General features: G+C 71.3%; 56 protein-coding genes (1 of these 56 cut by a window edge). 25 read left to right on the plus strand and 31 right to left on the minus strand.

Annotated features, from left to right (window positions below):
• Positions 1-106: 106 nt before the first annotated feature.
• Complete coding sequence (locus ACZ7DL_RS01805) at positions 107-508, minus strand: hypothetical protein (RefSeq protein WP_470770602.1); 402 nt, start codon at positions 506-508, stop codon at positions 107-109.
• Between the two features lie 160 nt (positions 509-668).
• On the opposite strand from ACZ7DL_RS01805, the gene ACZ7DL_RS01810 reads away from it, so the two are divergent.
• Positions 669-1,271, plus strand: a complete 603-nt coding sequence (locus tag ACZ7DL_RS01810) for a uridine kinase family protein (RefSeq protein WP_470771183.1) — start codon at positions 669-671, stop codon at positions 1,269-1,271.
• Positions 1,272-1,472: 201 nt separating this feature from the next.
• Here the strand turns inward: ACZ7DL_RS01810 and ACZ7DL_RS01815 are convergent, their stop codons facing one another.
• Positions 1,473-2,213, minus strand: coding sequence for a SigE family RNA polymerase sigma factor (locus ACZ7DL_RS01815; RefSeq protein WP_470770604.1), 741 nt, complete (start codon positions 2,211-2,213; stop codon positions 1,473-1,475).
• Positions 2,214-2,456: 243 nt separating this feature from the next.
• Here ACZ7DL_RS01815 and afsQ1 point away from each other — a divergent pair, with 243 nt between their 5' ends.
• From afsQ1 to ACZ7DL_RS01840, 5 genes are all read left to right on the plus strand, one after another.
• On the plus strand, positions 2,457-3,134 hold the full coding sequence (gene afsQ1, locus ACZ7DL_RS01820) for a two-component system response regulator AfsQ1 (RefSeq protein ID WP_031024517.1): 678 nt from the start codon (positions 2,457-2,459) through the stop codon (positions 3,132-3,134).
• The gene (locus ACZ7DL_RS01825; protein WP_470770606.1) at positions 3,131-4,720 is read left to right on the plus strand and encodes an ATP-binding protein; all 1,590 of its coding nucleotides are present in this window, start codon (positions 3,131-3,133) and stop codon (positions 4,718-4,720) included. Before afsQ1 ends, ACZ7DL_RS01825 begins: the two co-directional genes overlap by 4 nt.
• Positions 4,717-5,316 (plus strand): hypothetical protein, encoded by a 600-nt coding sequence (locus ACZ7DL_RS01830; protein WP_470770607.1) that lies wholly within the window; start codon positions 4,717-4,719, stop codon positions 5,314-5,316. Before ACZ7DL_RS01825 ends, ACZ7DL_RS01830 begins: the two co-directional genes overlap by 4 nt.
• A gap of 126 nt (positions 5,317-5,442) precedes the next feature.
• Positions 5,443-6,009, plus strand: coding sequence for a VanZ family protein (locus tag ACZ7DL_RS01835; protein ID WP_470770609.1), 567 nt, complete (start codon positions 5,443-5,445; stop codon positions 6,007-6,009).
• 109 nt (positions 6,010-6,118) lie between these two features.
• Complete coding sequence (locus ACZ7DL_RS01840) at positions 6,119-6,319, plus strand: PspC domain-containing protein (protein WP_470770611.1); 201 nt, start codon at positions 6,119-6,121, stop codon at positions 6,317-6,319.
• Between the two features lie 74 nt (positions 6,320-6,393).
• On the opposite strand, the gene ACZ7DL_RS01845 is transcribed toward ACZ7DL_RS01840, so the two are convergent.
• Both ACZ7DL_RS01845 and ACZ7DL_RS01850 read right to left on the minus strand, forming a co-directional pair.
• The gene (locus ACZ7DL_RS01845) at positions 6,394-6,738 is read right to left on the minus strand and encodes an ATP-binding protein (RefSeq protein WP_470770612.1); all 345 of its coding nucleotides are present in this window, start codon (positions 6,736-6,738) and stop codon (positions 6,394-6,396) included.
• A 151-nt stretch (positions 6,739-6,889) separates the two neighbouring features.
• A complete protein-coding gene (locus ACZ7DL_RS01850) occupies positions 6,890-8,077 on the minus strand; it encodes an adenosine deaminase (protein WP_470770614.1) in 1,188 nt (395 codons plus the stop codon).
• Positions 8,078-8,211: 134 nt separating this feature from the next.
• Between ACZ7DL_RS01850 and ACZ7DL_RS01855 the strand changes: the two genes are divergently transcribed.
• Entirely contained in the window at positions 8,212-8,973 is a 762-nt protein-coding gene (locus ACZ7DL_RS01855; protein ID WP_470770616.1) for a prolyl oligopeptidase family serine peptidase, read from the plus strand.
• A gap of 69 nt (positions 8,974-9,042) precedes the next feature.
• Here the strand turns inward: ACZ7DL_RS01855 and ACZ7DL_RS01860 are convergent, their stop codons facing one another.
• Positions 9,043-10,002 (minus strand): LysR family transcriptional regulator, encoded by a 960-nt coding sequence (locus ACZ7DL_RS01860; RefSeq protein ID WP_470770617.1) that lies wholly within the window; start codon positions 10,000-10,002, stop codon positions 9,043-9,045.
• 63 nt (positions 10,003-10,065) lie between these two features.
• On the opposite strand from ACZ7DL_RS01860, the gene ACZ7DL_RS01865 reads away from it, so the two are divergent.
• Positions 10,066-11,352, plus strand: a complete 1,287-nt coding sequence (locus tag ACZ7DL_RS01865) for an MFS transporter (RefSeq protein ID WP_470770618.1) — start codon at positions 10,066-10,068, stop codon at positions 11,350-11,352.
• A 317-nt stretch (positions 11,353-11,669) separates the two neighbouring features.
• Positions 11,670-12,683 (plus strand): sigma-70 family RNA polymerase sigma factor, encoded by a 1,014-nt coding sequence (locus ACZ7DL_RS01870; RefSeq protein ID WP_470770619.1) that lies wholly within the window; start codon positions 11,670-11,672, stop codon positions 12,681-12,683.
• Here ACZ7DL_RS01870 and ACZ7DL_RS01875 read toward each other — a convergent pair.
• The gene (locus tag ACZ7DL_RS01875; protein WP_470770622.1) at positions 12,567-12,953 is read right to left on the minus strand and encodes an STAS domain-containing protein; all 387 of its coding nucleotides are present in this window, start codon (positions 12,951-12,953) and stop codon (positions 12,567-12,569) included. The genes ACZ7DL_RS01870 and ACZ7DL_RS01875 overlap by 117 nt on opposite strands.
• 153 nt (positions 12,954-13,106) lie before the next feature.
• On the opposite strand from ACZ7DL_RS01875, the gene ACZ7DL_RS01880 reads away from it, so the two are divergent.
• Entirely contained in the window at positions 13,107-14,027 is a 921-nt protein-coding gene (locus ACZ7DL_RS01880; protein ID WP_470770624.1) for an AEC family transporter, read from the plus strand.
• 216 nt (positions 14,028-14,243) lie between these two features.
• Here the strand turns inward: ACZ7DL_RS01880 and ACZ7DL_RS01885 are convergent, their stop codons facing one another.
• From ACZ7DL_RS01885 to ACZ7DL_RS01950, 14 genes are all read right to left on the minus strand, one after another.
• A complete protein-coding gene (locus ACZ7DL_RS01885) occupies positions 14,244-15,527 on the minus strand; it encodes a thymidine phosphorylase (protein WP_470770626.1) in 1,284 nt (427 codons plus the stop codon).
• A gap of 78 nt (positions 15,528-15,605) precedes the next feature.
• Positions 15,606-16,010 (minus strand): cytidine deaminase, encoded by a 405-nt coding sequence (locus ACZ7DL_RS01890; protein WP_470770629.1) that lies wholly within the window; start codon positions 16,008-16,010, stop codon positions 15,606-15,608.
• The gene (locus ACZ7DL_RS01895; protein ID WP_470770631.1) at positions 16,007-17,293 is read right to left on the minus strand and encodes an ABC transporter permease; all 1,287 of its coding nucleotides are present in this window, start codon (positions 17,291-17,293) and stop codon (positions 16,007-16,009) included. Before ACZ7DL_RS01895 ends, ACZ7DL_RS01890 begins: the two co-directional genes overlap by 4 nt.
• Positions 17,293-18,420 carry an ABC transporter permease gene (locus tag ACZ7DL_RS01900; protein WP_470770633.1) on the minus strand — a complete coding sequence of 376 codons (1,128 nt, stop codon included), beginning with the start codon at positions 18,418-18,420 and terminating at the stop codon, positions 17,293-17,295. Before ACZ7DL_RS01900 ends, ACZ7DL_RS01895 begins: the two co-directional genes overlap by 1 nt.
• Complete coding sequence (locus ACZ7DL_RS01905; RefSeq protein ID WP_470771185.1) at positions 18,417-19,943, minus strand: ABC transporter ATP-binding protein; 1,527 nt, start codon at positions 19,941-19,943, stop codon at positions 18,417-18,419. The genes ACZ7DL_RS01900 and ACZ7DL_RS01905 overlap by 4 nt, the downstream gene beginning before the upstream one ends.
• Positions 19,944-20,142: 199 nt before the next feature.
• The gene (locus ACZ7DL_RS01910; RefSeq protein ID WP_470770634.1) at positions 20,143-21,195 is read right to left on the minus strand and encodes a BMP family lipoprotein; all 1,053 of its coding nucleotides are present in this window, start codon (positions 21,193-21,195) and stop codon (positions 20,143-20,145) included.
• 279 nt (positions 21,196-21,474) lie between these two features.
• Positions 21,475-22,710 (minus strand): M20 family metallopeptidase, encoded by a 1,236-nt coding sequence (locus ACZ7DL_RS01915; protein ID WP_470770635.1) that lies wholly within the window; start codon positions 22,708-22,710, stop codon positions 21,475-21,477.
• 342 nt (positions 22,711-23,052) lie between these two features.
• A complete protein-coding gene (locus ACZ7DL_RS01920) occupies positions 23,053-23,661 on the minus strand; it encodes a hypothetical protein (protein WP_470770636.1) in 609 nt (202 codons plus the stop codon).
• A gap of 15 nt (positions 23,662-23,676) precedes the next feature.
• Complete coding sequence (locus tag ACZ7DL_RS01925; RefSeq protein WP_470770637.1) at positions 23,677-25,497, minus strand: alpha/beta hydrolase; 1,821 nt, start codon at positions 25,495-25,497, stop codon at positions 23,677-23,679.
• A 10-nt stretch (positions 25,498-25,507) separates the two neighbouring features.
• A complete protein-coding gene (locus tag ACZ7DL_RS01930; RefSeq protein WP_470770639.1) occupies positions 25,508-25,957 on the minus strand; it encodes a hypothetical protein in 450 nt (149 codons plus the stop codon).
• Positions 25,958-26,087: 130 nt separating this feature from the next.
• On the minus strand, positions 26,088-27,236 hold the full coding sequence (locus ACZ7DL_RS01935; protein ID WP_470770641.1) for a hypothetical protein: 1,149 nt from the start codon (positions 27,234-27,236) through the stop codon (positions 26,088-26,090).
• A 50-nt stretch (positions 27,237-27,286) separates the two neighbouring features.
• Complete coding sequence (locus ACZ7DL_RS01940; RefSeq protein ID WP_470770643.1) at positions 27,287-28,225, minus strand: N-acetylneuraminate synthase family protein; 939 nt, start codon at positions 28,223-28,225, stop codon at positions 27,287-27,289.
• 12 nt (positions 28,226-28,237) lie between these two features.
• The gene (locus ACZ7DL_RS01945; protein WP_470770645.1) at positions 28,238-29,467 is read right to left on the minus strand and encodes a cytidylyltransferase domain-containing protein; all 1,230 of its coding nucleotides are present in this window, start codon (positions 29,465-29,467) and stop codon (positions 28,238-28,240) included.
• A gap of 23 nt (positions 29,468-29,490) precedes the next feature.
• Positions 29,491-30,801: a DUF6716 putative glycosyltransferase gene (locus ACZ7DL_RS01950; RefSeq protein ID WP_470770647.1), complete on the minus strand. Its 1,311-nt coding sequence runs from the start codon at positions 30,799-30,801 to the stop codon at positions 29,491-29,493.
• 198 nt (positions 30,802-30,999) lie between these two features.
• On the opposite strand from ACZ7DL_RS01950, the gene ACZ7DL_RS01955 reads away from it, so the two are divergent.
• The 3 genes from ACZ7DL_RS01955 to ACZ7DL_RS01965 all read left to right on the plus strand — a co-directional run bounded on the left by ACZ7DL_RS01955 (position 31,000) and on the right by ACZ7DL_RS01965 (position 34,976).
• The gene (locus ACZ7DL_RS01955; RefSeq protein ID WP_470771187.1) at positions 31,000-31,977 is read left to right on the plus strand and encodes a glycosyltransferase family 2 protein; all 978 of its coding nucleotides are present in this window, start codon (positions 31,000-31,002) and stop codon (positions 31,975-31,977) included.
• Positions 31,974-33,308: a polysialyltransferase family glycosyltransferase gene (locus ACZ7DL_RS01960; RefSeq protein WP_470770648.1), complete on the plus strand. Its 1,335-nt coding sequence runs from the start codon at positions 31,974-31,976 to the stop codon at positions 33,306-33,308. The genes ACZ7DL_RS01955 and ACZ7DL_RS01960 overlap by 4 nt, the downstream gene beginning before the upstream one ends.
• Positions 33,309-33,761: 453 nt before the next feature.
• Positions 33,762-34,976 carry an acyltransferase family protein gene (locus ACZ7DL_RS01965; protein ID WP_470770650.1) on the plus strand — a complete coding sequence of 405 codons (1,215 nt, stop codon included), beginning with the start codon at positions 33,762-33,764 and terminating at the stop codon, positions 34,974-34,976.
• Here ACZ7DL_RS01965 and ACZ7DL_RS01970 read toward each other — a convergent pair.
• The gene (locus ACZ7DL_RS01970) at positions 34,939-35,589 is read right to left on the minus strand and encodes a TetR/AcrR family transcriptional regulator C-terminal domain-containing protein (protein WP_470770651.1); all 651 of its coding nucleotides are present in this window, start codon (positions 35,587-35,589) and stop codon (positions 34,939-34,941) included. The genes ACZ7DL_RS01965 and ACZ7DL_RS01970 overlap by 38 nt on opposite strands.
• Positions 35,590-35,667: 78 nt before the next feature.
• On the opposite strand from ACZ7DL_RS01970, the gene ACZ7DL_RS01975 reads away from it, so the two are divergent.
• The gene (locus tag ACZ7DL_RS01975; RefSeq protein ID WP_470770653.1) at positions 35,668-37,035 is read left to right on the plus strand and encodes an FAD-dependent monooxygenase; all 1,368 of its coding nucleotides are present in this window, start codon (positions 35,668-35,670) and stop codon (positions 37,033-37,035) included.
• A gap of 4 nt (positions 37,036-37,039) precedes the next feature.
• Here the strand turns inward: ACZ7DL_RS01975 and leuE are convergent, their stop codons facing one another.
• Together leuE and ACZ7DL_RS01985 are read right to left on the minus strand one after the other, a co-directional pair.
• Positions 37,040-37,690, minus strand: a complete 651-nt coding sequence (gene leuE, locus ACZ7DL_RS01980) for a leucine efflux protein LeuE (RefSeq protein ID WP_470770654.1) — start codon at positions 37,688-37,690, stop codon at positions 37,040-37,042.
• A gap of 69 nt (positions 37,691-37,759) precedes the next feature.
• Positions 37,760-39,340 (minus strand): acyl-CoA mutase large subunit family protein, encoded by a 1,581-nt coding sequence (locus ACZ7DL_RS01985; protein WP_470770655.1) that lies wholly within the window; start codon positions 39,338-39,340, stop codon positions 37,760-37,762.
• Between the two features lie 79 nt (positions 39,341-39,419).
• On the opposite strand from ACZ7DL_RS01985, the gene ACZ7DL_RS01990 reads away from it, so the two are divergent.
• Positions 39,420-40,238, plus strand: a complete 819-nt coding sequence (locus ACZ7DL_RS01990) for a L,D-transpeptidase family protein (RefSeq protein WP_470770658.1) — start codon at positions 39,420-39,422, stop codon at positions 40,236-40,238.
• 232 nt (positions 40,239-40,470) lie between these two features.
• Here ACZ7DL_RS01990 and ACZ7DL_RS01995 read toward each other — a convergent pair whose 3' ends face one another.
• The 8 genes from ACZ7DL_RS01995 to ACZ7DL_RS02030 all read right to left on the minus strand — a co-directional run bounded on the left by ACZ7DL_RS01995 (position 40,471) and on the right by ACZ7DL_RS02030 (position 48,209).
• A complete protein-coding gene (locus tag ACZ7DL_RS01995; RefSeq protein ID WP_470770660.1) occupies positions 40,471-41,634 on the minus strand; it encodes a hypothetical protein in 1,164 nt (387 codons plus the stop codon).
• The gene (locus ACZ7DL_RS02000) at positions 41,634-42,296 is read right to left on the minus strand and encodes an RNA polymerase sigma factor (protein ID WP_470770661.1); all 663 of its coding nucleotides are present in this window, start codon (positions 42,294-42,296) and stop codon (positions 41,634-41,636) included. The genes ACZ7DL_RS01995 and ACZ7DL_RS02000 overlap by 1 nt, the downstream gene beginning before the upstream one ends.
• A 283-nt stretch (positions 42,297-42,579) precedes the next feature.
• Positions 42,580-43,473, minus strand: a complete 894-nt coding sequence (locus ACZ7DL_RS02005) for a hypothetical protein (protein ID WP_470770662.1) — start codon at positions 43,471-43,473, stop codon at positions 42,580-42,582.
• Positions 43,474-43,658: 185 nt separating this feature from the next.
• Positions 43,659-44,300, minus strand: a complete 642-nt coding sequence (locus ACZ7DL_RS02010) for an RNA polymerase sigma factor (RefSeq protein ID WP_470770664.1) — start codon at positions 44,298-44,300, stop codon at positions 43,659-43,661.
• 182 nt (positions 44,301-44,482) lie between these two features.
• Positions 44,483-44,869 carry a hypothetical protein gene (locus tag ACZ7DL_RS02015; protein ID WP_470770666.1) on the minus strand — a complete coding sequence of 129 codons (387 nt, stop codon included), beginning with the start codon at positions 44,867-44,869 and terminating at the stop codon, positions 44,483-44,485.
• A 172-nt stretch (positions 44,870-45,041) separates the two neighbouring features.
• Entirely contained in the window at positions 45,042-45,611 is a 570-nt protein-coding gene (locus ACZ7DL_RS02020; RefSeq protein WP_470770667.1) for a hypothetical protein, read from the minus strand.
• 91 nt (positions 45,612-45,702) lie between these two features.
• Positions 45,703-46,407 (minus strand): DUF4328 domain-containing protein, encoded by a 705-nt coding sequence (locus ACZ7DL_RS02025; RefSeq protein WP_470770668.1) that lies wholly within the window; start codon positions 46,405-46,407, stop codon positions 45,703-45,705.
• Between the two features lie 128 nt (positions 46,408-46,535).
• Positions 46,536-48,209 carry a beta-N-acetylhexosaminidase gene (locus tag ACZ7DL_RS02030; RefSeq protein ID WP_470770669.1) on the minus strand — a complete coding sequence of 558 codons (1,674 nt, stop codon included), beginning with the start codon at positions 48,207-48,209 and terminating at the stop codon, positions 46,536-46,538.
• A gap of 154 nt (positions 48,210-48,363) precedes the next feature.
• Here ACZ7DL_RS02030 and ACZ7DL_RS02035 point away from each other — a divergent pair, with 154 nt between their 5' ends.
• The 10 genes from ACZ7DL_RS02035 to ACZ7DL_RS02080 all read left to right on the plus strand — a co-directional run.
• Entirely contained in the window at positions 48,364-48,939 is a 576-nt protein-coding gene (locus tag ACZ7DL_RS02035) for a 2-oxo-4-hydroxy-4-carboxy-5-ureidoimidazoline decarboxylase (RefSeq protein ID WP_470770670.1), read from the plus strand.
• 192 nt (positions 48,940-49,131) lie between these two features.
• On the plus strand, positions 49,132-49,512 hold the full coding sequence (gene sdhC / locus ACZ7DL_RS02040) for a succinate dehydrogenase, cytochrome b556 subunit (RefSeq protein WP_470770671.1): 381 nt from the start codon (positions 49,132-49,134) through the stop codon (positions 49,510-49,512).
• Positions 49,513-49,517: 5 nt separating this feature from the next.
• A complete protein-coding gene (locus ACZ7DL_RS02045) occupies positions 49,518-50,000 on the plus strand; it encodes a succinate dehydrogenase hydrophobic membrane anchor subunit (protein ID WP_470770672.1) in 483 nt (160 codons plus the stop codon).
• Between the two features lie 19 nt (positions 50,001-50,019).
• The gene (sdhA, locus tag ACZ7DL_RS02050) at positions 50,020-51,774 is read left to right on the plus strand and encodes a succinate dehydrogenase flavoprotein subunit (RefSeq protein ID WP_470770674.1); all 1,755 of its coding nucleotides are present in this window, start codon (positions 50,020-50,022) and stop codon (positions 51,772-51,774) included.
• Positions 51,774-52,553 (plus strand): succinate dehydrogenase iron-sulfur subunit, encoded by a 780-nt coding sequence (locus ACZ7DL_RS02055; RefSeq protein WP_470770675.1) that lies wholly within the window; start codon positions 51,774-51,776, stop codon positions 52,551-52,553. The genes sdhA and ACZ7DL_RS02055 overlap by 1 nt, the downstream gene beginning before the upstream one ends.
• A 122-nt stretch (positions 52,554-52,675) precedes the next feature.
• The gene (locus ACZ7DL_RS02060; RefSeq protein ID WP_470770676.1) at positions 52,676-54,043 is read left to right on the plus strand and encodes an FG-GAP and VCBS repeat-containing protein; all 1,368 of its coding nucleotides are present in this window, start codon (positions 52,676-52,678) and stop codon (positions 54,041-54,043) included.
• A 91-nt stretch (positions 54,044-54,134) separates the two neighbouring features.
• Entirely contained in the window at positions 54,135-54,545 is a 411-nt protein-coding gene (locus ACZ7DL_RS02065) for a VOC family protein (protein WP_470770678.1), read from the plus strand.
• Positions 54,546-54,629: 84 nt separating this feature from the next.
• Positions 54,630-55,037 (plus strand): hypothetical protein, encoded by a 408-nt coding sequence (locus tag ACZ7DL_RS02070; RefSeq protein ID WP_470770680.1) that lies wholly within the window; start codon positions 54,630-54,632, stop codon positions 55,035-55,037.
• A 5-nt stretch (positions 55,038-55,042) separates the two neighbouring features.
• Positions 55,043-55,552, plus strand: a complete 510-nt coding sequence (locus tag ACZ7DL_RS02075; protein WP_470770681.1) for a thiol-disulfide oxidoreductase DCC family protein — start codon at positions 55,043-55,045, stop codon at positions 55,550-55,552.
• An 11-nt stretch (positions 55,553-55,563) separates the two neighbouring features.
• Positions 55,564-55,615, plus strand: the beginning of a protein-coding gene (locus ACZ7DL_RS02080; protein WP_470770683.1) for a TetR/AcrR family transcriptional regulator. Its footprint extends 689 nt past the window's final position; only the first 52 of its 741 coding nucleotides appear in the window; its start codon is at positions 55,564-55,566; the stop codon falls past the right edge of the window.

The following is a 55,615-nucleotide window of genomic DNA, read 5'->3' on the forward strand; positions in this document are numbered from 1 at the left end:
TGGGTTGTGGTTTTTTTAGGGGTTTCGGGGGGAGACTGGCCCCGTGGGCAGCGGGGGTCCGGCGGGGCCAGATGCCACAATCCCCCACGCCCCTTCGGGGCGCTTCTCAGCGGCCCAGGGAACCCAGGAGCCGGCCCGCCACCGGGACGCTGCCGAGTGACGGGGCCTGGGCCAGAGGGCGGGTCAGGGCTTGGGAGCCGACCGGCTCGAAGTCGGCCGGCTGGGTGCCCACGCCGTTGTCCAGCGGGTCGACGCCCGTGCCCGCGAGCGGGTTGGGCTTGAGGCCGGCGACCGGCCCGGTGACGTAGCCGACGATGCCCGTCACGGCCCGCAGGCCGGCCTGCGGGTCGATGTTGCCGAGATCGGCGGGACGGTAGTCGACGCCGAGACCGGGGATCGAGTCGGCGGACGCCGTGGCCGCGCCCGCGCCCAGGGCCGCTCCGGCGGCCGCGAGAGCGATCAGGGCGCGCTGCGCGGTGGGGTGCTGGGGGGAGGTGTGTCGGGTCATCGCTGGTGCCACCTTCTGGTGCGCAGGGTAATGAGGTCGACACGTAGGGTAGTTGAGGCGAGACTCACGCTCAAAAGCCGACCCGCGGGGTCGGCAGCGCGCTCCCCATGCCTCAAACTGGTGTTCCGTGAGCCTTCATCCCCCGTCTTCCGCCCGTGTCGTGCTGCTGTGCGGCCCCTCGGGCTCGGGCAAGTCCCTCGTCGCCGCCCGTTCCGGGCTTCCCGTCCTGCGTCTGGACGACTTCTACAAGGAGGCTGACGACCCGACTCTGCCCCTCGTCGACGGGAGTTCGGACATCGACTGGGACCACCCGGAGTCCTGGGACGCCGATGTCGCCGTCGAGGCCATCGCCCGGCTGTGCGCCACGGGGTCGACGCCGGTGCCGGTGTACGACATCTCACTGAGCGCCCGTACCGGCGAGGAGACGCTGAGCATCGGCCGCACCCCGCTGTTCATCGCGGAGGGCATCTTCGCCGCGGAGATCGTCGAGCGCTGCCGGGAACGGGGCGTGCTCGCGGACGCGCTGTGCCTGACCCGCGGTCCGGTCACCACCTTCCGGCGGCGCTTCCTGCGCGATCTGAAGGAGGGCCGTAAGTCGGTCCCGTTCCTGCTGCGCCGCGGCTGGCGGCTGATGCGCACCGAGCGGTCGATCGTCACCCGCCAGGTGTCCCTCGGCGCACACCCCTGCGACCGGGACGAGGCGCTGGACCGGCTGGCGGCAGCCGCGGCGGGCCGGCAGGTACGGCAGCACACGACGGCCTGAGCGCCGTACCGGAACGCGAAACGGGACTGGCCGGGCCCCCGGCCCATCCAGTCCCGTTCCTCTGCGCTCCCCCGTTTTCCCCCGTGGGTCCACCCCCCAGTGGTCCCCGTCGTGCGCCGAAGGCCCACCCCCCAGTGGGCCCCCGCTTCTCCCCCGTTTCCCCCGTTTTTCCCAGGGTCACCCCCCAGTGACCCCTTACCCTCAGGCGACCAGCTCGCCGAAGGCGTCCTCCTCGTCACGGCCGAAGCTGAGGACCTCGTCCTCGCGCAGCCGGCGGAGCGACCGCCAGATGCTGGACTTCACCGTGCCGACACTGATGCCGAGGATGTCGGCGATCTCCGGGTCCGTGCGGCCCTCGTAGTAGCGCAGGACCAGCATGGTGCGCTGGAGTTCGGGCAGCCGGGCCAGCGCCTGCCACAGGACCGCGCGCAGCTCGGTGCCGCGCATCGCGTCCGTCTCACCGGGCGTCTCCGGCAGTTCCTCGGTCGGGTACTCGTTGAGCTTGCGGCGCCGCCAGGCGCTGATGTGCAGGTTGGTCATGGTGCGGCGGAGGTAACCCCCGACCGCGGCCTTGTCGCTGATCCGGTCCCACGCCTTGTACGTCGAGAACAGCGCGCTCTGCAACAGGTCCTCGGCCTCGAAGCGGTCACCGGTCAGGTGGTAGGCGGTGGCGTACAGGGAGGCGCGGCGCTCCTGGACGTAGGCGGTGAACACCGCTTCGGCATCTGCAGCCTCGGTCGGCGAGCGGCGCTCCCCCGAGCCCTCCCTGTACGCGGTCTCCCCCGTGTGCGCGTCAACCACCGTCATGTAGGCGGTGTGCTGACGCCCGGTGCCGCGAGCGCACCCCCGCCCGCTCACGGCACCGGACTTCTCGGATCCCCGGTGCACGTCGTGCAGACGCGTGACCACTGCGCTGGTGCTGATGCTGTGCAGCGTGTTCATCTCGCGCTCCCCGTCGTGGACTTCCGGTGATTCGGGCCTTGCCCGGGCCGGCTCCCATCCGGCCGCCTGCCCCGTGCCCAAAAGACTGCCGGGGTGACTTCATCGCCGTGTCCGCCGACTGTCACAGACCTGTCACAGGGGCCCCGGCCAGGGTCGTCACAGAGTGTGCACAGGTCATGGCGCTAGAGACGGGCTGGTGCCGGCAGGTCGTACGACAGGCCGTCCATGGGCCAGAATGAGCGCGTGCCTTCCCTGTTGCTGATCGAGGACGACGACGCCATCCGTACGGCCCTGGAGCTCTCCCTGACGCGCCAGGGACACCGGGTGGCCACCGCTGCCAGCGGCGAGGACGGTCTGAAGCTGCTGCGCGAGCAGCGGCCGGACCTCATCGTGCTGGACGTGATGCTGCCCGGCATCGACGGGTTCGAGGTGTGCCGGCGCATCCGGCGCACGGACCAGCTGCCGATCATCCTGCTGACCGCGCGCAGCGACGACATCGACGTCGTGGTCGGACTGGAGTCGGGTGCCGACGACTATGTCGTCAAGCCGGTGCAGGGACGGGTGCTGGACGCCCGGATCCGGGCCGTGCTGCGGCGCGGGGAGCGCGAGTCCAGTGACTCGGCGACCTTCGGCAGCCTCGTCATCGACCGGTCGGCGATGACCGTCACGAAGAACGGCGAGGACCTCCAGCTGACCCCGACCGAGCTGCGGCTGCTGCTGGAGCTGAGCCGGCGGCCCGGTCAGGCGCTGTCCCGGCAGCAACTGCTGCGGCTGGTGTGGGAGCACGACTATCTGGGTGACTCCCGGCTGGTCGACGCGTGTGTGCAGCGGCTGCGCGCCAAGGTCGAGGACGTGCCGTCGTCCCCGACTTTGATCCGTACCGTCCGTGGTGTCGGCTACCGCCTGGACGCGCCTCAGTGACCGATACGCAAGGGGGGCTGCGCGGCTGGGCCGCGGGGCGCAAGGGGAGTCTGTCGCGGCTGCGGTTCACCAGCCTCAGGCTGCGACTGGTGCTGGTCTTCGGTCTGGTCGCGCTCACCGCCGCGGTGTCGGCGTCGGGCATCGCCTACTGGCTCAACCGGGAGGCCGTGCTCACCCGCGCCCAGGACGCGGTGCTGCGCGACTTCCGGCAGGAGATGCAGAACCGCGCGGGCGCGCTGCCCGTGCATCCGACGCAGGACCAGCTCCAGCGCGCGGCCGGCCAGATGGGCGCCAGCAGCCAGCGCTTCAGCGTGCTGCTGGTCGCCGAGGACGCCGACGGCAAGACGGTGTACGGCAACTCGGGCGGCATCAACGGCTTCTCGCTGGAGGACGTGCCCGGGTCGCTGCGCACGGCCGTGAACAAGAAGCAGAAGGTGAGCGACTCCAACAAGGAGTCGTACCACCTGTACTGGCAGCGGGTCACGGACCAGGGCACGCCCTATCTGGTGGCCGGTACGCGTGTGATCGGTGGCGGTCCGACGGGCTACATGGCGAAGTCCCTGGAGCCCGAGGCGAAGGACCTCAACTCGCTGGCCTGGTCGCTGGGCATCGCCACCGGGCTCGCGCTGATCGGCGCCGCGCTGCTCGCGCAGGCCGCCGCCACGACCGTGCTGAAGCCGGTGCACCGCCTCGGCGTGGCCGCGCGGCGGCTCGGCGAGGGCAGACTGGACACCCGGCTGCGGGTCTCCGGCACCGACGAACTCGCCGATCTCTCCCGGACGTTCAACAAGGCGGCCGAGGCGCTGGAGCAGCGGGTCGCGGAGATGGCCGCACGGGACGACGCCTCACGCCGCTTCGTGGCCGACATGAGCCATGAACTGCGTACGCCGCTCACCGCCATCACCGCCGTCACGGAGGTGCTGGAGGAGGAGCTGGAGGCGGAGACCGGGAGCATGGACCCGATGATCGAGCCCGCCGTCCGGCTGGTGGTCAGCGAGACCCGGCGGCTGAACAACCTGGTCGAGAACCTGATGGAGGTCACCCGCTTCGACGCGGGCACCGCCCGGCTGGTCCTGGACGACGTCGAGCTCGCCGACCAGATCACCGCGTGCATCGACGCCCGCGCCTGGCTGGACGCGGTGGAACTGGACGCCGAACGCGGCATCCACGCCCGCCTGGACCCGCGCCGCCTGGACGTCATCCTCGCCAACCTGATCGGCAACGCGCTCAAGCACGGCGGGTCGCCGGTGCGGGTGTCGGTGACCGTGGCCGACGAGGACGTGGTGATCCGGGTCCGCGACCACGGACCCGGCATCCCGGAGGACGTCCTCCCGCACGTCTTCGACCGCTTCTACAAGGCGAGCGCCTCCCGGCCGCGCTCCGAGGGCAGCGGGCTCGGTCTCTCCATCGCCCTGGAGAACGCCCACATCCACGGCGGCGAGATCACCGCCGCCAACTCGCCGGAAGGCGGCGCGGTGTTCACGCTGCGGCTGCCCCGGGACGCCTCGCGGCTGACCGAGGAAGCCGGCGAGAGCACCAAGGACAGCAAGACCGACCAGGACAGATCAGGAAAGGAGGGGTCATGACCGTACGACGCCTGCTGGCGCTGCCCCTCCTCGGCGCACTGCTCACCGGCTGCGGCATCCGGCCCACGGAGGTACCGACCGACTTCGGGGCGGCGCCGTCCCGGGTGCCGTGCTCGCTGACCGGGACCGATCAGGCCACGCAGTCCTCGCGCGGGGTGCCGGTGCAGGTCTTCCTGCTGTGCGGGGCGTCCCTGGTGGCCGTGGACCGCACCGTGCGGGTCCCGGAGGGCACCCCGGACGCCAGGCGCCGGGTGATGGTGGCGCAGGGGCTGCTCGACCAGCTCGCCACGGCGCCGTCGACCGCGGAGCGCTCCGCGGGCTACACGACGTACGTGCCGGGCGGCTTGAACGTCACCGGCCCCGGCCCGAAGGACCCCGAGGACACGCTGCGGCTGAGCACGGCACCGACGCGTCTGACCTCCTACGCGCTGGCCCAGCTGGTGTGCACCCTGTCCGACTCGGCGGCCACGGAGGGCGACGGCTCGGTCATCCTGGGCGGCCCGGACACGGGCCCGCTGCGGCGGTACGAGTGCACGGACGAGGTCCGCGACCGCCCGGGCACGACCCAGCCACCGTCCGGCGACATTCCCACCTAGCTGCGGGCAGTCGCACCGGCGTAGCTGCGGGCAGCCGTGCCTCCCCCGCTCGGCCACAGCACAGGGCGCCCAGCCAAAAGCTTCCATGGCGGAACCAATCGTGCCGCGCCCCGCGTCTACGGGGTCGTGCAGCGTCAAGGCTCCATCGGCGGCGGCAGTGCCGCGATCCGCGTCCGTGCGACAGGGGGTGTCCTCCTCGTCGCGCACCTCGCCCTCGTCGCCTGGCTGATGCTGCGCCCCCTGGACGTCCCCTGGGTGATGCCCCCGAACCTGCGGCCACTGGCCGGGATCCGGGCCGATCTGGCGCTGGGCTGGCCGCAGGCCGCCAGACCCCTCGGTGAGGGGCTCGCGCTGCTTGCGCCGCTGGGCGTGCTGCTGCCGATGGCGCACGGCAGGCTCACGGTCGCCCCGCTCGCGTCCCTGATCCGTACCGCCGCGGCCGGCGCCCTGGTCTCCCTCGGCATCGCCCTGCTCCAGACCGGCGTCCCGGGCCGGGTCGTGGACGTCGACTCGCTGCTGCTGAACACGGTGGGCGTCGTCCTGGCCCACCTGGCCGTCGTCCCGGCGGGCCGGGCCTGGCTGCGGCGGCGGGAGGAGCAGGAACCCGGTACGGCCGGGCCGGCGGTCACCGTCCAGGAGGAGCTGTCTCAGGGCCGTACCCCGACGATTCCCAGGGTCGGGATCGCCCCGTAGAGCGATGCTTCGCCCCCTTCGTCTCCGTACCGTGGAAGACAGTTGAGGCGGACCCGACCGGGGACCGCCGGCGGCTCGGGAGCGAGCCGACGATCACGGAGGAGCCGACATGACCGCCCTTGCCCGCCCCGCCCACGGCCGCATGATCGGCGGAGTCTGCGCCGCACTGGCCCGCCGCTTCGGCACCTCGGCCACGACGATGCGGGTGATCTTCCTGCTGTCCTGCCTGCTGCCGGGCCCGCAGTTCCTGCTCTACATAGCGCTGTGGCTGCTGCTGCCTTCCGAGGACAAGGCCCGCACGGCCTGGTGAGTGCGGGCGCGAGCACGCCACAGGGGCGCGTCCGCACGTACCGGAGCGCCCCGCGTGTCATACGGAAGCCGGACTCAGCCGACCGGGATCCCGGTGACCGGCACGCCGTGCGTGGGCAGGCCCTTCAGCGGCAGTCCACCGAGCAGGCCGGCGACCGGCTTGGGGCCCTCGGAGAGGACGCTCTCGGCGACAGGCTGCGCGGCGGACACCCCCTTGGCCACGGGCTTGAGCGTCTTCGCCGAGCCACTGTCCGGCAGCGCCTCGATGACCTGTTCCGGCGGCAGCGTCCGGGTGACGGTGTCCAGCGTCTGGCCGGCGTCCGGGCTGACCGGGGCCGCGCTCGCCGCGCCCGCACCGGCGGCGGCGAAAACGGCGCCGAGGGCGGCGACACCGAGGGTCTTGGCAGCAGACTGCTTCATGGTGAATGCGTCCTTGTATGCGGAGACGGGAGATCACAAACGATCTGAGCGGTCCACGACCGTAAACATCCGGGGGCACCCGCCGCAAACGCCGAAATGCGGACACCTTGTGAAAGTGCGTCCGCATTCCGAGTCGGGCAGCGCTCGGCCACTACGCCTCCGAACCAGCAGAATCGCTGGTGGACGCGGTCTGCCGGAACAGCCATTCGGATTTCAGCTCGGCATATCCCGGCTTGATGACGTCATTGATCATCGCGAGTCGTTCATCGAAAGGAATGAACGCTGATTTCATCGCATTGACGGAGAACCACTGGAGATCGTCGAGCGTGTAACCGAACGCCTCGACGAGGTGCTCGAATTCCCGGCTCATGGTGGTGTGCGACATCAGCCGGTTGTCGGTGTTCACGGTGGCCCGGAAGTGCAGCCGGCGCAGCAGCCCGATGGGGTGCTCGGCGTAGGAGGGCGCGGCCCCGGTCTGGAGGTTGGAGCTGGGGCACAGCTCCAGCGGGATCCGCTTGTCGCGGACGTACGAGGCGAGCCGGCCGAGCCTGACCGAGCCGTCCTCGCGGACCTCGATGTCGTCGATGATCCGCACCCCGTGCCCGAGCCGGTCGGCGCCGCACCACTGGAGCGCCTGCCAGATGGACGGCAGCCCGAACGCCTCGCCGGCGTGGATGGTGAAGTGGTTGTTCTCGCGCTTGAGGTACTCGAAGGCGTCCAGGTGCCGGGTGGGCGGGTAGCCGGCCTCGGCGCCGGCGATGTCGAAGCCGACCACGCCCGAATCCCGGTAGCGGTTGGCGAGTTCGGCGATCTCCAGGGAGCGGGCCGCGTGCCGCATGGCGGTGAGCAGGGCTCCGACCCGGATGCGCCGGCCGTTCTCCCGGGCGAGCCGCTCGCCCTGCCGGAACCCCTCGTTGACGGCTTCGACCACCTCCTCCAGCGTCAGCCCCCGGTCGAGGTGCTGCTCGGGCGCGTACCGCACCTCGGCGTAGACGACCCCGTCCTCGGCGAGGTCCTCGGCGCACTCCCGGGCGACCCGGATCAGCGCCTCCTTGGTCTGGAGGACGCCGACGGTGTGCCGGAAGGTCTCCAGATACCGTTCCAGCGAGCCGGAGTCGGCGGCCTCCTGGAACCAGATCCCCAGCTTGTCCGGATCGGTCTCGGGGAGATCGGCGTAGCCGGTCTCCCGGGCGAGGTCGACGACGGTCCCCGGGCGGAGCCCGCCGTCCAGATGATCGTGCAGCAGGACCTTGGGTGCCCGCCGGATCTGGTCCGGCGTCGGAACATGGGCCGGGGCGGCCGCCGCGACGGCCCCCGTCGGTGCAGTCTGGCTCGTCATTTCCGCACTCTAACTCCTACGCGCGTAGAGCGCCCGGTGCGCGCCGCAACTGTTTTCCGGCACTTTTCCGCCGATACGCAACGGTGACCCCCCGTACGGGTTTCGTACACCGCGCCTTCTGACACTGTTCTGTCATGGGACAGCAAGCGACGCCGGTCCGAACGGCCAGGCTGGTGAAGGCAGTCGGCCGGGAGCCGACGTCCGTGAGCGGAGCGGTGCTGCTGCTCCCCGCCGGTGCGGAGGTCTCCGCCCGCCGGCCGTCCCCCGTCCGGGCGATGGCCTTCATCCGCTCCCTGGGCCGCGCGCTCACGCGCGCGGGGAGCACCGAGGGACTGGCCGTCCATCCCGTCCACTACCGCTACCGGGGCTGGAACGGCGGCGAGGCCCATCTGGCGGCGGACGCGGAGTGGGCCGCCGACGAGGTCGTACGACGGTACGGGGACGTTCCCGTGTGCCTGGTCGGGGTGGGCATGGGCGGACGCGCGGCCCTGCGGGCGGGCGGCCACGAGGCCGTCAACTCCGTGATCGCGCTGGCTCCCTGGCTGCCGGAGGAGGATGTCGCCGCGCCCGCCGAGCCGGTGCGGCAGCTGGTCGGGCGCCGGGTGCTGATCGTGCACGGCACCAACGACGAACGGACCGACCCCGAGCTGTCGTTCCGGTTCGCGGCGCGGGCGAAGAAGGCGAACCGGGAGGTGTGCCGGTTCGAGGTGCACTCCGACGGACACGGGCTGCACGGGCACCGGGAGGAAGTGCGCTGCCTGGCGGCCGACTTCGTGATGGGGGCGCTGTTCGGGCACCCGGTGTCCCGGCCCGTGGAGGATGCGTTGGCTGCGCCGCCGCCCATTGGTCTTCGGATGCCGTTGGCCGCGGGGTTCGGTAAGTCGTTGAAGCGGTAGGGCTCGGGGGGTGCTGTTGTGTTCGGGGTGCGGGTCGTCCGTGGTTGCGCGAGCAGTTCCCCGCGCCCTTCAGGGCAGCAAGTTGCCCCTCCTGGAGAGCAGGAACTTCTTGAAGGCGGCCACCGGGGGCGTGTCCGGGCGGTCCGCCAGCCAGGCGACGCCGATTTCGCGGGCCGCCCTCGGGGCCGTGACCGTCAGTTCCACCACGCCCGGGCGGGGGACGGTCGGCGGTGGCAGGAGCGCCACCCCGAGACCCGCCGCCACCAGACCCCGCAGGGTCTCCGCCTCCTCGCCCTCGAAGGCCACCCGGGGTTTGAAACCGGCCTCGCGGCACAGGTCGTCGGTGATGCGCCGCAGGCCGTAGCCGGGCTCCAGGGTGACGAAGGTTTCCTCGGCCGCCTCGGCCAGGCGGATGCGGCGGCGGGCGGCCAGGCGGTGGTCCGCCGGGACGACCAGGCGGAGTTTCTGCTCGTCCAGACGGCGGGCGACCAGGTCGGGGGCGTCCGGGACGGGTGAGGTGAGGCAGAGGTCCAGCTCGCCCGCCCGCAGCCGCTCCAGCATCGCCTCGCCGTAGTTCTGCACCAGGCTGAAGCGGACGCGCGGATGGTCGGCGCGGAAGGCGTGCAGGAGGCCGGGTACGGTTTCGGCGCCCATGGTGTGCAGGAAGCCGAAGGCGACCTTGCCGGTGGCCGGGTCGGCGTCCGCGCGGACCTCCTCGGCGGCACGCTCGACCTCGGCGAGGGCCCGCTCGACGGAGGCGAGGAAGGTGCGGCCGGCGGTGGTCAGGGAGACCGTGCGGCCGTGCCGGGCGAACAGGTCGACACCCAGGTCCTGCTCCAGCCGGGCCATCGCGCGGGACAGGGTGGACTGCGGGACGTTCATCTCCTGCGCGGCCCGGGTGACGTGCTCCGTGCGGGCCACCCCGGCGAAGTACGCGAGGCGGGGCGCGAGCAACCTCGACATCTCAGCCATGTCTTCTGTGTCACCGGACGGTGACAGCCACGCCTGTGACCTCTGCTGATGCACCATGGGAACGATTATGGCAATTCCATGCATTGGACGGATGAGAGGCGTCGTCTCTACCGTCGAAGCATGTCTCCCGCCAGTACCGGGGCGCCCACCGGCGTGGGCGCCGCTGCGAACGTCCCTGCTTCCGACTCCGACTCCCGTATGACTCCGGGCGGCCCCGGCTACCGCCGGATGAGCCTCGCCCTCTTCCTCGCCGGAGTCGCGACCTTCGCCCTCCTCTACTCCACCCAGGCCCTGCTGCCGCTGATCTCGGGGGAGTTCGGGGTCGCGGCGAGCGAGGCGAGCTGGACCGTGGCGGCCGCGACCGGCGGGCTGGCTCTGTTCGTCCTGCCCATGAGCGCCCTGTCGGAGCGCTTCGGCCGCCGTACGGTGATGACGGCTTCGCTGGCCGTGGCCGTCACGGTCGGGATGCTGGTGCCCTTCGCGCCGTCGCTCGGCGCGCTGGTGGTGCTGCGGGCGGTGCAGGGTGCGGCGCTGGCCGGTCTGCCGGCCTCGGCGACGGCCTATCTGGCCGAGGAGGTCCGGCCGAAGGCGCTGGTCACGGCGATCGGGCTGTTCGTGGCGGGCAACAGCGTCGGCGGGATGAGCGGCCGGGTGATCACCGGCTGGGTCGCGCAGGCGTGGGGCTGGCGGGTCTCGGTCGGGGTGATCGGCGTGCTCGCGGTCGCGTGCGCGGTGGCGTTCCGGCTGCTGCTGCCCGCCCCGAAGCACTTCTCGGCGGGCTCGCTGCGCCCGCGCGTGCTGCTCGGCACGGTCCGCGCCCACCTCGCCGACCCGCTGCTGCGCCGCCTGTACGCGATCGGCGCGCTGTTCATGACGGTGTTCGGCGGTGTCTACACGGTGATCGGCTACCGGCTGACGGCGGAGCCGTTCGGGCTGCCGCAGGGCATCGTGGGTTCGATCTTCCTGGTCTACCTGGTGGGCACGGTCTCCGCGTCCACCGCGGGCCGGCTGGTGGGCAGGTTCGGCCGCCGGGGCGCGCTGTACCTGGCGGGCGGTACGACGGCGGCGGGTCTGCTTCTGTCCCTGACCGCTTCCCTCCTGCTGGTCCTGCTGGGTCTGGTGCTGATCACGGCGGGCTTCTTCGCCGGGCACGCGGTCGCCTCCTCGGCGGTCGGCAAGACGGCCACCCATGGCCGTGCCCAGGCGTCGGCGCTGTACCAGTCGGCGTACTACATCGGCTCCAGCGTGGGCAGCACGGTCGGCGCCCTGGCCTTTCGCGCGGGCGGCTGGAGCGGCACGGTCGGCATCGGCCTCCTCGCGGTCCTCGGCGTCGTCACGATCACCGTGCTCGGCACCCGGGCGGCCCGGGTGGCGGCCCGCGGCTCGCTCCTGGCCGACGCGCGGTGACACGGCCCCGCGGGCGCGCGGGGCTGCGCCGGTGTGCGGTGACACTGCCCCGCGGGGGCGCGCCGCTGCGCCGATGTGTGGTGACGCGCTCCTTCAGGGCCGCGGGGCTGCGCCGATGTGCGGCTTGGCCGCGTGGGCGCGAGTGACCGCGACGGCGTCGCTCCCGCGCGCGGTCCGCACCGCCCGAGTCAGCACGTGCACCACCCCTCACCTGCACGTTTCTTGACTCCGGGCGCCATTGTCAGTCCCCTGCGGTAGCTTCCGAGGTGCTGGGCGCGACGGCGCGCGACAGGGACGGCCACAGGGGTGGGTGGACGATGGGCAACGGCACGGCGGCGGCGGACCTCGAGGTCGCGCTGGAGAAGCACCGGACCGAGCTGACGGGGTACTGCTACCGCATGCTCGGCTCCTCCTTCGAGGCCGAGGACGCGGTGCAGGACACCCTGGTGCGGGCCTGGCGGAGCTACGACAGGTTCGAGGGCCGCTCCTCGCTGCGCTCGTGGCTGTACCGGATCGCGACGAACGTGTGCCTGGACATGCTGACGGCGGGCAACAAGCGGGCGCGGCCCATGGATCTGAGCGAGTCGACGCCGCTCGCCCAGGCGGCGCTCTCCCCGCGCCCGGACAACACCTGGCTGGAGCCGATGCCGGACGCGCGCGTGCTGCCCCAGGTCGACGACCCGGCGGAGGCCGCCGTCGCCAAGGAGTCCGTCCGGCTCGCCTTCATGGCGGCCCTCCAGCAGCTGCCGCCCAAGCAGCGCGCCGTGCTGATCCTGCGCGAGGTGCTGGCCTGGAAGGCGAGCGAGGTGGCCGAGCTGCTGGACACCACGGTCGCCTCGGTCAACAGCGCGTTGCAGCGGGCCCGGGCCACGCTCGCGGAGCGCGCGGACGCGGGCGCCGAGGGGGCGGTGTCCGATCCGCTGGACGAGGAGCAGCAGAAGCTGCTGGAACGCTACGTCAAGGCGTTCGAGGGCTATGACATGACGGCGCTGACGGCGCTGCTGCACGAGGACGCCGTCATGACGATGCCGCCGTTCGACCTGTGGCTGCGCGGCACCGCCGACATCACCGGCTTCATGACCACGCTCGGCGCCTCCTGTGCCGGCTCCCGGCTGCTGCCGGTCCAGGTCAACGGCCTGCCCGGCTTCGCGCACTACAAGCCGGACCCGGACAGCGGCGGGTTCACCCCGTGGGCGGTGCAGGTGCTGGAGATCTCAGACGGCCGGATCACCGGCTTCCACTGCTTCCTCGACACCAAGCGCTGGTTCCCCCTCTTCGGCCTGCCCCTCCACCTGGAAGCGGAGTCCGACGAGACCCAGAAGCGCGTGTAGCGCGGGGTCCGCGTCCCGCAGCCGGATCCGCCCGCCGGCCCGGCGGGCGGCCAGCTCCAGCCGGGCCAGCAGGTCGACGGCCGCCAGCCCCGGCGGCCCGAGCCCGCCCACGTCGCACACGACCACCCGGGCCCCGCCGCCCTCCAGCAATGCCCGCACGGCGGCGCACAGCCCCGGCGTCTCGTCACGGCTGACGGGCCCGGGCAGCACGAGCACGGCGGGGGTCTCGGCATCCACGTGCGGTAGACCGGCGGCGGGCCCGGAACTCATCGCGGGCGGGTCGCGGACATCGCGACCCGCCCGTACGACCGCCTCGCGGTGTCGGCCGCCTCGGGCTGCTTCCGCACGTCGTAGGGGCTCCCGCTGCCCGGCCGTCGTAGATCACATTGACCGGTCAACCATCCTCCCCGCAGGGTTGGCCGTGTGGCGGGGGTGCTGAGCGGGTTCGCGGTGATCGCGGTCGTGATCGGGGTGGGCTATGTGGTCGGGCGGTACGGGACGCTCGGCGCACAGGGCGGTGAGGTGCTGACGCGGCTGGCCTTCACGGTGGCGGGGCCGACGCTGCTGTTCACCACCCTCGCCACGGCCGACCTGTCCGTCCTCTTCTCCAGCCGGCTGCTGGTGACGGCCCTGAGCACGGCGGCGGTCGCCGCGGTCTTCGTGGTGGTCGGCGTGCTCCGGCGCTGGGGCGTGGGCCGTACGACGATCGGTGCTCTGTGCTCCGGTTACGTCAACTCGGGCAACCTCGGCATTCCGATCGCCGCGTATGTGCTGGGCGACGCGTCCCTGGTGGCGCCGGTGCTGCTCTTCCAGGTCGTGCTGGTCACGCCCGTCGCCCTCACCATCCTGGATCTGTCCGGCATGGGCGAGAAGGGCACGGTGTGGCGGCGCCTGCTGACGCCGCTGCGGAATCCGATAGCGGTGGGCTCACTGTCCGGGGTGGTGGTGGCGGCGGCGGGCTGGCAGCTGCCCGGTCCCCTGCTGAACCCGCTCACCGTGATCGGCAACATGTCCGTCCCGGCGGCCCTGCTGGCCTTCGGCATGTCCTTGCACGGCAACCCGCCCCCCGGCCGGGGACGGGACAGCCACCTGGTCCTGCTGTCCGTCGCCCTGAAGTCACTGGGCCAGCCGCTGGTGGCCTGGGTGCTGGCACGGAGCGTCTTCGGCCTGCACGGCGCCACACTCCTGGACGTGGTGGTGACCGCGGCCCTGCCCGGCGCCCAGAACCTCTTCACCTACGCCAGCCGCTACCGGGTGGCCGAGTCCCTGGCCCGCGAGTCGGTCCTGCTGTCGACGGTGACGTCGGTGCCGGTGCTGGTGGGGGTCGCGGCGGTGCTGGGGTGAGGCGGGGCCGGTCGACGGGGCACTCGCCGGTGTCGAGGGTGAGGCCGAAGGGTTCCGGCAGCCTGATGGGATCGCGGAACTCCACCGCGCTCGCTCACGGCCGTCTCCTATCGATGCGCCACCGATCCCAGCATGCCGAACGGGACCGGCGGAGATCCACCGGTCCCGTTCACCCGAAAGAGGCGCGACATCAGCGGCCTCCGGCCGCGGCCCAGGTCAGGCGATACGTTCCAGCACCACCGGCGTCGCCGTGAAGTCCGTCCCCGGCGCCGCGATGTCGTAGGAGCCCTCCACCGCCTGGAGCGCGTAGTCGAAGCGCTCGGGGGTGTCGGTGTGAAGGGTCAGGAGGGGCTGGCCCTCGGTCACCGTGTCGCCCGGCTTGGCGTGCATCTCGACGCCCGCGGCCGCCTGCACCGGGTCCTCCTTGCGGGCGCGGCCGGCGCCCAGGCGCCAGGCGGCGATGCCGATGTCGTAGGCGTCGAGGCGGGTCAGGACACCCGAGGACGGGGCCTTGATGACGTGCTGTTCCTTCGACGTGGGCAGTTCGGCGTCCGGGTCGCCGCCCTGCGCCGCGATCATCCGGCGCCAGACGTCCATCGCGGAGCCGTCGGCCAGCGCCTTCGCCGGGTCGGCGTCCTTCACCCCGGCCGCGTCGAGCATCTCGCGGGCCAGCGCGATGGTCAGCTCGACGACGTCCGCGGGGCCGCCGCCCGCGAGGACCTCCACCGACTCGCGGACCTCGAGCGCGTTGCCCGCCGTGAGGCCGAGGGGCGTGGACATGTCGGTCAGGAGCGCGACCGTCTTCACGCCGTGGTCGGTGCCGAGGCCGACCATCGTGGACGCCAGCTCACGGGCGTCCTCGATCGTCTTCATGAAGGCGCCCGTGCCGACCTTCACGTCCAGGACCAGCGAGCCCGTGCCCTCGGCGATCTTCTTGGACATGATCGAGGAGGCGATCAGCGGGATCGCCTCGACCGTGCCGGTGACGTCACGCAGGGCGTACAGCTTCTTGTCCGCGGGGGCCAGACCGTCGCCCGCCGCGCAGATCACCGCGCCCGTGGTGTCCAGGACGTGCAGCATCTCCTCGTTGGAGAGCAGGGCGCGCCAGCCGGGGATCGACTCCAGCTTGTCCAGGGTGCCGCCGGTGTGGCCGAGGCCCCGGCCGGAGAGCTGGGGGACGGCCGCGCCGCAGGCCGCCACGAGCGGGGCCAGGGGCAGCGTGATCTTGTCGCCGACGCCGCCCGTGGAGTGCTTGTCGGCCGTCGGGCGGGACAGCGAGGAGAAGTCCATGCGCTCGCCCGAGGCGATCATGGCCGCGGTCCAGCGGGCGATCTCGCGGCGGTTCATGCCGTTGAGCAGGATCGCCATGGCGAGCGCGGACATCTGCTCGTCGGCGACCTCGCCGCGGGTGTACGCGTCGATGACCCAGTCGATCTGCTCGTCGGTCAGCTCGCCGCGGTCCCGCTTGGTGCGGATCACGGAGATGGCGTCCATGGCCATGGCGGGTGTGGTTCCTTCCGGGAGGTGCGAAGTGTGCGGCCCCCCTGCGCTGATGCGGGTCAGGGGGGCCGTACGGCGTTACTTGGTGAGATGGTCCGGGCCGAAGGCCTGGGGCAGCATCTCGGAGAGCGGGAGGACACCCGCGGGGGTGTCCAGGAGCAGGCCGGGTCCGCCGAACTCGTACAGCAGCTGGCGGCAGCGGCCGCACGGGACCAGCAGGGCGCCGGTGCCGTCGACACAGGTGAAGTGCGTCAGCCGGCCGCCGCCCGTGCGCTGGAGCTCCGAGACCAGGCCGCACTCGGCGCACAGGCCGAGCCCGTAGGAGGCGTTCTCGACGTTGCAGCCGGTGACGGTGCGGCCGTCGTCGACCAGGGCCGCCACGCCGACCGGGTACCCCGAGTAGGGGGCGTAGGCGTGGGACATGGCCTCCCGCGCCTGGGCGCGCAGCGCCTCCCAGTCGAAGGCGGCGGCTTCCCGGGTCACTTGCCCTGGCCCTTGCGGTACCGCATGCCGTCCGCCTTCGGCATCCGCAGGCGCTGCGCGGACAGCGACAGCACCAGCAGGGTGACGACGTACGGGGTGGCGCCCACGAAGTCGCTCGGGACCTCGTCGGTGAGCAGGTACCAGACCAGGACCAGCGCGGCCATGACGGCGCTGATCACACCCTGCACGAGGGCCTTCTTGTACAGCTTCCAGCCGGCCAGCAGCGCGAGCAGGACGACCAGCAGGAGCAGCAGGGCGTGCACCGTCACACCGCCGTTGCGCAGCTGGAGGGCGTCGGAGTAACCGAACAGGCCCGCGCCCATCGCCAGGCCGCCCGGGCGCCAGTTGCCGAAGATCATGGCGGCGAGACCGATGTAGCCGCGGCCGCCGGTCTGGCCCTCCAGGTAGGTGTGCGAGGTGACCAGCGCGAGGAACGCGCCGCCGAGACCGGCGAGGCCGCCGGAGACGGCCACGGCCGCGTACTTGTACCGGTAGACGTTGACGCCGAGCGACTCCGCGGCGACCGGGTTCTCACCGCAGGAGCGCAGCCGCAGGCCGAACGGGGTGCGCCACAGCAGCCACCAGCTGGCGACGAACAGCAGCACGGCGAGGATCGTGACCACGGACAGGTTGGTGATCAGACCGCCGATGATGCCGGCGAGGTCCGAGATCAGGAACCAGTGGTGCTTCTCGATCGACGCGAGGGCGTCGGACAGGCCGGGGACGGTGACGTGGGGCAGCGAGTCCGCGGGCGGGGACTGCTTGGGGTTGCCGCCCGCCTCCGCGGCCCCGCCCTCGGCGAAGAACAGCTTGGCGAGGTACTGGGTGGCGCCGAGCGCGAGCAGGTTGACCGCGACACCGGAGACGATGTGGTCGACGCCGAAGGTGACGGTGGCGACGGCGTGCACCAGGCCGCCGAGGACACCGAAGCCGATGCCGCACAGCAGGCCGAGCCAGGGGCTGGACTGCCAGCCGACCCAGCCGGCGCCGAAGGTGCCGAGGATCATCATGCCCTCGAGGCCGATGTTGACCACGCCGGCCCGCTCCGACCACAGACCGGCGAGGCCGGCGAGACCGATCGGCACGGCGAGGCCGAGGGCGGCTGCGACCTGTCCGGCGGAGTCGAGCTGGTCGGCGCCGGTGATCACGCGGACCGCCGCCAGGAGCAGCAGCGCACCTGCGACGATCATGAGGGTCATGCCGAGGGAGCGGCCGGAGCGCTGGGACGCGCCCGCCGCCTTGGGGGCCGCCGGCGGCGGCGCGTCGGTCATCGTGGCAGTCATCACGCCACCTCCTGCTTCTTCGTCGCGGCGGCGGCCTGGGCGGCGAGTTCGGCGCCGACCTTCTGCTGCTGGCGCTTCATGCCGTAGCGGCGTACGACCTCGTAGGCAATGACGACGCACAGGACGATGACGCCCTGGATGACGCCGAGGATTTCCTTGTCGTAGCCCTGGAACTCCAGGTGGTTGGTGGTGCGCTCCAGGAAGCCCCAGAGCAGGGCGCCGAGCGCGATCCCGATCGGGTGGTTGCGGCCGAGCAGCGCGATGGCGATGCCGGTGAAGCCGATACCGGCCGGGAAGTCGTTGCTGAACTGGTGGCTGTCGTTGAGCAGGGTCGGCATGCCGATCAGACCGGCCACCGCACCCGAGATGATCATGCTGGTGGCGACCATCTTCTTCACCGAGACACCGCTCGCGCTGGCCGCGCTCTCGGACTGGCCGACGGTGCGCAGGTCGAAGCCGAACCGGGTGCGGCCGAGCACGAACCAGTACGCGATGCCGACGAGCACGGCGATGACGATGAAGCCCCACAGCACACCGGCGGGGCCGGTGTCGAAGCTGAAGAAGTACGAGGACGACGGCAGCGGCTTGGTGGAGACGAGGGTGCCGGCCTGGTCGAGCTGGCCGAGCTTCCCGGGCTGGAGCAGGTAGGCGATGATCGCGGTGGCGATCGAGTTCAGCATGATGGTCGAGATGACCTCGCTGACCCCGCGGCTCACCTTGAGGACGCCGGCGATGGCCGCCCACAGGGCACCGGTCGCCATGGCGCAGATGATGATCAGCGGGATGGCGAGCCAGCCGGGCACGGTGAGCGCCCCGCCGAGGACGGCGGCGATGAACGCGGCGAGCCGGTACTGGCCGTCGACACCGATGTTGAACAGGTTCATGCGGAAGCCGATGGCCACCGCGACACCCGCGAGGTAGTACGTCGTCGCCTTGTTCAGGATGTAGACCTGGCTGTCGCTGGCGAAGCCGTAGGTCACCATGTCGCTGAACGCGGCGCCGGGGTTCTTGCCGGTCGCGAGGATCACCAGGGTGGTGACGACGAGCGCGGCGACGATCGCCAGCAGCGGCGCGGCGATGCCGAGGAGCATCCGCTCCTTGTCGATGCGTTGGGTCAGCTTGTTCATCGCTCGTCGTCCTCTGTGTGCTCCAGGTGGCCGGTGGCCGCACCCGTCATGGCGGAGCCCAGCTCTTCGGGGGTGATCGTGGCGGGGTCGGCGTCGGCGACCAGGCGGCCGCGGTACATCACCCGCAGGGTGTCGGAGAGGCCGATCAGCTCGTCCAGGTCGGCGGAGATCAGCAGCACGGCCAGGCCCTCGCGGCGGGCCTCGCGGATGTAGTCCCAGATGGCCGCCTGCGCGCCGACGTCCACACCGCGGGTGGGGTGGGCGGCGATCAGCAGCTTGGGGTTGTGGCTCATCTCGCGGCCGACGATCAGCTTCTGCTGGTTGCCGCCGGACAGCGAGGCGGCGGTGACGTCGATACCGGGGGTGCGGACGTCGTACGCCTCGACGATGCGCTGGGTGTCGGCGCGGGCGGCCTTGAGGTCGAGCAGTCCGCCGCGGGAGTTGGGCTTCTCGGTGACGTGGCCGAGGATGCGGTTCTCCCACAGCGGTGCTTCCAGGAGCAGGCCGTGGCGGTGGCGGTCCTCGGGGATGTAGCCGATGCCGGACTCGCGGCGGTCGCGGGTCGGGGCGTGCGAGATGTCGGTGTCGTCGAGGCTGATGACGCCGGCGTCGGGGTGGCGCATGCCCATGATCGCCTCGACCAGCTCGGACTGGCCGTTGCCCTCCACGCCGGCGATGCCGAGGACCTCGCCCTTGTGGATGGTGAAGGTGATCTCGTCCAGGATGATCCGCTCGACGCCGTCGAGGTCGGTCTGCGTGAGGTGGAGGCCGTCCACCTTCAGCATCGGGACGTCGGTGACCGTGGACTCCTCGGTCTCCGGGGTGGGCAGCTCGCTGCCGACCATCAGCTCGGCGAGCTGCTTGGGGGTGGTGCCCCGCGGCTCGACGGTGCCGACGGTGGTGCCGCGCCGGATGACGGTGATCTCGTCGGCGACGGAGAGCACCTCGCCCAGCTTGTGGGAGATGAAGATGACGGTGAGGCCCTCGGCCTTCAGCTCGCGCAGGTTGTCGAAGAGGGCGTCGACCTCCTGCGGAACGAGGACGGCGGTGGGCTCGTCCAGGATGAGGGTCTTGGCGCCGCGGTAGAGGACCTTGAGGATCTCCACGCGCTGGCGGTCGGCGACACCGAGCTCCTCGACCAGGGCGTCGGGGCGGACGCCGAGGCCGTAGGCGTCGGAGATCTCCTTGATCCTGGCGCGCGCCTTGCCCCCGATGCCGTGCAGCTTCTCCGCGCCGAGAACGACGTTCTCCAGGACGGTGAGGTTGTCGGCGAGCATGAAGTGCTGGTGCACCATGCCGATGCCGCGGGCGATGGCGTCGCCGGGATTGTGGAAGACGACCTGTTCGCCGCCCACGGTGATGGTGCCCTCGTCCGGCTGCTGCATGCCGTAGAGGATCTTCATCAGGGTGGACTTGCCGGCGCCGTTCTCACCGCACAGGGCGTGAACGGTGCCCGTGCGGACCGTGATGTCGATGTCGCGGTTGGCGACGACGCCGGGGAAACGCTTGGTGATGCCGCGCAGTTCGACGGCAGCGGGAGGGCTGGACGCGTTGATGGCGCACTCTCCTCGGGGAAAGGGGCTGCGGGGAGGGGGCAGGCGTCGGCGACGCTAGCGCGGCAACTCCATGCTACACGCGTAGAGTTGACACATTGTTATGGCTCGGCGGGGGGCTCCGGGAGGTGCCCCCGCGCCGAGCCTGGGTCCGGCGGGACCCATCAGGTCACGGGGTGGTCTTGACCTTGATGGAGCCGTCGATGATCTTCTTCTTCGCCGCGTCCAGCTTGGCCTGGATGTCGTCGATGAAGCCGCCGCTGGTGGCCAGCGAGACGCCGTCCTTGGCGAGCGAGTAGGTGTTCGTACCGGTCAGCGGCTTGCCGTCGTGGACCGACTTGACGAAGTCGTACACACCGACGTCGACGTTCTTGACCATCGAGGTCAGGATCGCGTTCTTGTACTTGGACAGACCCGGGACGTTGTACTGGTCCGAGTCCACGCCGATGGCCCAGGCGCCCTTCTTGCCCGCGACGGCCTCGATCGCGCCGTTGCCGGAGGAGCCGGCCGCCGTGTAGACGACGTCGGCGCCGTTGTCGAGCATGCCCTGCGCGGCCTCCTTGCCCTTGTCGGGGCTGGCGAAGCCGGAGGTGTCGGAGCCGTGCGACAGGTACTGCGTGTCGACCTTGATCTTCGGGTTGGTGTCCTTGACGCCCTGGACGTAGCCCGCCTCGAACTTCTTGATCAGCGGGACGTCCACACCGCCGATGAAGCCGACGTGCTTCGACTTGGTCTTCAGGGCGGCGGCGACACCGGCCAGGTAGGAGCCCTGCTCCTCGGTGAAGGTGATGCTGTCGACGTTCTTGCCGTTCACGACCGAGTCGACGATGCCGAAGCTGGTCTTCGGGTACTTCGCGGCGACCTTGGTCATGGAGGCGGCGTACGCGTAGCCCACGCCGATGACCGGGTTGTAGCCGGCCTCGGCCAGGTCCGACAGGCGCTGCTCGCGGTCGGCCTCGGTGTCCGAGGTCTTCGCGGTCAGCTCCTTGACCTCGCCGCCGAACTCCTTCTTGGCCTTGTCGACACCGCGCGCGGCGGAGTCGTTGAAGGAACGGTCACCACGGCCGCCGACGTCGAAGGCCAGACCGACCTTGACGCCCTTGCCGTCACCGGAGGGGGACGATCCGTTGTTGTCGGAGGAGGTGCTGCCACAGGCAGTGGCAGTCACGGCGAGAGCTGCGGACGCGATACACGCAGCAGAAAGCTTGGCTACCCGGCGCACGGGAAGGCTCCTTCACCTGACCTGAGCGCCATGTAGGCGCTTGATGTGAGCACCATGTCAGTGCTCGAGCCGTGACGCCCTCTTCGGCGTCGGCTTCGCGGCATCGTAACGCGCGTAGATGTCGCAAAAAACCCTCTCGCGAAGCCGTTATCGATTCGAGGCAAACACTGTCTGAACACGGTCTCCGGCCCCTCTTCCGGCTCCGTTGCGGACAGTGCACGAATGGCTTGGATGCGTGTTGCGCCGATCAGGGGAACGGCCCCCGAAGGGGCCGCCCGGTCACCTCGGCGCCGCGTTCGATTCCAGGAAGGCGGCGGCGGTGAACATCTCCACGCCGACCGTGATCGCGTGCTCGTCGGCGTCGAAGTCGCCCTGGTGGAGATCGCGCACCGTGCGCTCGCCGGGCCGGCGCACCCCGAGCCGGGCCAGCGCGCCCGGCACCTGCTCCAGGTACCAGGAGAAGTCCTCGCCGCCGAGGCTCTGCTCGGTGCTCTCGACGGACTTCATCCCGCGCCGGGCGACCATGGCCCGGCGCAGCAGCTCGGTGGACTCCCGGTCGTTGACGACGGGCGGCACCCCGCGCATGTAGGTGATCTCGGACTTGGCCCGGTGCAGGGTCGCGACCTCGTCGATGGCCGCGTGCACGATGTCGGGGGCCTGCCGCCAGGCCTCCAGGTCCAGGCAGCGCACGGTCCCGGACAGCTCCGCGTGCTGCGGGATCACGTTCGGGGCGTGGCCCGACTCGATCCGGCCCCAGGTGAGGGCGAGACCGGCACGGGTGTCGACGCGGCGGGCGATCACTCCGGGGACGTCGACGGCGACGCGGGCTGCGGCGGTGACCAGGTCGGTGGTCAGGTGCGGGCGGGCGGTGTGTCCACCGGGCCCGTCGAGGGCGATCTCCAGGCGGTCGCAGGCGCTGGTGATCGGCCCGTGCCGCAGCCCGATCCTCCCGACCTCCACCCGGGGGTCGCAGTGCACGGCGAGGATCCGGCCCACCCCGGCCAGCGCGCCGTCCTCGATCGCGTCCAGGGCGCCGCCGGGCAGCACCTCCTCGGCGGGCTGGAAGATCAGCCGCACCGGACGGGGCAGCAGGTCTTTGGCGTGCAGGTCGGCGAGGACGAGCCCGGCGCCGAGGACGACGGTCGTGTGCACGTCGTGTCCGCAGGCGTGCGCCCGGTCGGGCACGGTCGACCGGTACGGGCAGTCGGTCTTGGTGTCCGGGATGGGCAGGGCGTCGATGTCGGCACGCAGCGCGAGCACCGGTTCGGTGGCCCGCTCACCCTCCGCGAGGCCGATGTCACAGACGAGTCCGGTTCCGGTACTGAGGACGCGGGGCCGGAGCCCGGCCCGCTCCAGCCGCTCCTTGATCGCGGCGGTGGTACGGAACTCCTGGTTGCCCAGCTCGGGGTGCATGTGCAAGTCGCGTCGGAACGCGACGAGTTCGGCGTGCAGGGACTCGCTCAGCACGCCGGGGAGCACATCCCCCGGGAGGCCGGCCTCGGACTCTAGGGACATCAATTGCTTCACCCTCTGAAGGGTAGGACGCCCGGGTGGTCAACTACCCCTCGATCAACAAAAGTTCAGCCCGTTAGGGGAAGAAAATCTGACCGTCGGACGCATGGCGGCGGACTCTGGTGGGTAAAACCTCTCTTTTTCTCTTCCACGCATACCACGCATTGCCACGGTCACGCGCGCGATGTCCACAAACCGGACGCCACGGCGTCCCGGTTCCCGGGCGCGGTGCCGGCCGGGGCGGGCCTCGACCTGGTGGCGACCGTGCTCAGGGAGCCGTACGGGGGACGAGACCCGCCCGCGGGCGGGTGTGCCGACGCGCAGAGGGGTGAGGCCGGGAGGGCGCTAGAAGTGCTCGACCTCCTGGCCGTCCGGGACCTGGTAGCAGCCAGAGATGACATCCACGCTCAGCATCGGAGGATTGTCCTTCGCCATCTGGATGATGTGCACACTGGCCTTCTTCGCGTCGTTGTCGGCCGTGAGCCTCAGGTTCTTGTTCCTGCTGGTGTCCGGCCCGTACTCGACGATCTTCCAGCCGTGCTTCGGCAGTGCGTCCTTGAGCCGCTGCATGGCTGTCTCGAGGTCACCGGAGGACGCCGGGGTGAAGCTCCACGGGTGGAGGACCCGGAAGTACTTGTCCGGGTCCTTGCCGGAACACTCCGTCACGGTCGCGCGGCTGTCGGACGTCTTCCCCTTGACGCCGATCAGGTCGTAGATACCGCTGGAAAGACGTTCCACCTCGTCTGCGGCGTCACTCGACGTGCTCGTGCCGGCGGAGGGGATGCCGGAGCCGGTGCCGGCGGAGGGGCTGTCGGAGCCGGTGCCGGCGGAGGGGCTGTCGGAGCCGGTGCCGGCGGAGGGGCTGTCGGAGCCGTTGTCAGTCATGTTGCATCCGGTGAGGGTAGTGAGCGCAAGGGCCATGGCGCCTGCGAGGACGCCCAGCTTGATCTTCACGTCAGGGAGTCTCTCCTACTTCACATGATCCCAGGAACCGGGCGGCCCGAACGTGCCGTACGAGGGCTTCAGCTCCACGTCGTCACCCTTCCCGACAACGACCAGCCCCTGGTTCAACAGGCTCTTGGAGCCGGGGTCCCAGTACCCGCCGTGCCCATGGGTGTCCGTCGCCATCTGATTGGCGCCGAAGTCCTTGTCGCTCGGGATGATGGTGCCGTCCCCGCCGAGGAAATAGCGGCCGAGCTCCGGAACCGGGTCCGAGCCGCCCTCCTCGTTCCACACGTGCCCCTTGGGGACGTCCATCTCGTCGGCGCCGGACACCAGGACGCCGGGGCTGCCCGCGAAGACGACGTCGTCGGCGTTGAGGGTCCCCTTCTGGGCCGCGGCACCGATGACGGTCGATCCGTACGAATGGCCGATCACGGTCCGGTGCGGTGGCGTGTCACCGGTGTGTGACGCCTCCAGCCCGTCCAGGAACTTGTTGAACGCCGGCGCACCGTCGTATGCGTAGCTGTCGTTCCGCGCGTCCTTGACGACCTCGTCCGGTGCGTCGTAGCCCAGCCAGGTGATCGTGGAGACGGTCTGACCGCCGGACTTGGAGTGGGCCACGTCCCAGAGGTTGACCATCCGGTTGACATTGCCTTCGATACTGTTCAGGTCCGACGTCGTACCGGGTACGTAGACGGCCTGGTGGTCCGCGGTGTCCGGGTTCCCGTTGGCCACGATCGCGCGGCCGTCGTCATCGCCGCTGAAGCCCAGCAGGTAGGCCTCGGGAAGCCCGTGCTCACCGGTCCTGTCGAAGCGCTTCTCGATGGCCTCCATGCCGTGGAGCGACTTGTCGAGGTGGTCGTACCGATCGCCGTACTTCTTGTGCCACTCCATCCATTCGTCGGTGTGCACCTTGGATGCAAAGCCGCCGCTGGTGATGTAGGTCCACTCGTTCACCGGCGGCTTCGGAATGGAGTTGAATTCCAGCTGGTAGCGAGCCCGGGTCTCGTCCAGGACGATGCGGTTGGCCTCGTCGCGCACCGTGGAGGGCAAGCCGTCGAGCTTGCCCACGCTGTCGGGGCGCATGGAGATGTAGGCCGCCTTCTGCTCGTCGGTGAGCCCCTTCCACCAGGCCGCGTTGTCCTTCGGGGCGCCGTCCTTGGGCGGCTGCGGGAGCGAGTCGAGGTACTTCTTGCCGGCCTCGCTCACCCCGTCCTGGTCCGACTTGACGTCCGACCAGTCCTTGTCCGAGACCTTCAGGTCGTCGTCGGCCTTCAGTGCCCGCAGCTTCGGCGCCCACTTCGTGTCCGCGTCGGTGGCTTCCTTCAGCGCGTCCCCGATACGGTTCGCGAACCCGACGGCCTTGCCGAAGTTCGGGTTCGGGTGCATGTGGATGGCCTGCTGCTCGATGGCGTTCGCCGTCGCATCCGTCGAGCTGGTGCTGGCCGACACCGTGCCCCCCTCGGGCACCTTGCCGTCGACCTCCTTGCCACCCGCCGGGAACGACACCGAACCGTCCGCACCGACCGTGCACCCGGCCGCCTTCGCGTCCTCCAGAGCCGCCTCCAGCTTCCGCTTGGCCGCCGCCATGTCGAAGGCGAAACCATTCAGCGCCGTACTGGCCAGCGCACACTCGGTCTGGATGTAGTGGAAGTTCTTGCCCAGCTCCTTCAGCTCGCCCACGGCGGCCTCCATGGCCTTGCCCTCGAGCTGGTTGCGCAGGCTCGGGGCGATCTTGTTCTCGATCGCGTCCTTGGCCGTGCTCGCCATGTCGCCCGTGGCGCGGTACCCGTCGGCGGCCTCCTCGAACTCGGAGGGCTTCAGCGCCTTCAGCGTCGCTATGTCCATGACCGCCCCGTCACCGGCCCTTCGCCTGGCCGCCGACGGCGTCGGTGTCCTTGTACTTGGCCGCGATCTTGTCCAGCTCGGCCCTCACCTCGCCGTCCGACTTCGACAGGTCGTGCCCGGAGGTCTCCATGATCCCGCCGAGTTCACCACAGCGGCTCTTGACCTTGCCGACGTACTCCTTCCAGGAGTCGTACAGCTCCTTCTGGGCCGCCGCGGACTCGCACCCGGACATCTCGCCCAGCCCTGACTGTCCGTCGTCCAGCTTGCCCAGCGCCTTGCCGATGCCGTCCTGGAGGCCCTTGGTGTCCTCGCCGGCCATCGTCCAGGTCTTCTTGTCCGACTTGAGCTTGCCCGCGGCACCGCTGCCGCCCGGATCCATCGGAACATGGTTCAGCTGCATCTGCGTGGAGCCGCGGGCCGCGGCGTCCGCCTTCAGCTGCTCCCACTCGTCCCAGGACATACCTGTCGTCCTCCCCGTTACCCCGTTACCCCGTTGCACCGGCAACGCGCGCCGGTATACGCCATGCTCTCTGTGGCCGAGGCAGGAATCAAATCAAACTCGTGATCCGGTCCAAGGGAGTTGGGGCGTACTAGGCCAGGCTCACCGCCGCCAGCCGGTGGACGTCCCGGGCCGTACCGGTCACTCCGGACAGGAAACCCTGGGCCCGCGGCGAGGCGGTGTCCGTGAGCCAGGCCGGGTCGATGTCACAGACCGCCACGCGCACGCCCGTGCCGGCCAGGGCCAACGGCAGGGTGTGGACGACCGTGGAGGGGAAGCTGAGGATCGTACGGCCGATGGGACCGCGGCGGGCGATCAGCTCCAGGGGGAGGTCCGGGCGGACTATCTCCAGGCCCGTCTCCGCGGCGAGGCGGTGGAGTTTGTCCGCGCTCTCCCGGCGGTGCGCGAAGTAGCGGGTGGCGCCGTGGGCCTTGGCCAGGCCGCGGACGGCCTCCAGGTAGCGCTCGCCGTCCACGACGCCGGTCTCCACCAAAGAGGTGCCGACCATGTCCGCGCTCTTGGTGATGCGCGGCGGGCCGAAGCGGGCGCGGGTCCAGGCGAAGGCGTTGGCGGTGACACCGACGCCGTCCGGGACCTCGGTCACCGGCATGGAGGAGAAGACCTCGACGCGGCGGCGGGCGCTCGGCGTGAGGCGGCGCCGGGCCGAGGAGGACACCGGCGCGAAGAGCAGGTCGCGGGCGCCCGGACGGCCGCCCTTGCGGTGCCAGCGCACCAGGCGTTCGCCGCGGGCCAGCTGGGCGACGAACTCCATCGTCGCCGTGCCGTCGTCCACGACGACCAGGTCGCGGGCGCGGGTGATGGTCAGCAGGAGCTGCACATAGCGGGAGAACGGGTCCCCCATGACGATCCGGTCGGCGCGGCGCAGCGGGCCGGCCAGGCCGCCGATGGTGTGGAAGGGCGCGGTCGTACCGCCCCGCGCCTCTTCCCAGCGCACCCGGTACCCCTCGTCCCGGGCCAGGTCGGCCATGCGGCGCAGCTGGCCCCGGGTCATGGGGTCGGTCGGGGACAGGACGACGACGGTGAGCTCCGCACCGGCCGCCGGGGTCCCGCCGGCCACCGTCCGCCGTATCTGCGCGGGCACGGACGGCAGGCTGTCCGGTGCCGCGCCGTGCAGGCCCTTCAGGTGCGCCCACTCCAGCACGTTCAGCAGCTGGACCGGGCTCTCCACGAAGGCGAGCGTGCGGGGAGGTTGGCCGGCGTGACCGGCGCGGGGGCTCATCGGCGTACGACCGTCCCGTCGTAGGGCAATCCGTCAGGCAATCGGGGTGCTCAGACCGAGACCGGCTCGCCCGCCGCCGCGGCGATCTCCGCCTCGGCGACGGCACCGGCGACGCGGCGCAGCTTCTTCATCGGGCCCAGCTCGGAGTCGTAGACCTTCTTGACGCCGTCACCGAGGGAGGCCTCGATGGTGCGGATGTCGCGGACCAGGCGCTGAAGGCCCTGCGGCTCCACGGAGGCGGCCTGGTCGGAGCCCCACATGGCGCGGTCGAGGGTGATGTGACGCTCGACGAAGGCCGCCCCGAGCGCGACCGCGGCGAGGGTGGTCTGGAGGCCGGTCTCGTGGCCGGAGTAGCCGATCGGGACGTTCGGGTACTCCTTCTCCAGCGTGTTGATCACGCGGAGGTTCAGCTCCTCGGCCTTCGCCGGGTAGGTCGAGGTGGCGTGGCACATGAGGATGTTGTCCGAGCCGAGGACCTCGACCGCGTGGCGGATCTGCTTCGGGGTGGACATGCCGGTGGAGAGGATGACGGAGCGGCCGGTGGCGCGCAGGGCGCGCAGCAGCTCGTCGTCCGTGAGGGAGGCGGAGGCCACCTTGTGGGCCGGGACGTCGAACTTCTCCAGGAAGGCGACGGCCTCGGTGTCCCACGGGGAGGCGAACCAGTCGATCCCCTTCTCCTTGCAGTACGCGTCGATCTGGCGGTACTCGTCCTCACCGAACTCCACGCGGTGGCGGTAGTCGATGTAGGTCATCCGGCCCCAGGGGGTGTCGCGCTCGATGTCCCACTGGTCGCGCGGGGTGCAGATCTCCGGGGTGCGCTTCTGGAACTTGACGGCGTCACAGCCGGCCTCGGCGGCGACGTCGATCAGCTTGAAGGCGTTCTCCAGCTCACCGTTGTGGTTGATGCCGATCTCGCCGCAGATGTAGACGGGCCTGCCGGGGCCGACCTCGCGCGAACCGAACGTACGCAGACGGGAGTTGGTGCTCATCAGGGGGTGTCCTTACTTGGGGAGGGAATCGAGAGAGGGGCCGAGGATCCAGCTGGCGATCTCTCGGATCGCGCCGTCACCGCCGGGGACCGTGGTGACCGCGCGTGCGGCGCCGCGTACGACGTCGTGAGCGCTCGCGACCGCCACCGGCCAGCCGACGAGGGCGAAGCACGGGAGGTCGTTGACGTCGTTGCCGACGTAGAGCACGCGCTCCGGCGCGATGCCCTGCTCCTCGCACCACTGCTTCAGCGCGAGGTCTTTCCGGTCGATGCCGTGCAGCACGGGGATCTTCAGTTTCCGTGCGCGGGCGGCGACGACCGGGTTCTGTTCCGTGGACAGGATCAGCAGCTTCAGGCCGCTCCTGCGGAGGGCCGCGATACCGAGCCCGTCGCCGCGGTGCACGGCGACGAACTCCCGTCCGTCGGAGTCGATCAGCACCCGGTCGTCGGTCTGGGTGCCGTCGAAGTCCAGTACGACCGCGTCCACGTCGTCGGCGGTCGGCAGTGCGCCGGGGCGGTCCGCGTCGAAGAGCGGGGCGAGCGCCCGGGCACGGGCCAGGTCGTGCGGGTCGTCGATCTCCAGCACCCGGGCCGGGTCGGTGCGGACCAGCTCGGTGTGGCCGAAGAAGCGGTGGCCCTGCTTGCGGAAGCCGGCCGCGTGCATGGCGTAGGCGGCGCCGGTCTCCAGGAAGTCCTGGGGGCGGTCCTGGCGGCGCGGGCGGTAGGACTTGTCGTGGTTGACGCCTGTCCCGCCCTCGCCCTCGACGTCGGCGTCGCGCCAGATGAAGCCGTGGAAGGGGGCCACGGTGACGGCGGTGTCGGCGCCGTTCTCGGCGACCGCGGCGGCCACGGCGTCGATGTCCTCGCGGATCAGGAACGGGCTGGTGCACTGCACGAGGAGGACCACGTCGACCGGGGCGCCGTGCAGCGCCTCGTGGGTGTCCATGGCGTGCAGGACCGCGGCCTCGGAGGTGGCGGTGTCGCCGGCGATGGCGGCGGGCCGCAGCACGACCTCGGCGCCGGCCTCGCGGGCGGCGGCGGCGATGGCCTGGTCGTCGGTGGAGACGACGACGTCGGTCACCAGCCGGGTCGCCCGGCACTCGCGTACCGCCCGCGCCACGAGCGGGACGCCGCCCACGGGGGCGAGGTTCTTCGCGGGTACGCCCTTGGAGCCGCCGCGGGCGGGAATCACCGCGAGCACCCGGCGGACCGAAGCGCCCGGGCCCGCTGCCGAGTTGGACATGGGGTCTACTCCTTGGAATGAGGTCACAGCTCGCCCATCCGCCGGATCACGGGGGCGACTCGCTGGACGCCGTGCCGGTAGGCGCCGCGTGCGGCCCGGCGCACGATCTGCCGGACGGGGCCGGGCGCCTTGTCGGCGGCGGGCGCTCCGGGCAGCGGGGCGCCGTCGGGGCCGAGGTGGTGGCGGGCGAGGATGCCGGGCAGATAGCCGGGGGCGGTCTCGGAGGTGTAGTAGGGGGTCAGCGGCGGCAGGCCGCCGGCGCGGTCGAGCAGCTTGGTGATGCGCTCGCGGGCGGTGTCGAACGCGGTGGTGTAGGAGCCGTCGGCGGCGACCCCTTGCCGGGCCACCCAGTCCGCTTCCGGCACCGGCCGGTGCCCGGCGTCGAGCTGGTTCCAGGAGGCGAGGCAGCCGGAGCCGGTGAAGTGGTGGTTGCCGAGCGCCTCGCGCACCCCGAGGTCGGTGAGGACGGCTGTGGGGATCCGGCGGTGCAGGGCCTCCAGGGCGGCCGTGGAGCTGACCGTGACCAGCAGGTCGGTGCGGTCCAGCACCTCGCCCATGTGCCCGTACACCAGCCGGAAGTTGGCCGGCAGGTCCGTGCCCTGGGCCAGCTTCTGGTAGGGCAGTTCCTCGATGTGGGTGGTGTGTTCGCCGGGCCTGGAGCGCAGCTTCAGCAGCACCTCGCGCTCGGGGTGCTGCCGGGCGTGCTCGATGAGACGGCCCAGGAGGTACGTACGGTCGCGGCGGTTGTCCGGTACGGACGGCTGGGCCGCGAACGCCACGGTGTACGGCTCGTGTTCGCCGGTGTACGGCTCGCCGCCGAGGAAGGGCAGCGCGACCTCGGTGACCGAGGAGGCGTCGGCGCCCACGCCCTCGTACACGGCCCGGAACCGGTCCGCGTCATGGCGGGAGTTGGCGAGCACGAGGTCGGCGCCGTGCCGCAGCAGCAGCCCGTCGGCGAGCTTCTCGTAGACGACCCCGACATAGCCGGTGACGACGACGGGACGCTTCCCGGAAGCCCAGGCGCGGCGCAGACCGTGCAGCATCGCCTGGACGCCGCCGCCGACCAGGGCGAGGACGAGGATGTCGTAGGACTCGTCGGTCATCGCGCGCAGGAACTCGACGCCGGTGACCTCGCGGAGGGACTCGGCCTGGACGCCGACTTCCTTCAGCTGGCGGGCGGTCGGGGTGGCGCGCCCCCGCAGGAGGTAGCCGTCGAGCCGGACGTCGGCAGCCGCGGGAGTGAGCCGCTGCGCGGTGAGCGCGCCCCACTTCCACCGGGTGTCGGAGTCCGCGAGGACGGCGACCCGCAGGGACTTCGTTGCACTTGCTGGCACGTCGAAGACGCTAGGAAGCCATTCCGAGGTTCCGCCCAACCCGAATACAACAAACGGTTAACAGCACATCGCCGAATGGCGAATCAGGCCGCGATCGCCTTGCAAAACAGCCTGGTTCACAGCTTCGCCACGTGCCGTTCACCCGGTATCAAGCAGGCCGTCAAGACGAATGACGGGCCGCGCCCTAACGTCCCTGACGTGGTCAAGCTCTCCGTCATCGTGCCGTTCTACAACGTGCAGCAATACGCGCCCGACACCCTCAGGAGTCTGGAGTCGAATGCGCGTGAGGACTTCGAATTCATTCTCGTCGACGACTGTTCACGCGACGGGACACCAGAGATTCTCGCGCGTGCGGAGCGCGAGCTGCCGGGCGCGGTGCTGGTCCGGCACGAGCAGAACGGAGGGCTGGCGACCGCGCGCAACACCGGAATCGACCGGGCGCGCGGCGAGTACCTGACATTCCTGGACGGCGACGACTGGCTCGCCCCCGGCTACTTCCCGCAGTTGCTCGCGGCCATCGAGGAGCTGGGCTGCGACTTCCTGCGCACCGACCATGTGCAGTGCACCGCCCGGTCGCGCAGCGTGCACCGGGTGCCGGTGGGCCGGCGCAACACGGTGCTGAACCCGCGTGAGGCGATCCTGCCCGCCGACCGGTCCACCTCCGTGGACTACGCGTACGCATGGGCGGGCATCTACCACCGCCGGCTGCTGGACAAAGGACTGCTGCACTTCACCGACGGGCTGCGCACGGCCGAGGACCGGCCGTGGATCTGGAAGCTGCACCGGGAAGCGGAATCCTTCGCGGCGGTGAGCCTGCTCGGCGTGTTCTACCGGCGCGGGGTCGCCTCGTCCCTCACCCAGATCGGTGATGTGCGGCAGCTCGATTTCATCCGCGCGTTCGATCAGGTCATCTCGGAAACCGCGGCGGACCGGGAGGCCGGCATCCTGCTGCCCAAGGCCGTCCGTACCTATTGCGCGATCATTTCCCATCACCTGGGATCGATCGAAAGGTTTGAGCCAGCGGTGGCGAAGAAACTGAAGTCCATGAGTGCCGCCGCCCTGCGGCGCATGCCGCAGGACGTGCTGGACGAGGCGCTGGACTCCATGGACCTCCAGCGCGCCACCCGGCTGCGCCGGCTGCGCCGCCGTCCCGCCGCAGCGGGGGTCGCCGCGTGACCACCCAGATCTTCCAGGCGTCGACGCTGTACGGCACGGCCACGCTCGCCGCCGCCCTGGACTCCGGCTGCTTCCGCCCGGCCGACCGGCGGGTCCTGCTGGTGTGCAACAACGCGGCCACGCCCGAGACCACCCCGGCGCTGGACGGGATGCCGGGCTTCGAGCGGCTGCGCGACCGCTTCGACGACGTGGTGTCGTACAACGAGACCGTCTTCCCGTTCCACCCCGGCGGCTGGGCTCCGCGCGGAGAGGATCTGCCGCTCTGGGAGCGGTACATGCGCCACGAGTGGCAGCTCGGCACCGACGACGTCGAGCTGGCCGTCGAGTCGATCCAGGTCAACCCGTCGCTGGCGCTCACGCAGATCTTCACCGGCGCGCCGGTCACCGTCTACGCCGACGGCCTGATGAGCTACGGCCCCACCCGCAACAAGCTCGACCCGCTGGTCGGCACCCGTGTCGACCGCGTCCTCCACCTGGACCTGGTCCCGGGCCTGAAGCCCCTGCTGCTCACGGAGTTCGGCGTGCCCGGCGAGGTGGTGCCCACGCCCGCCTTCACCAAGGTGCTGGCCGAACTGGCACCGCTCGGCGACGCATTGCCGGCGGTCGAGGAGCCTGCGCTGCTGCTCGGCCAGTACCTGTCCGCGCTGGACATCCTCACCGCCGAGCAGGAGGAGAACCTGCATGTGCGGATGCTGAAGGGCGCGGCCGCCCTCGGCCACACCACGGTGGTGTTCAAGCCGCACCCGTCGGCCCCGGCCCGCTTCACCCGCTTGCTGGAGCAGGAGGCGGAGAAGCTGAAGGTCGAGCTGACCGTCCTCGACACGCCGGTGCTCGCCGAGGTGCTGTACCAGCGGATGCGCCCCGCGCTGGTCGTCGGCTGCTTCTCCACCGCGCTGCTCACCGCGTCCGCGCTGTACGGCCTGCCGGTCGCCCGGGTGGGCACCGAGCTGCTGCTGGAGCGGCTGACGCCGTACGAGAACAGCAACCGCGTCCCGGTCACCATCGTGGACGCGCTGCTGCCCGACCTGTCCGACCGGGCGGCCGTCACCGGGCAGCGCCCGGGCACGGACGTCGAGGCGCTGGGCGCGCTGGTGCGTGCGGTGGGCTTCGCGATGCAGCCGAAGATCCTGCCGAAGCTGCGCGCCCAGACCGAGAGGTGGCTCGCGAAGAACCTGACCGAGCAGACCCTGCGCTACTTCAAGCGCAAGCGGCTCACGTCACTGGCGTTGCCCGGCGGCTTGCCCGCCCAGCTGGGGTTCATCCCGCGCAACGCGGCGGTCCGCCGGATGGCGCGCAAGGCGCGGAGCCTGCGCCGAGTCGTACGACGCTGACGCCGGGAAAGGGGCGGGCCCGCTGCCGGGCCCGCCCCTTTCCTTCGCACCGGCGCAGGATCGTCCGGATCCGGGCCGCGTTCTCCTCGGTGACCTTCCACAGCAGTTCCTGCCGGTCGCGCACGTCGGTGACGGTCCGGCTCCAGCTCCCCTCCACGCGCGGGTGCCCGCCGGCTCGGGACCCTTGCCATGGCTCTCCTGGTTCTTGCCGGGCATATCCGGGCTCTGCGGCCGAGTGCCATGCGTTTACCGAGGCGTGGGGGTGGATGGAGAAACCAGGAAGGTAAAACGACGTACGGGTTAACGAACCGGGTCGCGGGAACGAATGATCGGCCTGTCGATCAAGACATTTCCGTGATTCGCCCAGGTACTGGTGAACCGGCTCCCGCACGCCGGGGACTTTCACAAAAAAGACGAGATGATCAACGCCGGTCCGGGTAGGCGCCGAACACCATGGCTGCTTTCTCCCCCACCCTTGCCGCCGTTCCCGCTCCCCCCGCCCGCGGAACGGCCCGTGCACAACGAAAAGGCCGTCTGCTCGCCCTGGACGGTCTGCGTCTCGTGGCCGCGCTGATGGTCTGCCTCTACCACTACGCCGGACGCGGCGGCACGGTCTCCGCCTCCTGGCACCAGACCCCGGCCCGCGTCTTCCCGACCCTGTCCCAGGTGGCCACCTATGGCTGTCTGGGCGTGCAATTCTTCTTCGTCATCAGCGGTTTCGTGATCTGCATGAGCAGTTGGGGCCGCACGCTCGGCGACTTCTTCCGCTCCCGGGTCGCCCGCCTCTACCCCGCCTACTGGGTCGCCCTCGCGCTGGTCACGGCGGCGGCCCTGGTCCTGCCCGCCGTCGTCCACCCGGTCCGGCCGGACGAGTTCCTGGTCAACCTGACGATGCTTCAACAGCCCATGAACGCGAACCGCGTCCTCGGTGTGTGCTGGACGCTCTGGGTGGAGGTGCGGTTCTACGCCCTGTTCGCCCTGCTCGTCGTCGTGCGCGGGGTCACCTACCGCCGGGTCGTGCTCTTCTGCTGCGTGTGGACGCTGGCGGCGGTGGTCTGCCGCACATCCGGGAACGCGCTCACCGACCAGCTGGTCATGCCCGAGTACGCGCCCTTCTTCATCGGCGGTCTCGCCCTCTACCTGATCCATCGCTTCGGCGGCGACCTGCTGCTGTGGGGCATCGTCGCCGTGTCCTGGCTGCTCGGGCAGAGCAACGCCACCCGCGGACTGTGGCACGCGGGCGCGCAGGGCGACTTCCACCGCGATCCGTACGTCATCCTGGCGATCGTCACCGTCGCCTTCGCCGCCGTGGCCGCGGTGGCGGTGGGCTGGACGCGGTGGGCTTCCTGGCCCTGGCTGGTCACGGCCGGCGCGCTCACCTATCCGTTCTACCTGGTCCACGAGCACCTGGGCTGGTTCGTCATCCGGGTGCTGCACCGAGGGCTGGGTCTGCCGCCGTGGCCGACGCTCGCCGTGACCGTACCGGGCATGCTGCTGCTGGCCTGGCTGATCCACCGGTTCGTGGAGAAACCGTTCGGCCCCCGGCTGAAGAGGGCGTTGAAGAAGACCCGTACACCGGAACTCTCCCCGGAGTTCGCCTCCTCGACCGACTCGACCGGCACAAAGGCCGTCAGCCGATCCCGTACCGCGCCTCGATACCCGCGATGACCAGCGCGAGCCCCTCCTCGAACTGCCGGTCGTAGTCGTCGAAGATCAGCTTTCCGGCTTCGGCCGCGAGCGGGAAGTCGGCCAGGCGCCGGGCGCGTTCCTCGACGTCGAACCCCTCCCGGCGCTCGCCCGGAAGGGGTCGCACGCCCTGCTCCTCGGTGACGAAACCGATGGTGTACGTGTTCACGGTCCGGCCCGCGTCGACGGCCTGGGCGAGCGTGAATCCCGCCGCCGTCAGCAGCCGCAGGTTCGCCTCGAGGGCCGGGGCGTGGTCCGTACCCGTGAAGCGTGAGCCGCTGAAGACCCTGGCGCCGTCGCGGTAGCCGAGCAGGGCGGCCCGCAGTCCGCGGTTGGCCTTCAGCAGCCGCTCCTGCCAGGTGTCGGCCGGGTCGAGCGTGGTGCCGGCGACCATCCGCCGGTACATCTCCGTCGCCATCTCGTCCAGCAGCGCCTGCTTGTCCTTGAAGTGCCAGTACAGGGCGGGCGCCTTGACGTCCAGCTCCCTGGCGATGGCGCGCAGGGTCAGCCCCTCCAGGCCGACCTCGTTCAGCAGCCGCAGCGCCGTGTCGGCGACCCGCTTGCGGTCCAGGGGCGCCCTTCGTTCCGTACTCACGCCGACAGCTTGACAGCTTAACGGCGTTAAGGGCACGCTCATGAGCGACAGCACTTAACGACGTTAAGGAGACTTGCGATGGATGTCCTGATCGTGGGCGCGGGTCCGACGGGTCTCACCCTCGGCATCGACCTGGCCCGGCGGGGTGTGGACGCCCTGGTGGTGGAGCGCGCCGACGGACTCTTCCCCGGATCACGCGGCAAGGGCCTCCAGCCACGCACCCTGGAGGTCTTCGACGACCTCGGCGTGGTGGACGCGATCCTGGCGGCGAGCGGGCCCTATCCGGACCGGATGATCTGGAAGGACGGCGCGCGGCTGGGCGAGCAGTCGATGTTCGAGAAGGTGGAGGCGGACGAGGGCACGCCGTACACCGAGCCGCGGATGATTCCGCAGTGGCGGACGCAGGAGGTGCTGTACGCGCGGCTGACGGAACTGGGCGGGCGGGTCGCCTTCGGGCGGGAGGCGACGGGCCTCACGCAGGACCCGGAGGGCGTGACCGTGGAGTTCGCCGACGGTACGACGATCCGCGCGGGGTACGTGGTCGCCGCCGACGGCGGACGCTCGGCGGTCCGGCGCGCACTGGGCATCCGCCTGGCGGGCGAGACGGTGGACCCGGCGCCGTTCGTGGTGGCGGACCTGCGGCTGACGGGTCTGGACCGGGACCACTGGCACGCCTTCCCGGGGGACGACGGCAGCGTCCTCGGGCTGTGCCCGCTGGCCGGCACGGAGGACTTCCAGCTGCAGGCGCGCCTCGCCGAGGACGCGGTACCGGACCCGTCCCCCGACGGCATCCGCAAGCTGGTCGCGCGCTGCACGCACCTGAACGCCGAGGACGTGACAGAGGTGCGCTGGGCGTCCGACTTCCGGCCGCGGGCCGCCCTGGCGGACCGGTTCCGGGCGGGCCGGGTGTTCCTCGCCGGCGACGCGGCCCACGTGCACTCGCCGGCCGGCGCGCAGGGCCTGAACACCAGCGTGCAGGACGCCTACAACCTCGGCTGGAAGCTGGGCGCGGTGCTGCGGGGCGGGGCACCGGACACGCTGCTGGACACCTACGAGGAGGAGCGCCGGGCGAACGCGGCGGCCATGCTGGAGCTGTCGACGGGCATCCACCGGGGGGAAGTGCGGCGCGGCAGGGCGACGGTACAGCTCGGGCTCGGGTACGAGGAGTCGTCCCTGAGCGTGGAGACGCGTGCGGTCACCGGCCCGGTACGGGCAGGCGACCGTGCCCCCGACGGCACGGTGGCCGGCGTACGGCTCTTCGACCTGTTCCGGGGGCCGCACTGGACGGTGCTCGGCGCGACGATGGCGGGCGTCCGCTCACTCCCGGCGGCCCCGGAGTCGTACGGCCCGGGTGTCTTCCTGGTCCGGCCGGACGGGTACGTGGGCTGGGCGGGCGAGACGGTGGTCGGGGCCGAGGCGGCCTACCGGGCCACGGTGGGTCTGTGACCTCCTACGCGCTGGCCAGCGACAGCTTCACCGCGAACCCGAGGAACAGCGCACCCGCCGCGGACGTGGCCGTCGCCGACAGCCGCTTGCGGCGGCGGAAGGCGGTGGCGAGGCGGGTGCCGCCGAATATCAGCGCGCTGAGGTAGAGGAAGCTGGCCGCTTGCGCGAAGGCGCCGAGGACGACGAACGAGAGCGCGGGGTAGGCGTAGCCCGGGTCCACGAACTGCACGAAGAAGGCGACGAAGAACAGGATCGCCTTGGGGTTGAAGAGGCTGACGACGAACGCGCGCCGGAAGGGCCGCTCATCGGTGACCCTGGCCGGCGTCGCCTCCTCGGCGGCCTGCTCCCGCCGGTTCCGCCACATCTGCCACGCGGCTCGCAGCATGCCGACCGCCAGCCAGCTCAGATATCCGGCGCCGGCGTACTTCACGATCCCGAACAGCAGCGCGTTGGCCTGGAGCAGCGAGGCGACCCCGGCGGCGGACAGCGTCATCAGCACGGTGTCCCCGCACCAGACCCCCGCGGCGGCGGTGTAGCCGGCCCGCACGCCGCGCCGGGCGGCCACGGACAGCACGTAGAGGGAGTTGGGGCCGGGCAGCAGGATGATCAGGGTCAGGCCCGCGAGATAGGTGGGGAGATCGATGACGCCGAACATGAGAAGGAGTGTGGCACGGGGGTATGACACTGCGGCTCGGGGTGGCGGTCGGTCGTGGCCGTCGAGGAGTCAGAACGCATCGCTCGGCACATGGCTGCCCCACACCTCCCGCAACGCCCCGCACACCTCCCCCACGGTCGCCCGCCCCCGCAACGCCTCCTTCATCGGGTACAGCACGTTGTCCTCTCCCTGGGCCGCCTTCTTCAGCGCGTCCAGCGCCGCGTCCACCGCCCCCTGATCCCGCTCGGCCCGCAGCTTCCGCAATCGCTCCGCCTGCCGGGCCTCGATGGCCGGATCCACCCGGAGGGGTTCGTACGGCTCCTCCTCGTCCAGCCGGAAGCGGTTCACCCCCACCACCACCCGCTCCCCGGAGTCCGTCTCCTGGGCGATGCGGTACGCGTTCCGTTCGATCTCGGCCTTCTGGAACCCCCGCTCGATGGCCGCGACCGCCCCGCCCAGGTCCTCCACCCTGCGCATCAGATCGACGGCCGCCTCCTCCACGTCGTCCGTCATCCGCTCCACCGCGTACGACCCCGCGAACGGATCCACCGTCGCCGTCACGTCCGTCTCGTGCGCCAGCACCTGCTGCGTCCGCAGCGCCAGCCGCGCGCTCTTGTCCGTCGGCAGCGCGATCGCCTCGTCGAAGGAGTTGGTGTGCAGCGACTGGGTGCCGCCGAGGACGGCTGCCAGGGCCTGGACGGCCACCCGGACCAGGTTCACCTCCGGCTGCTGCGCCGTCAGCTGCACACCCGCCGTCTGGGTGTGGAAGCGCAGCATCAGCGACTTGGGGTTCTCCGCGCCGAACTCCTCCTTCATCACCCGCGCCCAGATCCTGCGGGCCGCGCGGAACTTGGCGACCTCCTCCAGCAGCGTCGTCCGGGCCACGAAGAAGAAGGACAGGCGCGGGGCGAAGTGGTCGACGTCCATGCCGGCCGCCACCGCCGTACGGACGTACTCGATGCCGTCGGCGAGGGTGAACGCGATCTCCTGTGCGGGGGACGCGCCCGCCTCGGCCATGTGGTAGCCGGAGATCGAGATCGTGTTCCACTTCGGGATCTCGGCGGTGCAGTACTTGAAGATGTCCGCGGTCAGGCGCAGGGAGGGCTTCGGCGGGAAGATGTACGTCCCGCGCGCGATGTACTCCTTCAGCACGTCGTTCTGGATCGTGCCGGTCAGCCGGTCCGCCGCCACGCCCTGTTCCTCCGCCACCAGCTGGTAGAGGAGGAGCAGCAGCGCGGCCGGCGCGTTGATCGTCATCGACGTCGAGACCTGGTCCAGCGGGATGCCGTCGAACAGCGCCCGCATGTCCTCGATCGAGTCGATCGCCACGCCCACCTTGCCGACCTCGCCGTGCGCGAGGGGCGCGTCGGAGTCGTGGCCCATCTGGGTGGGCAGGTCGAAGGCGACGGACAGGCCCGTGGTGCCGTGGGCGATCAGCTGCCGGTAGCGGGCGTTGGACTCGGCCGCCGTGCCGAAGCCGGCGTACTGGCGCATGGTCCAGGGCCGGCCGGTGTACATGGTCGGGTACACCCCGCGGGTGAACGGGTACGCGCCCGGCGCGCCCAGCTTGTGGTCCGGGTTCCAGCCGGTCAGGTCGGCCGGCTCGTAGACCGGCTCGATCGGCAGACCCGACTCCGACTCACGTGCCATGGATGCCTCCGCGGTAGGACCGGTACTCCTCACCATGCCCCGTAGTTCGGCGCCGGTCACGCGGGGAAACATCCTCGGCATGAGGATCCCGCGGAGATCTGCCGTCCTGCTCGCCTCGACCGCCGCGCTCGCCGCGCTCTGCGGGTGCACGGTGCAGCCGGCGGACGCCGACGGCAAGCGCGGGCTGCCGGTGCAGGTGCAGGTGCCGGCCAGTCGTGCTCCGCAGCCCGCCCGGACGACGCCCATTGCCCAGCCGGCGCCCGCGCCACGGGTGGTGTGGTCGCGCGGGGACAGCGGGCCGGGGGTGCGGGAACTTCAGGCGCGGCTGCGTCAGGTGGCCTGGCTGGCGGTCGGGCCGACCGGGTCGTACGGCGATGCGACCGTGCAGGCGGTCAAGGGCTTCCAGGGCAAGCGCGGGCTGCCGCGGACCGGTGCCACGGACACCGTGACCTGGCAGCGGCTGGTGGCGATGACGCGTCCGCCGGACCGGTGGGAGCTGTATCCGATGGGCGGGCAGCCGGCCGCCGCGCCCGATCCGCGCTGTCTGACCGGGCGGGTGCTGTGCGTCAGCAAGACCAGCCGGACGCTGCGCTGGATGGTCGACGGGCAGACGCTGTCCACCATGGCCGTGCGCTTCGGCGCGCAGTACACCCCGACCCGCGAGGGTGTGTTCACCGTCTACTGGAAGTCACGGCACCATGTGTCGACCCTCTATCACGCACCGATGCCGTACGCGATGTTCTTCAGCGGGGGCCAGGCGGTGCACTACTCGTACGACTTCGCGGCGCGCGGTTACGCGGGGGGCTCGCACGGCTGTGTGAACGTCCGGGACGAGACGGCGATCGCCGGGCTGTTCGCTCAGGTGCGGGTCGGCGACAAGGTCGTCGTGTCCTGGTGAGCGCCGGGCGCCGGTGAGAGAGGTGGTTCGCGGGGCGCGGGCGGGACCGGGGGAACGTGTCCCGCCCGCGCCAGGTGCACGAGCCGTGGGTACGGGGGGAACCCCGGCTCAGTGCGACGGCCGATGACCAGTCGGCTCACTCAGTACTGCGTCGCAGGCTCCAGAAACGTCACACCTCGGGGCGAAAAATTTTCGCGAATCACAAAACCGCAGGTCAGAGGGGTGAAGCGGGTCAGGGGTTGGGGTGCCGGTCAGAGAGCGGTGACGTCGGAGCCGGGGCCGCCCGGTGCTCGCCCGGCGCGGTGGGCTGCGGGGCGAAGGCGGAGGGAGCGGGCGCGGCGCCGCGGTGCCGGCCGCCCTTGCCACCGCCCGCACCGCCGGGCCCGTGACCACGGCCGTTGCCCTTCCCTTGGCCGTTGCCCTTGCCCTTGCCCTTCCCTTGGCCGTTGCCCTGGCCCTGGTCCTCGTCCGTGTCCTTGTTCTCGCCCTTGTCGCCGTTGCCCTTGCCCGAGCCCTTGTCCTCGTGCCGCCCGGAGCCGGAGGTGTCCCCGCCGGCGTTGCCGTGGCCGGAGGCGGGGTCGCCGGCGGTCAGCAGGACCTTGCAGAACGTTGTCACGCGGGCGGAGCCGCCCGCCAGGTGCTCCAGCGCGCGCTTGCGGCCGTTGTCCAGGTCCTTGCCGTCCCGCAGGATCCGGCAGGCCGCGGCGGCGCCGGTCCAGCCGGTGCCGGGCGTCGCGGAGGGTGCCCCGGAGCCGGGAGACGCGCCCGTGTCCGGTCCTCCGCCGGGTGCCACGGCCTCCTCGGAGGACTTCGGGTGCCCGCCGTGACTGCCGCCCGGGGTACCCGGGCCCGTCCGGCCACCGGCCGTGGCCTGCGGGGGCGACGAGGCGAGCGGCCCCGCGGAGGTCTCCTCGGCGGAGCGGGAGACGGCGGGACCGGGTCGCTTGTCGCCGAACGGCGTGGGCAGCACTCCGCTGCCGGCGGCCACGGCGACCCCGCCGAGCGTGCCCGCGGCCACCACGGCGGCGAGCGCCAGGCGCACCGGGCGGGCCCAGCGGGGGCGCCGGGCCGAGATTCCGGTACGGGCCGGGGCAGCGATCCGGACCAGGCCCGCGTCGGCATCGGATACCGGGGTGCGGGCGGGCACGGGGGCATGGGCGGCGGCGGTGCGCTCCACCTCGGCGGCCTCGCGTGCCTTGCGGAACGCGGCCAGCGCGGCCTGCTCGCCGGGGAGTTCACCGGGCGCGGGAGCCGCCTCCGCGGCCAGCGCTCCAAGCACCTTGGAGAGGCGTTCGGCCTGGTCACGGGCGGTGTCGTCGACGGCTTCCAGCGACTCACCGCGCAGCAGACGTTCCGCCGTCTCACGGTTCAGCCACGTGTACTGCTCGTCGGCCATCACATGTCCTTCTGCGTCCGCGTACGCATTTGCGTCACCATTGCGGACGTCACCGCGCCCCGGCGCGGTTCTCGCTGCGGCGGAAGCGCGTCGAGTCCGCCCGCCGATTCCGGATCGGCGCCGATCAGCTCCGCGAGCCGCTTCAGACCGCGGTGCGCGGCGGTTCGGACGGCACCCGCGCGTTTGCCGAGCGTCTCGGCCGCGGTCTTGGCGTCCAGGCCCACCACCACGCGCAGGACGACCGCCTCGGCCTGGTCCTGCGGGAGCCGGGCGATCAGGGAGAGGGTGCTGTCGGTGGCCAGGGCCTCGATGGCCTCGCCGGCCGTGTCGGATTCGGCGGCGCGGCCGGTCAGCTCCGTCTCGTCGCCGCCGATGGCGGGGCGGCGGCCCCGCATGCGTATGTGGTCCAGGGCGCGGTTGCGGGCGATCCGGGCGGCCCAGCCACGGAACCGGTCGGCGTCACCGCTGAACCGGTCCAGGTCGCGGGCGATCTGCAGCCATGCCTCGGATGTGACGTCCTCGGCGTCCGGATCGCCGACCAGCGTGCGTACGTATCCGAGCAGCCGGGGATGCACCGCGCGGTACACCGTGCGGAACGCGGTCTCGTCCCCGTTCTGTGCCGCACGCACCGCGGCGGTCAGCTCCGCGTCGTCCCCCAGCACCGTACTCCCTTTACGCCTGTCTTCGGTCGGCGCGAAAGGCACGTTACGGCGTGAAACCTCTACTCGTCCATGTCCGTAGAAGATGCAACTAACTCGTGACCGGGTCCGGATGTGCGCAGGGTGATCTTTCGCCACGGCCGGGTGTGACAGAAACCGCACTCACGGCGCTGAAGAGAGTACGGGCCGCACGCGGTCCGCTACGCGACGGTCGGGGCCTCTCCTGTGGGGGGTGGCGGCCCCGGCCGTTGCTTGTGCCCAGCCGTTTCGCGGAGCCGTTCAGCGGCTATCGCTTCCCGCCGCCCGGCTTGCCGGCGGCCCGCTGCTCCCGGCCGCCGCCCTCGGTCCCGCCTGTGCCGGTGTCGCCCGTGCCGGCCGCCTTCCCGGTGCCGCCTGTGCCGCCTGTGCCGCCCGTGCCGCCGGAAGCGCTGTCCTTGCCGGTGCTCTTGTCCGTGCTCTTGTCTGTGCTCTTGTCTGTGCTCTTGTCCGTGCTCTTTCCGGTGTCGTCGTCCCGCGCACGTGCCACGCGGGCCGCGCAGTAGTCCGCCACTTTCTCCGCACCGCCCGCCGCGGTGACGAGCCGCTGCCAGGCCGTCGCCTCCAGGGCGCCGCCCCGCTCTTTGGCCCGTGCGTAGGCACGGCAGTGGACGAGGGCGTCCCGGGCGGTGGCCGGGTGCTCTGGATGCGCGGAGGGGCCGGCGGATCCGGTGCCGGCCCGTCCGGTGGCCGAGCCGCCTGCCGCGGTGCCGGGTGCCGGGGCGTGCGGGGTGCCCGTCGACGGCCGCGCGGACCGCGGTGCGGTGCGGCCGTCGTCGTGCGGGCGGGAACCGGCGGAGCCGATCGCCGCGACGGCGACCGAGCCGACGGTGAGGCTCGCGAGCGCCAGCGAGAGCGTGGTCCGCAGCGAGCGGCGGGCGCGGCGCGGCCGCCCGGGGCGCCAGTCGTCCCGGGCCCGGGCACGCGAGTCGTGCGCGGCCGCCTCCCGGGCGGCCCGGAAGGCGGCCACGGCGGTGCGCTCGGCCTCGGGGTCGACGCGCTCGGCGCGCAGCGCGGCACCGAGCCGCGCCTCCAGCTCGGCGAACCCGAGAGACGTGCCGGCCCCCTCCGACGCGGCGACGGTGCTGCCGGGATGCGCGCGCCGGCACTCGGGCAGCCCCTCACCGCTGTGCCGTTCACCCATGTCCGTCCCCGTCCTCGTCCGGTCCGACCGGAAAATCCGTACGGGGCCGTCCCGTCACCGCAACCCCGCACCCGAATCCACCCACGGCCGCAGCCCCGTACGCCCCGGAAGCCAAGGCCCCCGCGTCCTTGGAGCCGAAGCCGTCGCCCGGTCCGCCCCCGCATACGTCCCGCCTCCGGGCGCGTTCACCTCGACTCACCCAGCGCCGGTGGGTCGGCATCCGTCACACCGTCGGTGTGCGCGGCCGCCGATCCGGGCGCGCCGAGTCGGCCGGCGAGGCGGCGCAGACCCCGGTACGCGGCCGTGCGGACGGCTCCCGGGCGCTTGCCGAGGACGCGGGCGGCGGCCGGGCCGTCCAGGCCGACGACCACCCGGAGCAGCACCGCCTCGGCCTGGTCCCGGGGCAGCGCGCGCACCAGTTCCAGCGCGCGCTCGGTGGAGAGCGTCTCCAGGGCCTGGTCGTGCGTGCTGTGCCGGCCGGGCGGTTCCAGGGCGTCCTGTCCGAGCTGGGCCGCCCGGGGCCGTACCCGCTGCCGGCGCAGATGGTCCAGCGCGCGGTGCCGGGTGATGGTCGCGGTCCAGCCGCGAAAGCCCGCGCCGTCGCCCCGGAACCGGCCGAGGTCCCGGGCGATCTCCAGCCAGGCGTCGGAGGCGACGTCCTCCGCGTCCTCGCCGACCAGGCCCCGCAGGTAGCCCAGCAGGCCGGGCTGCACGATCCGGTACGCCACCGCGAAGGCGGTCTCGTCACCCTCCTGGGCCCGCGCGACGGCCGCGCCCAGTTCCCCGTCCCGCGGCTGGGGGCGGCGGGGTTCCCCTCCCTGGCCCAAGACCGTCCTCGTTCGTGCCGAGCTCCTGGCCACTGCGTGGCGCTTCCCTCACGGTGCGACACGTTCCGGCCGTGTCTGTCGCCCTCCACGATCACCAGCGTCGGCCCCGGCGGAAGTGTCACAGCCGGGCGGTGCCCCGCCGGTCGCCCGCGGCGGTCAGCCCCCGGCGGCAGCCCCGGCGGTCAGCCCGCGGCGGTCGCGTCCCGGCACAGCAAGCGGAGCGAACCGCTGCCGCCGTAAGCGCGGTGGGCCTCCTCGATGGGGTCCCACAGCCGGCCGTCGGGGGTGCGCACCCAGTGGTCGCCGCCGGTCGCCCACCACTCGGCGCCGGTCTGGCGGACGATCACCTCGCCGGCGTAGGCGCCGAAGCCGCGCAGCACGTGCTCGACGGCCGCGTACGGCGGCCCCTCGCGGCGTATCTCCTCGATCATCCGGTCCACCCGCCACAGGCTCTGCGCCGAGTAGTCGAGCCGCACCCGCGCGCCCTCGCGCATCGTCGCCACCGCGTCCGCCGCCCACCGCACGGGCTTCGCCGCGGCGTGCGGCCTGGTCTCCTGCTGCGCTGTCACGGACTCCGTCGTCCCGTACTGCGCCGTCACTTGGGCTGTCACTTCGGCTGTCACATGGGGAAGAGCGAGCCGGGGCGAGGTTCCGTCACTGAGTTCGGAGAGGTTTCTCCGACGTTTCGCCAACCGCCGCAGGACCGCCCCACGGCCCCCGCAGGAAGGTCACAGAGCCCCCTCACGCTCCGGTTTCCACGGCACTGCGCGCCCGGCGCGAGACCACCGCGCGCAGCACCCGGCGCCCCTCCACCGACACCTCCAGCGCCCCGCGCAGCCCCTGCGGCCCGTGGTCCGCCAGGAGCTCCAGGACCGCGACCTGGCGGCGCAGCTCGGCGGCGACGAGCGGGGGCAGGTCCGCAGTGTCGCCCGCGCGCCCGGCGTCGATGCCGTCCGCGGCGCAGATGCCGTCCGCGGCGGGGTCGAGCAGCCGGTGGATGCGCAGCGACGCGACCGAGCAGGCGTCGGCCCACGGCCGTACCGCGGCGGCGGTGCGCTCGGCGGGGACCGCGTCCAGCATGCGGAGGGCGAGCCGCGCGGCCTCGTCGTCGGCCCGGTCCGCGGAGGCCAGCGTGGCGCGGGCCCGGGTCAGGCTTTCGGCCCAGTCGGAGCCGTCGGCGAGGCTCGCCCACAGGGGACGCAGCAGTTCGTCGTCGCCGCCGAGCAGGGGCAGGCACCGATCCAAACAAGCCAAGCCGCTGGCGGCCAGTCCGCGTTCGTCGGCCTGCGCGATCCGTTCCACCAGGCTCATGAAAGCCTCCCTCGCCAGGGCACCGACCGGTACGGAGCCCACACTTCCCCTTACTGCGTGCGACGGCGCGGGAGTGTCACAGGCGCGGGTTTCAGCCAAGTACCGGGGCCGGCAGCTCGCCGGAGAGCACCTTTCGTTCCTGCATCCGGGTCAGCTGGACGACCACCATGATGGCGAGGACGGCGCCGACGATGTCGAGCGCGTCGGAGAACAGCATCGCCTTCGCGGCCTCGCGCAGTTCGTCCGCCGTCTCGGCGTGCCGGGAGGTGGTGTCCGCGTACCGGCCCACGAAGATGCTGACGAGCCACAGCGTCCACCAGGCATTGACCGGCGTGTGCCCGGACCGTGAACCCCAGGGGGCGCTGGCGTCCCAGCTGTCGGCGACGATCCGGCGCGGGAACCACAGGTTCACGATCGGGCAGAACCAGGCGCCGATGGTCCAGCCGCGCTTCATCCGGTGCCCGGCGGCGTCGAACACCTCGGCGTTCACCCTGACCCGCCACAGCCAGCACAGGTAGACGACGGCCGTGGCCACCAGCGCGACACCCTGGGAGACACCGGCGACGCCGTAGAGCGTGTCCGCATGGTCGGCCCGGTCGATCACGTCCGCGCCGACGACGCCCTCGGCGATGTCGCCGGTGACGTCCACCTCCAGCAGGTCCGCGTAGCAGGCGAACAGGTCGGTGGCGATGACGAGCCCGAGCAGGACGGCCGCGGCCCGGCCGAGTCCGGCCGGTGAGCGCAGCCGGGGGCCGACCGGGGCGACGTACGGCGGCGCGGGCATGGGTGAGGTCATGGCGAGGTTCCCCCGAAGAGAAGCGAGACCCGAGAAGGGACGAAGGCGAGGCGGCGCCCGGCTCTCCCCGAGCCGGACGCGCGATCACGGAACATACGGCCGGACGCCGCCGTACGTCTATCCGGTTCTCACCCCAGCCGGTCCGCCAGCCTTTGGAAGTCGGCCCAGGACAGCGCGGGCCGGCCCGGGTCCCAGAGCTTCTGCGCGGTGGCCCGCAGCGGCATCCGGATGCCGGCGGCGACCTGCGCCGGGGTCTGGGCGCCCGCGAGGTCGCACCAGACCGCGAACGTCCCGCCGAGGATCTGCCCGTCGTAGCGCGCCGGCACGGCGGTCGTGCCGCGCAGCACCCGCGGGTTCCACTGCTCGTAGATGCGCTGCCCGGTCGGGTAGACGAAGGTCTGCGGCTGCCCGAGGACGTAGTAGAGGAACTCGTCGTTGTAGTTGATCACCTTGCGGCCGGCGCTCAGGTACTCCGCCGGCGGCCGGGCGCCGATCTCCTTGCCCGTCCAGTAGGCGACCTGCAGATCCTTGTCGGGCTGTACGGAGGTGTTCCGCAGGAAGCCGTCGTTCCAGGCCCGGACGGTCCTGTCGTGGGCGCGGACGGTGGCGGCGCGGTCGTTCAGCCAGCCGGTGGCGAGGTCGGTGACGGTGCCGCCGGAGCCGTACCGCTGCCGGGCGGCGGCCGCCAGCTGCGGGTACGAGGCCTGCGGGTCGGCCACGGTCAGCGCCTGGTACTCGTCGCCGCCGAGATGCCACTGGCTGCCGGGGAAGAGCCCGGCGTACTCGCCCAGCAGGTCGTCGACGATCTTCGCGGAGGCGTCCTTGGAGATGTCGATCGCGCCCCGCGTCGGCACCCCGCTCGCGTTGCGCAGCTGGAGGTCGGGGTGGGCGGCGATGACCGCGCCCAGATGCCCGGGCGAGTCGATCTCGGGCACGACGGTGATGTGCCGGCTGTTCGCCAGGTCCACGATCTGCTTGACCTGCGCCTTGGTCAGATGGTCCGGGGAGACGATCTCGGGGTGGCCGGTGGACTCGATGCGGAACGCCTGGTCGTCGGAGAAGTGCAGCCCCAGCTCGTTGAACTTCAGGTCCCCCAGCTCGCGTATCCGGTCCTCTATCCAGGACGCGGGGAACGGTTTGCGCGCGATGTCCAGCATGAAGCCGCGCACCGGCTTGGCGGGCCGGTCCCGAACGACACCCTCCGGCGCCGTGCCCCCGCCGTGTACCTCCTGTTTGAGGGTGCGGGTGCCGTAGAAGACGCCCGCCTCGCCGGGCCCGCTGATGTCGACCCGGCCGCCCCGGACGGTCAGGGTGTACGACTCCTGGTTCCCGCCCCCGCCGCCGAGCGCCAGCCGCACATCGCCCGCCCGCACGTCGTTCTTCTCCCCCGCGTACGTCAGCCCGAGCTCCCCGGCTATCAGCCGCCCCTCGTCGGCCAGCCCGGCGTCGCTCACCACCACCCGGTCGCCCGGCCGCGGCTTCCAGCCGGGACCGCGCGCCGGGGTGTGGGAGCGCACCGCGGGTATGGTGCGCGGCGCCTGCGACAGCGGGTAGGACCGGCTCGGGCGGGGACTGGCGGACGGCGTGCCCGGTCCGGCGGGATCGGCGCCGGTGCCGGAGACCCGGCCGGACGACGACTGCCGGGCGTTCTCCGGGGGCGGCCGGCCGCCCCCGTCCGACGAGGCCCACACGCCGACACCCGTGCCGAGCGCGATCGTCCCGAAGAACGCGGCCGCCACCACGGCCCGCTTCCGTATCACCTGCCGCGCCGGTCCCCGGCGCCTGCGCCTGTGCTGGGTCACCCTGCCAACGTACGACCGTTCCGCCGTTCATCTGTCACCCAGACGGTCCGAAACTCTCCCGTCCGGGTGAAATTCAGGTATCCCCCGGACACACCGTGACCACTCTCGATAACCTGACGACACACCTTTCACAGAATCCCCTGCCACGCCACATGTGACGCGAGGACCCACGCTGCCCGCCCACCGTCTCCCGTATCTCCCCAAGCCTCTCGACACCTTCAACACCGCACCCGCCGACGAGGCGCGCACCCTTCTCCTGCACTGCCTGCACAGCCTGCGCTGGGCCCACCGGATCGCCGACCACCGTCCCTACCCCGATCTGGACGCCCTGCTGGCCGCGGCGGACGAGGCGGCGTACGACCTGTCGCCGGCCGATCTGGCCGAGGCCCTGGCGGGCGAGTCGCTCCCCGAGCTTCCCGAGGACACGTACTCGGCGGCCCACATGGCCCTGAGCGCGGCCCACGCGGCCTACGAGTCCCGCTTCGGCCACGCGTTCGTCATCTATCTGGGCGATGTGCCGCCGGACGAGGCCATCGACCGCATCCTCGAAGCGATCCGATCACGATTGACGAACGATCCGGAGGAGGAGCGGCTGATGGCGGCAGAGGAGCTGCGGCGCCTCGCAAGAGGGCGGCTGCTGGTCCTGCTCCGGGGCGCGGGGCTGTGTCCGATCTGCGGCTACCGCCACGTGGGCGCGACCAGCCACAACGTGCCCGCACCCGGCAAATAACAGGACACCCCACCCCGGATGCCGCCTCCTGCTACCCCATCCGGTGCCAAATTGATCACACAAGGTAGGCCCCCCGTAAGCCCGGCGGCAGCGCATGGCTACGATGCTGGGGGCCGGTGGACCGTACCCGGCCGGGCCCGACCGACAGTGAAGCCGGCGCGGCCCTAGTCCCCGCTCCCGGAGGGTTCTTCCGTGCCGGCTGGAACGCTGTACCGCGGCCGGGAAGGAATGTGGTCCTGGGTGGCTCACCGAGTCACCGGCGTCCTCATTTTCTTCTTCCTGTTCGTTCATGTGCTGGACACCGCTCTCGTGCGTGTCTCCCCCGAGGACTACGACAAGGTCGTAGCCACGTACAAGACGCCGATCGTCGCGCTGCTGGAGTACGGCCTCGTCGCCGCCATCCTCTTCCACGCGCTCAACGGTCTGCGCGTCATCGCCGTCGACTTCTGGTCGAAGGGTCCGCGCTACCAGAAGCAGATGTTCTGGACCGTGATGGGCGTCTGGATCATCCTCATGGCGGGCGCGGTCTACCCCGTCCTCGGCCACGCCGCCCGTGTCGTCCTTGGGAGCTGACGCCGATGTCCACGACTGAAACCCCCGCGTCCGGAGTCGGCCCCGTCGAGGGCACCCCCCTCTACAACGTCGACAACCCGGCCCCGCTGATCGAGGCGCCGCGCAAGCGCACCAAGAAGTCCCCCAAGTCGACCCGGGGCAACTTCGAGCTGGCGGCGTGGCTGTTCATGCGCCTGTCCGGCATCGTGCTGGTCGTCCTGGTCCTCGGTCACCTGCTGATCCAGCTCGTGCTGGACGGCGGCGTCTCCAAGATCGGCTTCGCCTTCGTGGCCGGCCGCTGGGCGTCCCCGTTCTGGCAGGTCTGGGACCTGCTGATGCTGTGGCTGGCGATGCTGCACGGCGCCAACGGCCTGCGCACGGTCATCAACGACTACGCGGAGCGCCCGAACAGCCGCCTGTGGCTCAAGGGCCTGCTCTACACCGCCACGGTGTTCACCATCCTGCTGGGCACGCTGGTGATCTTCACCTTCGACCCGAACATCCGCTAGGCACGGGGCTGCGAGAATCATGAAGATCCACAAGTACGACACCGTCATCGTCGGCGCCGGCGGCGCGGGCATGCGCGCCGCCATCGAGGCGACGAAGCGCAGCCGCACCGCGGTGCTGACCAAGCTCTACCCCACCCGCTCCCACACGGGCGCCGCACAGGGCGGCATGGCCGCCGCGCTGGCGAACGTGGAGGAGGACAACTGGGAGTGGCACACCTTCGACACGGTCAAGGGCGGTGACTACCTGGTCGACCAGGACGCCGCCGAGATCCTGGCGAAGGAGGCCATCGACGCCGTCCTCGACCTGGAGAAGATGGGCCTGCCGTTCAACCGGACCCCGAACGGCACCATCGACCAGCGCCGCTTCGGCGGTCACTCGCGCAACCACGGCGAGGCCCCGGTCCGCCGGTCCTGCTACGCCGCGGACCGCACCGGCCACATGATCCTCCAGACGCTGTACCAGAACTGCGTCAAGGAGGGCGTGGAGTTCTTCAACGAGTTCTACGTCCTGGACCAGCTGATCACCGAGGTCGACGGCGTCAAGAAGTCGGCCGGTGTCATCGCCTACGAGCTGGCCACCGGCGAGATCCACGTCTTCCAGGCGAAGGCCGTCATCTACGCCTCCGGCGGCTGCGGCAAGTTCTTCAAGGTGACCTCCAACGCGCACACGCTCACCGGTGACGGCCAGGCCGCCGTCTACCGCCGGGGCCTGCCGCTGGAGGACATGGAGTTCTTCCAGTTCCACCCGACCGGCATCTGGCGCATGGGCATCCTGCTGACGGAGGGCGCCCGCGGTGAGGGCGGCATCCTCCGCAACAAGGACGGCGAGCGCTTCATGGAGAAGTACGCGCCGGTCATGAAGGACCTCGCCTCCCGTGACGTCGTCTCCCGCTCCATCTACACGGAGATCCGCGAGGGCCGTGGCTGCGGTCCCGAGGGTGACCACGTCTACCTGGACCTGACGCACCTCCCGCCGGAGCAGCTGGACGCCAAGCTCCCGGACATCACCGAGTTCGCGCGCACCTACCTCGGCATCGAGCCCTACACGGACCCGATCCCGATCCAGCCGACCGCCCACTACGCGATGGGCGGCATCCCGACCAACGTCGAGGGTGAGGTCCTGGCGGACAACACCACCGTCGTCCCGGGTCTGTACGCGGCCGGCGAGGTCGCCTGCGTGTCGGTGCACGGTGCCAACCGCCTCGGCACCAACTCGCTGCTGGACATCAACGTCTTCGGCCGCCGCGCCGGCATCGCAGCCGCCGAGTACTCGGCGAAGGCGGACTACGTGGAGCTCCCGGAGAACCCGGAGTCCTTCGTGGTCGAGCAGATCGAGCGGCTGCGCACCTCCACCGGCAACGAGCGGGTGGCCACGCTCCGTCGTGAGCTCCAGGAGACCATGGACGCCAACGTCATGGTGTTCCGCACCGAGCAGACGATCAAGACGGCGGTCGAGAAGATCGCCGAGCTGCGCGAGCGCTACAAGAACGTGGCGATCCAGGACAAGGGCAAGCGGTTCAACACGGACCTCCTGGAGGCCATCGAGCTGGGCAACCTGCTCGACCTGGCCGAAGTCATGGCCGTCTCGGCCCTGGCCCGCAAGGAGTCCCGCGGCGGTCACTACCGCGAGGACTACCCGAACCGCGACGACGTCAACTTCATGCGCCACACCATGGCGTACCGCGAGGTCGGCGCCGACGGCTCGGAAACCGTCCGTCTCGACTACAAGCCGGTCGTCCAGACCCGCTACCAGCCGATGGAGCGTAAGTACTGATGGCTACCCCTGTTCTGGACAAGGCGGACGCGGCCGGCCAGCCCGAGCCCGGCTTCGCCGACTCCCCCTACATCACGGTCACCTTCCGCATCCGCCGGTTCAACCCGGAGGTCGCGGCGGAGGCCACCTGGGAAGACTTCCAGCTGGAGATCGACCCCAAGGAGCGGGTCCTCGACGGCCTCCACAAGATCAAGTGGGACATCGACGGCACCCTCACCTTCCGCCGCTCGTGCGCGCACGGCATCTGCGGCTCGGACGCGATGCGGATCAACGGCAAGAACCGCCTTGCCTGCAAGACGCTGATCAAGGACATCAACCCCGAGAAGCCGATCACGATCGAGCCCATCAAGGGCCTGACGGTCCTGAAGGACCTGGTCGTGGACATGGAGCCGTTCTTCCAGGCGTACCGGGACGTCATGCCGTTCCTGGTCACCAAGGACACGAACGAGCCGACCCGTGAGCGCCTCCAGTCCGCCGAGGACCGCGAGCGCTTCGACGACACCACGAAGTGCATCCTCTGCGCGGCCTGCACCTCCTCCTGCCCGGTGTTCTGGAACGACGGCCAGTACTTCGGTCCGGCCGCGATCGTGAACGCCCACCGCTTCATCTTCGACAGCCGGGACGAGGCGGGCGAGCAGCGCCTGGAGATCCTCAACGACCGCGACGGCGTGTGGCGCTGCCGCACGACCTTCAACTGCACGGACGCCTGCCCGCGCGGTATCGAGGTCACGAAGGCGATCCAGGAGGTCAAGCGCGCGCTGATCACGCGTCGCTACTGATCCGCGGCACGCCTACGGCACTTCGGGCCCCGTCTCCGGTTTCCCTACCGGGGGCGGGGCCCTCGCCGTACAACTGTGCGGGGCCTCGGGTGTCTTGTGTGTGTACGCGATCAAGGAGACACATGCGCACCCACAGAAAGCTCGCCGTGGCGACGGCCACGGCACTGGCGCTCACCGGTGGACTGCCGGCCCTCACGGCCGGGGCGGCGACCGCGGCGACGCCCGCCAAGTACGCCGACGACTTCAACGGCGACGGCTACCGGGACTACGCGTCCGGCTGGGGCGGTGAGGTCACCGTCACCTACGGCACGGCGACCGGGCCGGGCCCGAAGTCGGCGAGGTTCACGCAGGACAGCCCCAACATCCCGGGCAAGGCCGGTGACGCCGGGGGCTATGCCGACGGGTTCGGCGACCAGGTCGCGAACGCCGACCTCAACCAGGACGGGTACGCCGACCTCGCCGTCGCCGACCGCAGCGAGAAGGTCGGTACGAAGGCCGGCGCGGGCGCGGTCACCGTCCTGTGGGGCGCCAGGGCGGGCCTCGGTGCGAAGGCCACGCGCATCCCGGCCAGGTCCAGCCTGGCGTTCGGCGCGGCCCTCGCCTCCGGCGACTTCAACGGCGACGGCAAGCCGGACCTGGCCGTCACCGACGTCACCGGCACCCTCTTCGTCTACCGGGGCAGCTTCTCCCAGTCCGGTACGACGGGCGGCGTCACCAAGCTGGAGGTCAGCCCCAGCGGCGCCGAGGTGCTGGAGCCGACCGCGATCGTGGCGGGCCGGGTCACCAAGGACAAGGCCACCGACCTGTACGTGCTCGGCCAGGGCTACAAGAACGACCGGATGACGCAGGCCGCGTGGTTCGTGCAGGGCGGCTCCACCATCAAGCGCGGCAAGTACACGACGTACAACGCCTCGCAGGCGGACTTCTCCTCGACCGGTGTGATCGCCGACTTCGACAAGAACGGCTACGGGGACCTCGCCGTCAGCGACAAGCCGTACAACAAGGGCGCCGGCTCCGTCCTCGTGCTGCGCGGTGGTGCGAGCGGGCCGACCACCTCCTACCGGCTGTCCCAGTCCACCTCCGGCGTGGCGACCGCGGCCACCGCGAACGACTGGTTCGGCTACTCCCTCTCCGCCGGCGACACCAACCGCGACGGTTACCCGGATCTCGCGGTCGGCGTACCCGAGGAGGAGTCCGGCTCGGTCCACAACGCGGGTGGTGTGCACATCCTGCGTGGCGGCAAGAGCGGCCTGACCGGTACCGGCTCCCAGTGGTTCACCCGCGCCACGGCGGGCGTGCCGGGCAGCGCCACGGAGGACGAGCGGATCGGTCTGTTCGTCCGGCTGCGCGACTTCGACCGGGACGGCGACGCGGATCTGCTGGCGTCCGGCGACCTCTACCGCGCCGGCCTGCTGCTGCGTGCGACCGCCTCGGGCATCACCACCAGCGGCGCGTCGGAGACCGACCTGGACCCGAACTTCCCGCAGTAGACCCGCTGCCGGGTCCACCACCGAGCCCCACCGGAGATCCGCTCCGGTGGGGCTCCTCGCATCCGGGCACAAGGACTCTTAATCTGACGACATGTCAGACGAAGAGTCGTACGAACTGCTCGGGTTCGACAACGTGCTGCTCCCCGTCGGGAACCTCACGGAGGCCGTCGGGTTCTACGAGCGGGCCGGTTTCAGCGTGGGCTTCCGGTTCGACGAGGCCGGGATCGCACTGCTGAAGGTCGGCGCGGAGACGCCCGGAATCCTGCTGCGCGCCGAGGAGGTGCTGGGGCACCGGCCGCCGCCGTGGCCCTCGCCGCGGATCTGGCTTGAGGTTCCGGACGCGCGGGCGGCGGCGCGGGAGCTGGCCGCCGCCGGCATCGCGCCGCTGGACGAGGTGTTCCAGGTGGCCACCGGCTGGACCGTGGAGATCGCCGACCCCTGGGGGAACGTCCTCGGCTTCACGGACTACACCAAGCGCCCGGCGCTGGGCCGCAGGGGCTGACGCATCCCCCGGTTGAACGCGTTCAAAAACAGGTCTACAGTCATCCCTGTCAGCGTTTTGAACGCGTTCAAGAAGGGGTGGGGCATGGACCGCACCGTCATCGCCTACGTCATCTACCTGGCCGTCAGCATCGCGCTGACCGTCTGGGTGGCCCGCACGCTCAGCCGCAACGGCCGGATCTTCCTGGCCGACGTGCTGCGCGGCAACGAGAAGCTCGCGGACGCCGTCAACCACCTCCTGGTGGTCGGCTTCTACCTGGTCAATCTCGGCTTCGTGGCGCTGTACCTGGGGAACGACGAGACGATCGAGGACACCCGCGGCATCTTCGAGGCCCTGTCGACCAAGCTGGGCGTGGTCCTGCTGGTGCTCGGCGTGATGCACCTGGGCAACGTGTACGTCCTCAACCGGATCCGCCGGCGCGGAATCATGGAGCGGGAGCAGCTGCCCCCGGTCACCCCGCAGGAGTGGATCGCTCCGACGGCCGGGGCGTGAGGGCCGTGACCACCGTGACCATCACGGAGGGCCGGGGCACCGCGGGCGCCCCGGTCCGCGGGCTGACCGTCCTGTACGACGCCGAGTGCGCCCTGTGCCGGCACCTGCGCACCTGGCTGGCGCGGCAGCCGCAGCTGGTGCCGCTGGAGCTGGTGCCGGCGGGCTCGGCCGAGGCCCGCGCCCGCTTCCCCGGGCTCGGCCACCCCGCCGGCCTCGACGAGGTGACCGTCGTCGGCGACTCGGGGCAGGTCTACCGGGGTCCGCGCGCCTGGATCGTGGTCCTGTGGGCCCTGCGCGCACACCGCCCGCTCGCCCACCGGCTCGCCACCCCGGCCGGCGCCGAGCTGGCCCGCGGGGCCGTACTCGCCGCGGCGAAGTGGCGGGAGGCGCAGTGGCGGGGTACGCAGTGGGGCGGCCAGGTGTACCGGCGGACCGACGGCTGGTCCTACCACCCGCGCACCGGCTGGACCTATGAGCCGCCGTCCTGCTCCGGCGCCGCCCCCGCCAGTCGTTAGGCTCTTCTACCGTGCCCGCGAAGAACGACGGCCCCGAGGCGGCCGGCCCCCAGAGCAGCAAGT

This window comes from Streptomyces sp. NPDC036984 (assembly GCF_055607665.1).

Coding starts and splice junctions, on each gene's coding strand:
- ACZ7DL_RS01805 (WP_470770602.1), bottom strand. CDS start 508: ATGACCCGACACACCTCCCCCCAGCACCCCACCGCGCAGCGCGCCCTG.
- ACZ7DL_RS01815 (WP_470770604.1), bottom strand. CDS start 2,213: ATGAACACGCTGCACAGCATCAGCACCAGCGCAGTGGTCACGCGTCTG.
- ACZ7DL_RS01830 (WP_470770607.1), top strand. CDS start 4,717: ATGACCGTACGACGCCTGCTGGCGCTGCCCCTCCTCGGCGCACTGCTC.
- ACZ7DL_RS01840 (WP_470770611.1), top strand. CDS start 6,119: ATGACCGCCCTTGCCCGCCCCGCCCACGGCCGCATGATCGGCGGAGTC.
- ACZ7DL_RS01845 (WP_470770612.1), bottom strand. CDS start 6,738: ATGAAGCAGTCTGCTGCCAAGACCCTCGGTGTCGCCGCCCTCGGCGCC.
- ACZ7DL_RS01850 (WP_470770614.1), bottom strand. CDS start 8,077: ATGACGAGCCAGACTGCACCGACGGGGGCCGTCGCGGCGGCCGCCCCG.
- ACZ7DL_RS01855 (WP_470770616.1), top strand. CDS start 8,212: ATGGGACAGCAAGCGACGCCGGTCCGAACGGCCAGGCTGGTGAAGGCA.
- ACZ7DL_RS01860 (WP_470770617.1), bottom strand. CDS start 10,002: ATGGTGCATCAGCAGAGGTCACAGGCGTGGCTGTCACCGTCCGGTGAC.
- ACZ7DL_RS01865 (WP_470770618.1), top strand. CDS start 10,066: ATGTCTCCCGCCAGTACCGGGGCGCCCACCGGCGTGGGCGCCGCTGCG.
- ACZ7DL_RS01870 (WP_470770619.1), top strand. CDS start 11,670: ATGGGCAACGGCACGGCGGCGGCGGACCTCGAGGTCGCGCTGGAGAAG.
- ACZ7DL_RS01875 (WP_470770622.1), bottom strand. CDS start 12,953: ATGAGTTCCGGGCCCGCCGCCGGTCTACCGCACGTGGATGCCGAGACC.
- ACZ7DL_RS01885 (WP_470770626.1), bottom strand. CDS start 15,527: ATGGCCATGGACGCCATCTCCGTGATCCGCACCAAGCGGGACCGCGGC.
- ACZ7DL_RS01895 (WP_470770631.1), bottom strand. CDS start 17,293: ATGACTGCCACGATGACCGACGCGCCGCCGCCGGCGGCCCCCAAGGCG.
- ACZ7DL_RS01900 (WP_470770633.1), bottom strand. CDS start 18,420: ATGAACAAGCTGACCCAACGCATCGACAAGGAGCGGATGCTCCTCGGC.
- ACZ7DL_RS01915 (WP_470770635.1), bottom strand. CDS start 22,710: ATGTCCCTAGAGTCCGAGGCCGGCCTCCCGGGGGATGTGCTCCCCGGC.
- ACZ7DL_RS01925 (WP_470770637.1), bottom strand. CDS start 25,497: ATGGACATAGCGACGCTGAAGGCGCTGAAGCCCTCCGAGTTCGAGGAG.
- ACZ7DL_RS01930 (WP_470770639.1), bottom strand. CDS start 25,957: ATGTCCTGGGACGAGTGGGAGCAGCTGAAGGCGGACGCCGCGGCCCGC.
- ACZ7DL_RS01935 (WP_470770641.1), bottom strand. CDS start 27,236: ATGAGCCCCCGCGCCGGTCACGCCGGCCAACCTCCCCGCACGCTCGCC.
- ACZ7DL_RS01940 (WP_470770643.1), bottom strand. CDS start 28,225: ATGAGCACCAACTCCCGTCTGCGTACGTTCGGTTCGCGCGAGGTCGGC.
- ACZ7DL_RS01945 (WP_470770645.1), bottom strand. CDS start 29,467: ATGTCCAACTCGGCAGCGGGCCCGGGCGCTTCGGTCCGCCGGGTGCTC.
- ACZ7DL_RS01965 (WP_470770650.1), top strand. CDS start 33,762: ATGGCTGCTTTCTCCCCCACCCTTGCCGCCGTTCCCGCTCCCCCCGCC.
- ACZ7DL_RS01975 (WP_470770653.1), top strand. CDS start 35,668: ATGGATGTCCTGATCGTGGGCGCGGGTCCGACGGGTCTCACCCTCGGC.
- leuE (WP_470770654.1), bottom strand. CDS start 37,690: ATGTTCGGCGTCATCGATCTCCCCACCTATCTCGCGGGCCTGACCCTG.
- ACZ7DL_RS01985 (WP_470770655.1), bottom strand. CDS start 39,340: ATGGCACGTGAGTCGGAGTCGGGTCTGCCGATCGAGCCGGTCTACGAG.
- ACZ7DL_RS01990 (WP_470770658.1), top strand. CDS start 39,420: ATGAGGATCCCGCGGAGATCTGCCGTCCTGCTCGCCTCGACCGCCGCG.
- ACZ7DL_RS01995 (WP_470770660.1), bottom strand. CDS start 41,634: ATGGCCGACGAGCAGTACACGTGGCTGAACCGTGAGACGGCGGAACGT.
- ACZ7DL_RS02005 (WP_470770662.1), bottom strand. CDS start 43,473: ATGGGTGAACGGCACAGCGGTGAGGGGCTGCCCGAGTGCCGGCGCGCG.
- ACZ7DL_RS02020 (WP_470770667.1), bottom strand. CDS start 45,611: ATGAGCCTGGTGGAACGGATCGCGCAGGCCGACGAACGCGGACTGGCC.
- ACZ7DL_RS02025 (WP_470770668.1), bottom strand. CDS start 46,407: ATGACCTCACCCATGCCCGCGCCGCCGTACGTCGCCCCGGTCGGCCCC.
- ACZ7DL_RS02045 (WP_470770672.1), top strand. CDS start 49,518: ATGTCCACGACTGAAACCCCCGCGTCCGGAGTCGGCCCCGTCGAGGGC.
- sdhA (WP_470770674.1), top strand. CDS start 50,020: ATGAAGATCCACAAGTACGACACCGTCATCGTCGGCGCCGGCGGCGCG.
- ACZ7DL_RS02055 (WP_470770675.1), top strand. CDS start 51,774: ATGGCTACCCCTGTTCTGGACAAGGCGGACGCGGCCGGCCAGCCCGAG.
- ACZ7DL_RS02060 (WP_470770676.1), top strand. CDS start 52,676: ATGCGCACCCACAGAAAGCTCGCCGTGGCGACGGCCACGGCACTGGCG.
- ACZ7DL_RS02065 (WP_470770678.1), top strand. CDS start 54,135: ATGTCAGACGAAGAGTCGTACGAACTGCTCGGGTTCGACAACGTGCTG.
- ACZ7DL_RS02070 (WP_470770680.1), top strand. CDS start 54,630: ATGGACCGCACCGTCATCGCCTACGTCATCTACCTGGCCGTCAGCATC.